The organism is Nonomuraea basaltis (genome assembly GCF_005893125.1).
Classification (GTDB): domain Bacteria; phylum Actinomycetota; class Actinomycetes; order Streptosporangiales; family Streptosporangiaceae; genus Nonomuraea; species Nonomuraea basaltis.
This window is the reverse complement of sequence record NZ_VCJS01000027.1, coordinates 1-55671: the sequence shown is the minus strand read 5'-3', so window position 1 is coordinate 55671 and position 55671 is coordinate 1. Positions and strand designations below refer to the sequence as shown.

At 69.8% G+C, this 55671-nt stretch carries 54 protein-coding genes and 3 pseudogenes (1 of these 57 only partly in view); 22 read left to right on the top strand and 35 right to left on the bottom strand.

Translation table 11 applies throughout. The features are described from left to right. Window positions 1–339 carry the beginning of a hypothetical protein gene (locus tag EJK15_RS72770; protein WP_206060866.1) on the bottom strand. The gene continues 912 nt to the left of window position 1, outside the view, so only the first 339 of its 1251 coding nucleotides appear in the window; it begins with the start codon at window positions 337–339; the stop codon falls past the left edge of the window. Window positions 340–704: 365 nt separating this feature from the next. On the opposite strand from EJK15_RS72770, the gene EJK15_RS15585 reads away from it, so the two are divergent. Beyond that, window positions 705–3761, top strand: a complete 3057-nt coding sequence (locus EJK15_RS15585; RefSeq protein ID WP_138711144.1) for an ATP-binding protein — start codon at window positions 705–707, stop codon at window positions 3759–3761. Window positions 3762–3845: 84 nt separating this feature from the next. On the opposite strand, the gene EJK15_RS15580 is transcribed toward EJK15_RS15585, so the two are convergent. The 3 genes from EJK15_RS15580 to EJK15_RS15570 form a co-directional block, all read right to left on the bottom strand. Continuing rightward, window positions 3846–5081 (bottom strand): epoxide hydrolase family protein, encoded by a 1236-nt coding sequence (locus tag EJK15_RS15580; RefSeq protein WP_138711143.1) that lies wholly within the window; start codon window positions 5079–5081, stop codon window positions 3846–3848. A gap of 27 nt (window positions 5082–5108) precedes the next feature. After that, a complete protein-coding gene (locus EJK15_RS15575; protein WP_138711142.1) occupies window positions 5109–5936 on the bottom strand; it encodes an NAD(P)H-binding protein in 828 nt (275 codons plus the stop codon). A gap of 355 nt (window positions 5937–6291) precedes the next feature. Then, a complete protein-coding gene (locus EJK15_RS15570; RefSeq protein ID WP_138711141.1) occupies window positions 6292–7122 on the bottom strand; it encodes a hypothetical protein in 831 nt (276 codons plus the stop codon). A gap of 185 nt (window positions 7123–7307) precedes the next feature. On the opposite strand from EJK15_RS15570, the gene EJK15_RS15565 reads away from it, so the two are divergent. Further along, window positions 7308–8504, top strand: a complete 1197-nt coding sequence (locus EJK15_RS15565) for an FAD-dependent monooxygenase (protein ID WP_138711140.1) — start codon at window positions 7308–7310, stop codon at window positions 8502–8504. A 16-nt stretch (window positions 8505–8520) separates the two neighbouring features. On the opposite strand, the gene EJK15_RS15560 is transcribed toward EJK15_RS15565, so the two are convergent. Further along, a complete protein-coding gene (locus EJK15_RS15560) occupies window positions 8521–9078 on the bottom strand; it encodes a TetR/AcrR family transcriptional regulator (RefSeq protein ID WP_138711139.1) in 558 nt (185 codons plus the stop codon). A 185-nt stretch (window positions 9079–9263) separates the two neighbouring features. On the opposite strand from EJK15_RS15560, the gene EJK15_RS15555 reads away from it, so the two are divergent. The 6 genes and pseudogenes from EJK15_RS15555 to EJK15_RS78450 form a co-directional block, all read left to right on the top strand. After that, entirely contained in the window at window positions 9264–11426 is a 2163-nt protein-coding gene (locus EJK15_RS15555; RefSeq protein ID WP_138711138.1) for a carbohydrate-binding protein, read from the top strand. Window positions 11427–11501: 75 nt separating this feature from the next. Further along, window positions 11502–13604: a glycoside hydrolase family 36 protein gene (locus EJK15_RS15550; RefSeq protein WP_138711137.1), complete on the top strand. Its 2103-nt coding sequence runs from the start codon at window positions 11502–11504 to the stop codon at window positions 13602–13604. Between the two features lie 52 nt (window positions 13605–13656). Beyond that, window positions 13657–14982 carry an ABC transporter substrate-binding protein gene (locus EJK15_RS15545; RefSeq protein ID WP_138711136.1) on the top strand — a complete coding sequence of 442 codons (1326 nt, stop codon included), beginning with the start codon at window positions 13657–13659 and terminating at the stop codon, window positions 14980–14982. Window positions 14983–14992: 10 nt separating this feature from the next. Then, complete coding sequence (locus tag EJK15_RS15540) at window positions 14993–15901, top strand: carbohydrate ABC transporter permease (protein WP_171074325.1); 909 nt, start codon at window positions 14993–14995, stop codon at window positions 15899–15901. Beyond that, on the top strand, window positions 15898–16725 hold the full coding sequence (locus tag EJK15_RS15535) for a carbohydrate ABC transporter permease (protein ID WP_138711135.1): 828 nt from the start codon (window positions 15898–15900) through the stop codon (window positions 16723–16725). The genes EJK15_RS15540 and EJK15_RS15535 overlap by 4 nt, the downstream gene beginning before the upstream one ends. Window positions 16726–16734: 9 nt before the next feature. Next, window positions 16735–16821, top strand: a pseudogene (locus EJK15_RS78450) (hypothetical protein); the annotation flags it as partial. Window positions 16822–16901: 80 nt separating this feature from the next. On the opposite strand, the gene EJK15_RS15530 reads toward EJK15_RS78450, so the two are convergent. Beyond that, complete coding sequence (locus EJK15_RS15530; RefSeq protein ID WP_138711134.1) at window positions 16902–18215, bottom strand: FAD-binding oxidoreductase; 1314 nt, start codon at window positions 18213–18215, stop codon at window positions 16902–16904. Between the two features lie 514 nt (window positions 18216–18729). On the opposite strand from EJK15_RS15530, the gene EJK15_RS15525 reads away from it, so the two are divergent. The 4 genes from EJK15_RS15525 to EJK15_RS15510 all read left to right on the top strand — a co-directional run bounded on the left by EJK15_RS15525 (window position 18730) and on the right by EJK15_RS15510 (window position 23768). Further along, window positions 18730–19794: a hypothetical protein gene (locus EJK15_RS15525; protein ID WP_206060865.1), complete on the top strand. Its 1065-nt coding sequence runs from the start codon at window positions 18730–18732 to the stop codon at window positions 19792–19794. Next, complete coding sequence (locus EJK15_RS15520) at window positions 19794–21149, top strand: hypothetical protein (RefSeq protein ID WP_138711133.1); 1356 nt, start codon at window positions 19794–19796, stop codon at window positions 21147–21149. The genes EJK15_RS15525 and EJK15_RS15520 overlap by 1 nt, the downstream gene beginning before the upstream one ends. Next, window positions 21146–21532 carry a hypothetical protein gene (locus EJK15_RS15515; RefSeq protein ID WP_138711132.1) on the top strand — a complete coding sequence of 129 codons (387 nt, stop codon included), beginning with the start codon at window positions 21146–21148 and terminating at the stop codon, window positions 21530–21532. Before EJK15_RS15520 ends, EJK15_RS15515 begins: the two co-directional genes overlap by 4 nt. Before the next feature lie 166 nt (window positions 21533–21698). Continuing rightward, window positions 21699–23768 (top strand): alpha-glucuronidase, encoded by a 2070-nt coding sequence (locus EJK15_RS15510; protein ID WP_138711131.1) that lies wholly within the window; start codon window positions 21699–21701, stop codon window positions 23766–23768. Window positions 23769–23841: 73 nt separating this feature from the next. Here EJK15_RS15510 and EJK15_RS15505 read toward each other — a convergent pair whose 3' ends face one another. From EJK15_RS15505 to EJK15_RS15475, 7 genes are all read right to left on the bottom strand, one after another. Further along, a complete protein-coding gene (locus tag EJK15_RS15505) occupies window positions 23842–24528 on the bottom strand; it encodes a DUF624 domain-containing protein (RefSeq protein ID WP_138711130.1) in 687 nt (228 codons plus the stop codon). A gap of 40 nt (window positions 24529–24568) precedes the next feature. Continuing rightward, entirely contained in the window at window positions 24569–26206 is a 1638-nt protein-coding gene (locus EJK15_RS15500; protein WP_138711129.1) for an ABC transporter substrate-binding protein, read from the bottom strand. A gap of 52 nt (window positions 26207–26258) precedes the next feature. Then, on the bottom strand, window positions 26259–27134 hold the full coding sequence (locus EJK15_RS15495; protein ID WP_240777000.1) for a carbohydrate ABC transporter permease: 876 nt from the start codon (window positions 27132–27134) through the stop codon (window positions 26259–26261). Then, window positions 27131–28117, bottom strand: coding sequence for an ABC transporter permease (locus EJK15_RS15490; RefSeq protein ID WP_138711127.1), 987 nt, complete (start codon window positions 28115–28117; stop codon window positions 27131–27133). The genes EJK15_RS15495 and EJK15_RS15490 overlap by 4 nt, the downstream gene beginning before the upstream one ends. After that, window positions 28114–30456 (bottom strand): beta-xylosidase/alpha-l-arabinosidase, encoded by a 2343-nt coding sequence (locus tag EJK15_RS15485; RefSeq protein ID WP_138711126.1) that lies wholly within the window; start codon window positions 30454–30456, stop codon window positions 28114–28116. Before EJK15_RS15485 ends, EJK15_RS15490 begins: the two co-directional genes overlap by 4 nt. 582 nt (window positions 30457–31038) lie before the next feature. Then, window positions 31039–32484, bottom strand: coding sequence for an N-acetylmuramoyl-L-alanine amidase (locus tag EJK15_RS15480; RefSeq protein WP_171074324.1), 1446 nt, complete (start codon window positions 32482–32484; stop codon window positions 31039–31041). An 88-nt stretch (window positions 32485–32572) separates the two neighbouring features. Continuing rightward, window positions 32573–33598 (bottom strand): M23 family metallopeptidase, encoded by a 1026-nt coding sequence (locus EJK15_RS15475; protein ID WP_138711125.1) that lies wholly within the window; start codon window positions 33596–33598, stop codon window positions 32573–32575. 208 nt (window positions 33599–33806) lie between these two features. Here EJK15_RS15475 and EJK15_RS15470 point away from each other — a divergent pair, with 208 nt between their 5' ends. Next, window positions 33807–36773, top strand: a complete 2967-nt coding sequence (locus EJK15_RS15470; RefSeq protein WP_138711124.1) for an AfsR/SARP family transcriptional regulator — start codon at window positions 33807–33809, stop codon at window positions 36771–36773. A 149-nt stretch (window positions 36774–36922) separates the two neighbouring features. Further along, window positions 36923–37414, top strand: a complete 492-nt coding sequence (locus tag EJK15_RS15465; protein WP_138711123.1) for a MarR family winged helix-turn-helix transcriptional regulator — start codon at window positions 36923–36925, stop codon at window positions 37412–37414. Between the two features lie 76 nt (window positions 37415–37490). Here the strand turns inward: EJK15_RS15465 and EJK15_RS15460 are convergent, their stop codons facing one another. The 7 genes from EJK15_RS15460 to EJK15_RS15425 form a co-directional block, all read right to left on the bottom strand. Next, window positions 37491–38084 carry a gamma carbonic anhydrase family protein gene (locus EJK15_RS15460; protein ID WP_138711122.1) on the bottom strand — a complete coding sequence of 198 codons (594 nt, stop codon included), beginning with the start codon at window positions 38082–38084 and terminating at the stop codon, window positions 37491–37493. 14 nt (window positions 38085–38098) lie between these two features. Further along, a complete protein-coding gene (locus tag EJK15_RS15455; protein ID WP_138711121.1) occupies window positions 38099–38506 on the bottom strand; it encodes a cupin domain-containing protein in 408 nt (135 codons plus the stop codon). Window positions 38507–38516: 10 nt separating this feature from the next. After that, entirely contained in the window at window positions 38517–39338 is an 822-nt protein-coding gene (locus EJK15_RS15450; RefSeq protein WP_138711120.1) for a phosphoenolpyruvate hydrolase family protein, read from the bottom strand. Then, complete coding sequence (locus EJK15_RS15445) at window positions 39335–40570, bottom strand: Tm-1-like ATP-binding domain-containing protein (RefSeq protein ID WP_138711119.1); 1236 nt, start codon at window positions 40568–40570, stop codon at window positions 39335–39337. Before EJK15_RS15445 ends, EJK15_RS15450 begins: the two co-directional genes overlap by 4 nt. Before the next feature lies 1 nt (window position 40571). Beyond that, the gene (locus tag EJK15_RS15440; RefSeq protein ID WP_206060864.1) at window positions 40572–40940 is read right to left on the bottom strand and encodes a carboxymuconolactone decarboxylase family protein; all 369 of its coding nucleotides are present in this window, start codon (window positions 40938–40940) and stop codon (window positions 40572–40574) included. Between the two features lie 8 nt (window positions 40941–40948). Next, window positions 40949–41692 (bottom strand): SDR family NAD(P)-dependent oxidoreductase, encoded by a 744-nt coding sequence (locus EJK15_RS15435; RefSeq protein ID WP_138711117.1) that lies wholly within the window; start codon window positions 41690–41692, stop codon window positions 40949–40951. A 312-nt stretch (window positions 41693–42004) separates the two neighbouring features. Further along, a complete protein-coding gene (locus EJK15_RS15425) occupies window positions 42005–42313 on the bottom strand; it encodes a glycoside hydrolase family 78 protein (RefSeq protein ID WP_138711115.1) in 309 nt (102 codons plus the stop codon). 86 nt (window positions 42314–42399) lie between these two features. On the opposite strand from EJK15_RS15425, the gene EJK15_RS15420 reads away from it, so the two are divergent. Then, window positions 42400–42789, top strand: a complete 390-nt coding sequence (locus tag EJK15_RS15420) for an aldo/keto reductase (protein WP_138711114.1) — start codon at window positions 42400–42402, stop codon at window positions 42787–42789. Further along, window positions 42746–43048 (top strand): annotated as a pseudogene (locus EJK15_RS74520) (FadR/GntR family transcriptional regulator); the annotation flags it as partial. The gene EJK15_RS15420 and the pseudogene EJK15_RS74520, both read left to right, overlap by 44 nt. A gap of 24 nt (window positions 43049–43072) precedes the next feature. Here EJK15_RS74520 and EJK15_RS74515 read toward each other — a convergent pair. The 3 genes and pseudogenes from EJK15_RS74515 to EJK15_RS15405 all read right to left on the bottom strand — a co-directional run. Further along, window positions 43073–43237: pseudogene (locus EJK15_RS74515) on the bottom strand (response regulator); the annotation flags it as partial. Between the two features lie 39 nt (window positions 43238–43276). After that, complete coding sequence (locus tag EJK15_RS72765) at window positions 43277–43903, bottom strand: hypothetical protein (protein WP_138711112.1); 627 nt, start codon at window positions 43901–43903, stop codon at window positions 43277–43279. An 18-nt stretch (window positions 43904–43921) separates the two neighbouring features. Continuing rightward, window positions 43922–44404 (bottom strand): hypothetical protein, encoded by a 483-nt coding sequence (locus tag EJK15_RS15405; protein ID WP_138711111.1) that lies wholly within the window; start codon window positions 44402–44404, stop codon window positions 43922–43924. Window positions 44405–44744: 340 nt separating this feature from the next. Here EJK15_RS15405 and EJK15_RS15400 point away from each other — a divergent pair, with 340 nt between their 5' ends. Next, window positions 44745–45101: a hypothetical protein gene (locus tag EJK15_RS15400; RefSeq protein ID WP_138711110.1), complete on the top strand. Its 357-nt coding sequence runs from the start codon at window positions 44745–44747 to the stop codon at window positions 45099–45101. Window positions 45102–45337: 236 nt separating this feature from the next. Here EJK15_RS15400 and EJK15_RS15395 read toward each other — a convergent pair whose 3' ends face one another. After that, entirely contained in the window at window positions 45338–45838 is a 501-nt protein-coding gene (locus EJK15_RS15395; protein ID WP_138711109.1) for a phage terminase large subunit family protein, read from the bottom strand. A gap of 64 nt (window positions 45839–45902) precedes the next feature. Next, window positions 45903–46490: a ParB N-terminal domain-containing protein gene (locus tag EJK15_RS15390; RefSeq protein ID WP_138711108.1), complete on the bottom strand. Its 588-nt coding sequence runs from the start codon at window positions 46488–46490 to the stop codon at window positions 45903–45905. A 364-nt stretch (window positions 46491–46854) separates the two neighbouring features. Between EJK15_RS15390 and EJK15_RS15385 the strand changes: the two genes are divergently transcribed. Next, entirely contained in the window at window positions 46855–47160 is a 306-nt protein-coding gene (locus EJK15_RS15385; RefSeq protein WP_138711107.1) for a DUF6355 family natural product biosynthesis protein, read from the top strand. A gap of 552 nt (window positions 47161–47712) precedes the next feature. On the opposite strand, the gene EJK15_RS15380 is transcribed toward EJK15_RS15385, so the two are convergent. After that, window positions 47713–48051: a hypothetical protein gene (locus EJK15_RS15380; protein ID WP_138711106.1), complete on the bottom strand. Its 339-nt coding sequence runs from the start codon at window positions 48049–48051 to the stop codon at window positions 47713–47715. A gap of 49 nt (window positions 48052–48100) precedes the next feature. On the opposite strand from EJK15_RS15380, the gene EJK15_RS70570 reads away from it, so the two are divergent. Both EJK15_RS70570 and EJK15_RS15375 read left to right on the top strand, forming a co-directional pair. After that, window positions 48101–48244 carry a hypothetical protein gene (locus tag EJK15_RS70570; protein WP_171074323.1) on the top strand — a complete coding sequence of 48 codons (144 nt, stop codon included), beginning with the start codon at window positions 48101–48103 and terminating at the stop codon, window positions 48242–48244. A 235-nt stretch (window positions 48245–48479) separates the two neighbouring features. Beyond that, window positions 48480–48854: a hypothetical protein gene (locus EJK15_RS15375; RefSeq protein WP_138711105.1), complete on the top strand. Its 375-nt coding sequence runs from the start codon at window positions 48480–48482 to the stop codon at window positions 48852–48854. Window positions 48855–49183: 329 nt separating this feature from the next. Here EJK15_RS15375 and EJK15_RS15370 read toward each other — a convergent pair whose 3' ends face one another. The 4 genes from EJK15_RS15370 to EJK15_RS15360 all read right to left on the bottom strand — a co-directional run bounded on the left by EJK15_RS15370 (window position 49184) and on the right by EJK15_RS15360 (window position 51598). Beyond that, a complete protein-coding gene (locus tag EJK15_RS15370) occupies window positions 49184–49381 on the bottom strand; it encodes a hypothetical protein (RefSeq protein WP_138711104.1) in 198 nt (65 codons plus the stop codon). Between the two features lie 303 nt (window positions 49382–49684). After that, complete coding sequence (locus tag EJK15_RS70565) at window positions 49685–49861, bottom strand: hypothetical protein (protein WP_171074322.1); 177 nt, start codon at window positions 49859–49861, stop codon at window positions 49685–49687. Window positions 49862–50112: 251 nt separating this feature from the next. Next, a complete protein-coding gene (locus tag EJK15_RS15365) occupies window positions 50113–50919 on the bottom strand; it encodes a hypothetical protein (RefSeq protein WP_138711103.1) in 807 nt (268 codons plus the stop codon). 115 nt (window positions 50920–51034) lie between these two features. Then, window positions 51035–51598 (bottom strand): DJ-1/PfpI family protein, encoded by a 564-nt coding sequence (locus tag EJK15_RS15360; protein ID WP_138711102.1) that lies wholly within the window; start codon window positions 51596–51598, stop codon window positions 51035–51037. A gap of 273 nt (window positions 51599–51871) precedes the next feature. Here EJK15_RS15360 and EJK15_RS15355 point away from each other — a divergent pair, with 273 nt between their 5' ends. Continuing rightward, entirely contained in the window at window positions 51872–52381 is a 510-nt protein-coding gene (locus EJK15_RS15355) for a hypothetical protein (protein ID WP_138711101.1), read from the top strand. A gap of 142 nt (window positions 52382–52523) precedes the next feature. Here the strand turns inward: EJK15_RS15355 and EJK15_RS70560 are convergent, their stop codons facing one another. Beyond that, window positions 52524–52661, bottom strand: a complete 138-nt coding sequence (locus tag EJK15_RS70560) for a hypothetical protein (protein ID WP_171074321.1) — start codon at window positions 52659–52661, stop codon at window positions 52524–52526. Window positions 52662–52715: 54 nt separating this feature from the next. On the opposite strand from EJK15_RS70560, the gene EJK15_RS76295 reads away from it, so the two are divergent. Further along, on the top strand, window positions 52716–52844 hold the full coding sequence (locus EJK15_RS76295; RefSeq protein ID WP_276615396.1) for a hypothetical protein: 129 nt from the start codon (window positions 52716–52718) through the stop codon (window positions 52842–52844). 131 nt (window positions 52845–52975) lie between these two features. Here the strand turns inward: EJK15_RS76295 and EJK15_RS15350 are convergent, their stop codons facing one another. The 4 genes from EJK15_RS15350 to EJK15_RS15335 form a co-directional block, all read right to left on the bottom strand. Further along, the gene (locus tag EJK15_RS15350) at window positions 52976–53263 is read right to left on the bottom strand and encodes a hypothetical protein (RefSeq protein WP_138711100.1); all 288 of its coding nucleotides are present in this window, start codon (window positions 53261–53263) and stop codon (window positions 52976–52978) included. Between the two features lie 502 nt (window positions 53264–53765). Beyond that, window positions 53766–53966 carry a hypothetical protein gene (locus tag EJK15_RS15345; RefSeq protein WP_138711099.1) on the bottom strand — a complete coding sequence of 67 codons (201 nt, stop codon included), beginning with the start codon at window positions 53964–53966 and terminating at the stop codon, window positions 53766–53768. A gap of 755 nt (window positions 53967–54721) precedes the next feature. Next, on the bottom strand, window positions 54722–55147 hold the full coding sequence (locus tag EJK15_RS15340; protein WP_138711098.1) for a hypothetical protein: 426 nt from the start codon (window positions 55145–55147) through the stop codon (window positions 54722–54724). A gap of 143 nt (window positions 55148–55290) precedes the next feature. After that, window positions 55291–55488 (bottom strand): hypothetical protein, encoded by a 198-nt coding sequence (locus EJK15_RS15335; RefSeq protein ID WP_138711097.1) that lies wholly within the window; start codon window positions 55486–55488, stop codon window positions 55291–55293. Window positions 55489–55671: the final 183 nt, after the last annotated feature.

Below are 55671 nucleotides of genomic sequence, written 5' to 3'. Positions count from 1 at the left end.
GCCGGTCCAACGCTGGAGCTTCCAGGAGGCGGGCAGACGGACGCCGCCGCCGTCGTCGAAGAAGTAGATGTCGGCGGATCGGAGGTTCTGGGCGGAGGGCCAGGTCAGCTCGGCCCATTGGGTGCCGGTGTTGGGCCAGGTGCCCCAGCGGCGGTTGACGGTGTCGTTGGAGCTGGGCGGGTCGATGCCGTCGTTGATCGCCGCGACGCTCTCCCACGGCGAGGTGTACGAGGCCGACGCGGTCGCCGACCTGGCCACGTTCGTGTCGGCCAAGGCGCTCTCGACGGGCAGCAGGAAGCAGGTGATCAAGAGGAGGGGCAGGATCGCCAGACGTTTCATGCGGTGTCTCCGGGTGGTAGCGCTAACAGCCGTGGGCCTCGAGGAAGGGCGCGCTGCCTCAAGGTCCGGCTCGTGCTAGCGGATGTCAAGATCGCTCCCGATGATTCGGTCAACGCCTTCCCGGCGGGCGGACGACGTTCCCCGCCGTCGAGTTAGTTGAGAGGGCAGCCGAATTCAAGCCACGACCGTACCCACTTGAGCTTTGATCGCACGAGCTGCGTCATGCGTCAAATGGCACATGCAGCTCCTTTCACCCACCTGCGAGTTTCCGGTGAAACTTTCACTTTCCGCACGAGGTGCGGGCTCGGCCTCTCTGGCTTCGCCGATCATCCCTTCTTGTCGGTCGCCCCGCGTAGGGTTCCCGCATGGCGATGCTCATCGGACGGGGCCGGCCCGTGGCCGTCCTGCGCGGCGAGGTCGAGCGGGCGCTGGTCAGCCACGGGTCGCTGGTGCTCGTCACGGGCGAGGCGGGCATCGGCAAGAGCACGCTGGTGGCGAGCGCGGCGCAGGAGGCCGTCCGGGGCGGCGCCCGGCTGCTCAGCGGCGCCTGCTGGGAGGGCGAGGGAGCGCCGGGCTACTGGCCGTGGGTGCAGGTGGTCCGCCAGCTCGCGCCCGGGACCACGCCGCAGAGCCTGGCGGGGGCGGACGCGGAGGCGTTCGAGCTGTACGACGCGGTGACCGCGCTGCTGGTGGACGCCTCGCGGGAGCGGCCGGTCGTGGTGGTGCTCGAGGATCTCCACTGGGCCGACTCCGCCTCGCTCAGGCTGCTGGAGTTCGTGGTGCGGCACGCCTGGTTCGAACGGCTGCTGGTGATCGGCACCTACCGCGACGCCGAGGTCGACGGCCCGCTCAGCCTGCCGCTGGAGGCCAAGGCCATCACGCTGGCGCTGACCGGGCTCGATCGGGAGGCGGTCGGCCGGCTGGTCGCGCACATCACCGGGCTCGAGCCGGGCGAGGAGCTGGTGACCGAGATCCACCGGCGGACCGGGGGCAACCCGTTCTTCGTCGAGCAGACCGCCCGCCTGTGGCAGGGCGGCAGCCCGCTCGCCACTATCCCGCCGGGGGTGGGTGCGGCTGTGCGGCGGCGGCTGTCCCGGCTGCCGGACGAAGTGCTCGGCGTGCTGCGGATGGCGGCGGTGCTGGGGCGGGAGTTCACGGAGGAAGAGCTGTCCGCGGCCCTCGGCTCGATCATGGCGAGCGAGCGGGTGGGTGGCGCGCTTGACCAGGCCGTGTCGGCCAAGCTGGTCACCGTGCTCGGCACGGGCCGCCACGCCTTCGTCCATGATCTGGTCCGTGAGACCCTCTACGGCGAGCTCGACTCGGCCGGGGCCCGGGCTCGGCACGCGGCCGCGCTCCATGCCCTCGATCCGGCCGCCCTGCCGGCGACGCGCGCGCGTCACGCCTATCTCGCCGCCGTCCCGGGCGCTCCCGACCTGCTCCTCGCCGCCGCCAGGGACGCCGAGGCGCGGCTGGCCGACGAGGAGGCCGTCGCGCACTACCGCCGCGCTCTGGAGATGACACCCGCGTCCGAGCCGCGCCGGCGTGCCACGATCGGTCTGGACCTCGGCGTGGCGCAGCACCGCGCGGGCGAGGAGGCCGCCGGCGTGCGCACGCTCGACGCGGCCATCGCGATCACACACCGGCTCGACGACCCCGAGCTGCTCGCGCTCACCGCGCTGAAGCTGCACGAGCTCTGCTATGACGGCCGTGGCCGCTGGACCGACTTCGTCCACGACGCACACCGACGCCTGGTGCGGCAGAACGCGACCGGGCTGAATCCCGCGGAGGACACGCACGGGAACGAGCACCGCCCGGAGGACGCGCGTGCCGTGGGGGAAGACGGAGCATGGCTTGATGTGGCGGCGCGGGAGTTGAGTGCGGTCGCGGCGGAGCTGGCCAGGCGGGGCGAGGACGACGAGACGCTCGGGTTCAGCCTGCTGGCAAGGCTGGGCGCCATCTGGGGGCCGGACACCACGACAGAGCGGCTGGCCATCACCGACGAGCTGGCGGCGGTGGCGCGGCGCACGCGGGACCGGCAGCTCGAGCTGACCGCGCGGTCCTGGCGCGTGGGGGCGCTGCTCGAGCTGGGCGACCCCCGCTGCCTGAGCGAGCAGCGGGCCTTCGCCGGAGCCGCGCAGGAGTCGGAGCTGCCGTTGTTCCAGCACGAGGCCACCGTGCTCAAGGCCATGTTCGCGACGCTCGCCGGCCGCTTCGACGAGGCGGGCACGCACATCGACGCCGCCTACGAGCTCGGCGAGCAGCCCGCCATCGACCGGCGGGATCTGCGCTGGATGCAGCGCTGGTCGGCCGCGCTGCTCCGGGGTCGCTTCGACGACGCCGACGCCGTGCTCGCCGAGATGGAACGCGCGGACAGCCGGCACTTCCCGCTCTACGACGCGGTGACGGCGGTGCAACGCGGTGACGGCGGCGAGGCCGCCCTGCGGCACCTGGCGAAGATCATGGCCGCGGGCGAGCAGTACCTGCGCTGGATGGCGCCGCTGTGGCTGAGGTTCCAGGCGCAGGCCGCCGCCCTGTCGAAGGATCCGGTGCTCTGCGAGCACGCGCGGGCCGCGATCACACCGTACGTCGGCCAGTGGGGTGTGACGGCCACCGTGGCCGTCGAGGGCCCGTACGCGCACTGGGCGGCCGTGCTCGACGCGGCGCAGGAGCGCTGGGACGACGCGGTCGCCGGCTTCACCGCCGCCTGCCGCGCCGCCGACCTGCTGGGCGCGCGCCCGTGGTCGATCGAGCCACGGGCCCGCCTGGCGGAGGCACTGCAGGCCCGCGGCGACGACGCGTCGGCGCTGATCGAGCAGGTGGAGCGGGAGGCGGCGGACCTGGGCATGCTCGTACGCCTGCCGCGCCCCGGAGCCAGCGCCTTCCGCTTCGACGGCGAGGTCTGGACCCTGACCTTCGCCGGCCGGACCGTGCACCTGCCCGACTCCAAGGGCCTGGCCGACCTGCGGGTGCTGCTCGGCCGTCCGGGAGTGGACGTGTCCGCGGTCGAGCTGCTCAACCCGTCGGGCGGCGAGGTCGTCGTCGCCGCGCGCGGCCTGGGCGGCGACGACGTGCTCGACGAGGAGGCCAGGACTCGCTACCGGAGACGGCTGGAGCTGCTCGACGACGAGATCGACCGGGCCGCCGAGCTGGGCCACGACCGGCGCGCGGCCGAGCTCGACGCGGAGCGGCAGGCGCTGCTCGACGAGCTGCGCACCGCCGCCGGGCTGGGCGGCCGGCCGCGCAGGCTGGGCGACGAGGCCGAACGCGCCCGCAAGGCGGTCACCAACCGCATCCGCAACACGCTGCGCCAGCTCGACCAGCGCCACCCCGAGCTGGCCGCCCACCTGCGGGCCTCGGTCACGACCGGTTCCACGTGCCGCTACCAGCCCCCCGCCGCCGCCTCGGGCCTCCGCTGGCCCTGACCGGCACCTCGCCCGCTCCTCACGAGGCAGCGCAGGAGATCAAGGACGGGGACGGCCGCCCCCGATCGCCCGAGGGCGGGCCGGTCAGCGCAGCTTCGCGAAGAAGGCGGTGACGTCTTCGGCGAAGAGCGCGGGCTGCTCCGCGCCGAAGAAGTGGCCGCCCTTGTCGTACTCGGCCCAGTGCACGATGTTGTGGTCGCGCTCGGCCCAGGAGCGGATCGTGACGTCGCACGCCTTGGACACGAGCACCCCGGTGGGTACGGTCCCCCGCTCCGCCGCGGCCCAGTCCCCGGCGCCGCCGGAGTCCGCCGAGTTCCAGCCGCCCGCGTCGCCTCCTCCCCAGGAGGCGGAGTCGTCGGAGGAGGCCGAACCCCACTCCCCCGCGTCGCCCTCGCTCCAGTCGGCGGCGTTCATGTTCTCGTAGTAGAACTGCGCCGACGAACCCGCCGTGCCGGTCAGCCAGTAGATGGTGACGTCGGTCAGCATGAGGTCGCGGTCCAGGGAGTCCTCCGGGAGCCCGGCCACCGGCTCGGTCAGCTCCTTGAACTTCTCCATGATCCACGCGAGCTGCGCCACCGGCGAGTCGTGGAGCCCGTACGAGACGGTCTGGGGCCGCTTGGACTGGGTCTGGAGGTAACCGTCGTTGAAGTTCTCCATCGTGTTCCAGCGGCGCCGTTCCTCCTCGGTGAGCTTGTCCATCTCGCCCTCCTGGCCGATGGGGAAGGTGAGGGCGGCGTTCAGGTGGATGCCGACGATGTGGCCTGCGTCCAGCTTGCCCATCTCCGGCGCGACGAATGACCCGGCGTCGCCGCCCTGTACGCCGTACCTGTCGTAACCCAGCATCGCCATCAGCCGCGTGAACGCCTTGGCGACGCGGGCGGCGTCCCAGCCCGTACCGGACAGCGGGACCGAGAAGCCGAAGCCGGGCAGCGACGGGATGACCAGGTGGAAGTCGCGGGAGAGCGGCTCGATCACGTCCAGGAACTCCACGAACGTGGTCGGCCAGCCGTGCAGGAGCATGAGCGGCAGCGCCGAGTCGTTGTCCGAGCGGATGTGGATGAAATGGATGTTCTGTCCGTCGATCGTGGTGGTGAACTGCGGGAGTTCGTTGAGCCTGGCCTCGTGGGCGCGCCAGTCGTACCCGGTGCGCCAGTATTCGGCCAGCTCCTTGAGGTAGCCGACGGGAACCCCGCGCTCCCAGCCGGTCCCGGGGAGCTGGTCCTGCCAGCGGGTCATCGCCAGCCGGGTACGCAGGTCGTCCAGGTCCTGCTGGGGGATGTCGATCCGGAAGGGACGAATGGTCACGATATTTCTCCTCATTCAGTGTTAAGGCGGAAAGGCCCGGGATTATCGGCGGAAGGCGTCGGCGTGTTCAACGGCCCACTGGGCGAACGTCCGCGCGGGACGGCCGATGACCTGTTCGACGGTGGGCTGGACGATGGAGCTGGCGGCCGGTGGATTCGCGCCGAGCTGAACGGCGAACTCGATCAGCTCGTCGCTCTCACCGGCCGCCCGCATCGACGCCCGGTACTCGTCCGCGCTGAGCTCCTCGAACCGGATCTGGCGCCCCACGGCCTCGCCGATCAGGCGGACCCGCTCGGCGGGGGTCAGCGCCTGCGGCCCGGTGAGCTCGTACGACCTGCCGGCGTGCCCCTCCTCGACCAGCGCGGCCACGGCCACGGCGGCGATGTCGGCCTCGTGGACCACGACCCCAGGGTGGTCGCCGAAGACCCGCACCACACCCTCGTCCCGAATGGACTCGGCCCATTCGAACGCGTTCGCCATGAACTCCACGCACAGCAACTGCGTCCAGCCGAGATCCGAGGCCCGCAGGGCCTCCTCGACCGAGGTCTCGTCCCAGCCGCCCAGCACGCTGACGCGCCGCACGCCGGCCTTGGCGGCCAGCGCGACGATCTCGGGGCCGGTCTGGAGCGGCGCGTAGTCCGCGTAGCTGTTGCCGCCGACGGTGATCAGGTGCAGTGCGGTCACGCCCTCCAGCGCCGGGGTGAGTGACCGCGGCTCGGTCAGATCGCCATAGGCCACCTCGACGGAGCCGGGCAGCCTGGCGGCGGCCGGGTTCCTGGTCAGGGCGCGCACGGGCGCGCCGCGCTCGACGAGCTGCGCCACGATCTGACGACCGACCGTCCCCGTGGCGCCGGTCACGAGAATCGTCATGAAAGAAAACCTCCTGGTCGAATGCTTCCGACGTCTCAACCAGGAGGCGCTACACGCGAAATAGCGACCGCTACCCGCAGCACCGGACCGGCGTTGCGCATGCATTGTGGTCCGCGTCCTGCCGCTGTCCCTTACGTCGCACGCGAGGGCGGAGCGCACCATGCCGGCCACGATCGGGCACGTGACCTGGGGCGCAGCACCGCCGGGCCGGCGTGTGCGACAGCGTTCACCGCACCTGGTGAACGTGCAGGAGAAAGTCGAGCGAACAGCCGCGACCTGATCGGGGGCTAGGCGGCGTTCGTCGTCTCCAACGGCCGGATCGTCCCGGGACGGCGAAGGGGTGTCCGGTCTCGCCTCACGAGTTGCCCTGCTCGGCGATCCAGCGGTCGAGCTCCTCCCGGTCGGCCTGTATGACCGGGAACCAGATCTCGGCCTGGCGCGGATCGAGCTCCCGTATCCCGGGAATCTGCTCGTTCCACTGTTTCGCGACGTCGGCGACCACCTTGCGAAACTCGTTCCGCAACCGCCGCCGGACGAAGGGCAGGAAGATCGCCACGACCGGGCGAGCCCAGCTCCGCCCCCGCACGGTCAAGGTGACGCCTACCCGCCAGTTGCGATCCCCCGCAGTCTTGGGCCTGATCCTCAGCACCGCCTCGGCGAGGGGATGGCGGAGCATCGCCATCGCCGGTTCATCGCGGCGGCCCCAGGCGCGTCCCTCCGCCGCCTTCCACCACTGGCCGGCGTCGAACCGGATCGCCCAGGTCAGCCGCCGCCACCGCTTGTGCCCCTGATACGTGCCCCCGGCCGATGCCTTCTCCGCCTTCTCGGGACTGCGCAACCTCACCGTCCAGGTGATCTTCTCGTCGTCGTCGAGCCAGGTCGTGATCTCGGCACTCACCTCGCCGCGGCGATTCCACGACGTGATGACCAGCTCGGTCGTCGTGCCGCCCTCATCCTGGACCTCGCCATCGGCATCCAGCCGCGCGTTGTGCCGCTGGTAACGCGCACCGGCGGTCAGATGCTCTCCCTCGACGAGGGTGACGTCCGCGAGCTCTTCAACGTCCTCGACCCATCCATCGCCGTCCAGAGCCAGGCTTTCCGCACGGTCGAACAGGCTGTGAACGAAATCCTCGAGCCACGGCCGCGGGAGCGCTTCGATCGCGACGTCGCACTGGAATCGGGCCATACGGCGATCATCCCGGATCACACCACCAAATCGAGAGCGCTCAGCGAGATCGCCGTGAGTTGGCGGTATTCCGATGATTGGCCATCTCATAACCGGCGGCTTAGCGGGATGAGATCGTCCCGCCGCATACAGCACTGCTACTCTATGTCATAAATTGATTGCGTAACGTCACAACGGGGCCTGTTATGAAGATCGCCTGCGTCGGCGGAGGGCCGGCCAGCCTGTACTTCTCGATCCTGACGAAACTGGTGGACCCGTCCCATGACATCACCATCTACGAGCGGAACCCAGCCGGGTCGACGTATGGCTGGGGCGTGACCTATTGGGACGAGTTGCTCCACAATCTCCAGGCTGCCGACCCCGAGTCCGCGCGTGAGATCAGCGAGAGCTCGGTCCGCTGGGACAGCTGGGTCGTGCACGTCCGCGACCGCGCGACGGTGAGGGCGGAGGAAGGGGAGGAGGGCTTCGGCATCGGCCGGCACAAGCTGCTCGGCATCCTCACCGAACGGGCAGCCTCACTCGGCGTGCGCGTCGAGTTCTCTCGTGAGATCGCCGACGAAGACGAGCTGGCCGGTGCCGACCTGGTCGTGGCCGGCGACGGTGTCAACAGCGTGCTGCGCGAGCGCCACGCCGACCACTTCGGCACCGACGTGGCGGTCGGGCGGAACACCTACATCTGGCTCGGCACCACCAAGGTCTTCGACGCCTTCACCTTCGCCTTCGTGGAGACCGAGCACGGCTGGATCTGGTGTTACGGCTACGGATTCGGCAAGGATCACAGCACCTGCGTCATCGAGTGCTCCCCCGCGACGTGGCAGGGACTCGGGCTCCACGAGGCGAGCGAGGCCGACAGTCTGGCCCTCCTGGAGAAGCTCTTCGCCGACATATTGGACGGGCACCCGCTGATCGGCCGGGCGGACGCCGACGGCAGCGCCCACTGGCTGCACTTCCGCACCCTGACCAACCGGAAGTGGTACCGCGGCAGCCTCGTCCTGATGGGGGACGCCGCGCACACCACGCACTACTCCGTCGGCGCGGGCACCGCCCTCGCGCTGGGGGACGCCTTCTCCCTGGTCAACGCGCTGCACGGGGAGACGCGGCTCGAGTCCGCCCTCGCCCGCTACGAGCGGGAACGCAAATCCGCGATCCGGTCCGCCCAGAAGGCGGCCCGCTACAGCGCCCAGTGGTACGAGAACCTCCCGCGCTACGTGAACCTTCCACCGATGCAGCTGTTCGCGCTGCTCTTCCAGCGGCGCTCCCGGCTTCTTCCGCACGTCCCGCCGCGGCTGTACTACCGGGCAGGTCAAGCGGCCGGTCATGTGGCCGGGCAGCTCTGGTCGCTGCGCGGGCTCAAGCGCCGGCTGGGCTCGAAGGCCGAATGAACCACACGCGGTCGCGTCAGCCAGTCAGGAAGCGCTGCACCACGGGCCCCAGGTCGCGCACCAGGGTCTCAGCGTCGGCGCGGGCCATCGGCGGCAGCTCCAGCACGTAGCGGGTCAGGGCCAGGCCCAGCATTTGCGTGCTGACCAGCCCGGCCCGGTGGGCGGCGTCGGCCGCCCCCGTCGCCCGGGCCACGAACGCGACGATCTGCGTCTCGAACACCTCCCGCATGCGCTCGGCGGCCATGGGGTTGGTGGAGGCCGAGCGCAGCAGCAGGATGAGCACGTCGTCCGACAGGCCGCCTTCCCAGCGGGCCAGGAAGTGGCGCACGAGCAGCTCGCCGAGCCGGTCCGCGGGTGGCGGTGGCACCTCGCCCAGCCGCAGGTCCACGTCCACGGCGGCGCTGAACAGCCCGGCCTTGCTCCCGTAGTAGCGCATGACCATCGACGGGTCGACGCCGACCTGCGCGGCGACGGCCCGGATCGTCATGGCCTCGTAGCCCCGCTCGATGAGCAGCTTCCTGGCGGCCGAGAGGATCGAGGTCCGTGTCGCCGCCGATCTCTCGGTGAACACCATGACAACGAGTGTAGGCCAACACTCGTACGCGAGGTCGCCCGACATTTCCTAGTAACAACCTGGTAACACCCCCTTTTTCTTCTCGATGTGACCGTTCACACTCATGCAGCAAGTACATGTGACCGGTCACATCAGCGTCTCCACGTACCCCCCGAGGGCGAGAGCCCCAGCACGTAAGGAGCGCCATGAGGAGGAACCATGCTTGGTCCGCGGCCCTGGCAGCGGCCATCGTGATCAGCGTGCTACCCGCGACCCAAGGCGCCGCCGCGGCCGCGCCGTCCCAGCTCGTCGTCGACCTCGCCACCCAGACCGGCCCGCTGCGCTACGGCGCCACCGGCTTCCTGTACGGGCTCGGCGACGAGGGCATCCCGAACGAGACCATGCTCGCCGCGCTCAAGCCCCAGGTCACCGCCCAGAAGGCGCCCGACGGCCTGCAGCATCCGAACGGCGACGCGCTCAAGGTGGCCCCGATGTTCAAGCGGGCGGGCGGCCGTGACATCCAGATCTACATGCAGGACATCTACAAGCAGTGGCCGTACGACAACCTCGGCATCAACGACTACCTGGCCAAGGTGGACACGATGACCAGGAAGGTCGTCGCCGACCCGTACCGCACCTCGTACGTGTACGTCCCGTTCAACGAGCCCGACCAGATCTGGTACGGCGGCAACCTGACCGGTTTCCTCAACGACTACCGGACCGTCTACCGGCGGATCCGCTCCATCGACCCCGGCGCCCGCATCGCCGGCCCGAACTTCGCCGCCTACCGCTCGGCCGACCTGCGCGAGTTCATGCGGTTCGCCCGCGACAACAACGTGCTGCCCGACGTGACGACGTGGCACGAACTGGGCGACGACTTCTTCACCGGCTGGCACCAGCACTACGCCGACTACCGGGCGATCGAGAGCAGCCTGGGCATCAGTCAGCGCCCCATCACGATCAACGAATACGGCCGATTCTCCGGCGATCTCGGCGTGCCGGGCAACCTGGTGCAGTTCGTGGCCAAGTTCGAGAACAGCAAGGTCGACGGCTGCCTGGCGTACTGGACGACGGCCGGCGGGCTCAACGACCTGGTCACCAGGAACAACCAGGCGACCGGCGGCTGGTGGCTGTACAAGTGGTACGGCGAGCTGACCGGCACGACCGTCGCCGTCACCCCGCCCGCGCCGGGCGGCTCTCTGCAGGGCGTGGCGGCGCTCGACCCGGCCAAGAGGCAGGCCCGCGTGATCTTCGGGGGCAACAACCCGGCGAGCGGCACCTATGACACGAACCTGCTGGTCAAGGGCATCCCGTCCTCCCTGGGTGGCACGGTCCACGCCACCGTCTGGGGCGTCGACAACACCGGCCTGAACCCCTCCCCCGGCCCGTACCGGGTCAGCGAGAGCGACTTCACCGCCTCCGGCGGTCAGATCACGATCCCGTTGACCGGTCTGAAGGGCGCGTCGGCGTACCACGTGATCGTGACCCCGGACAAGGACCTGTCCCAGGCGGGGTCGCCGCAGCGGTACGAGGCCGAGTACGCCGCCCTGGCCGGCTCCGCCCGCGTCACCTACGGCTCGAACACCGGCTACTCGGGCACGTCGTTCTCCGAGGGGTACGGCGGCAGCACCACCGCGAGCACCAGGTTCGTGGTGACCGCGGCGGCCGACGGCTACGTCAACGTGGCCCTGCGCTACTCGGCGGGCCCGTACACCGGCGCGCCGGCCACCCGCTCGGTGCGGATGCGGCTCAACGGCTCCGATCTCACCGACGTCGCGCTGCCCGGCACCGCCGACTGGAACACCTGGAACACGGTCACCACGAAGGTGTTCCTGACGGCCGGCATCAACCGGATCGACGTCAACGCCTTCGCCGCCGACGACCGGGACGCGGTCAACATCGACTACGTCGACCTCACGCCCACGACCGGTACCATCGCTTCCTACCAGGCCGAATCCCCCGCCAACACGCTGGGCGGCGCCGCCAGGGTGGCGTCCAACCCGGCGGCGTCGGGCGGCGCGTACGTCGGCTACATCGGCGCCGGCGCGGCCAACACGCTGCGCTTCAACAACGTGTCCGTCCCGGCGGCCGGTCGCTACCGCATGGTCGTCACCTACGCCAACGGCGAGCTGGGCGAGGGCGCAACCAACTACAACTCCAACATCGTCGACCGCTACGCCGACGTCGCCGTCAACGGCGGTCCGGCCGTGAGGCACTCCTTCCGCAACACGCTGGGCTGGTCGAACTACCGCACCACGGTCATGGACGTGGTCCTGGCCGCGGGCGCGAACACGATCACGTTCGGCAACGCCTCGGCCGGCTACGCGCCCGACATCGACCTCATCCAGATCGCCGCACCGCTCGGCTGAAACGCGCCAAGAGATCAACGGCAAAGAGATCAACGGCAAAGAGATCAACGACAAAGGACAAAGAGGAGCAGCAGCTTGAAGCCAACGAACACCAGCGTGGTCTGGGGCCATCCGAGCCTCCGGGTCGTGCTGGACGTCTCCCCCGACGGCCCGGTCGGCGTGCGGTCGCTGTCGGCCGGCGGCGCCGCGCCGCGCCCGAGGACGACGCAGCCGCTGGTGGAGCTGCTGCTCCCCGGCGCGGGGCGGGCACGCTCCGCGCACCGCTTCTCCCAGACGGCCGCCGGTGTCCGCCTGGCCTACCGGGGCTGCGAGCAGAGCAGGGACGGTCAGTGGCACGTCCTGCGGATGGACCTGCACGACGCGGCGAGCGGGCTGGACGCCGAGGTGTTCTTCCGCTCGGCCGACGGGGTGCCGGCGTTCCAGGTCTGGACGCGGGTGACCAACCGCGGCCAGGAGCCGGCGCTGCTGCTCGCCGTCACCTCGTTCGCCGCCTCCTTCGCGGGCGGCTCGGTGGAGTCCACGGACGTGCTGCGCGCCGACAGCGAATGGCTCGGCGAGAGCCGCTGGACCCGGGAGCCGCTGCGCGCGGGCGCCGTACCCGATCTGCATCTGGCCGCGCACGGGCAGGACGGCCGCGGCGTGCTCGCGGTGGTCAGCACCGGCACCTGGTCCACCGGCACCCACCTGCCCACGGGCGGGCTCGTCGACCGTGACGGCGGGCAGGCGTGGCTGTGGCAGATCGAGCACAACGGCCCGTGGCGATGGGAGGTGGGTGAACGGCTCGACGGCGCCTACGTCGCGCTGCTCGGCCCGAACGACCTCGACCACCAGTGGCAGCAGTGGCTGGCGCCGGGAGAGTCGTTCACCACGGTGCCGGTGTCGGTCGCGGTGTCCGGCGAGGGCCTCGACGGCGCCGCGGCCGCGCTCACCGCGCACCGGCGGGCGATCGTCCGGCCGCATCCCGACCGGGAGGCGCTGCCCGTGGTGTTCAACGACTACATGAACACGCTGATGGGCGACCCGACCACGGCCAAGCTGCTGCCCCTGATCGAGGCCGCCGCCTCCGCCGGCGCCGAGGTGTTCTGCGTGGACGCCGGCTGGTACGACGACGGCGGCGCCTGGTGGGACAGCGTCGGCGAGTGGCAGCCGTCGCAGAGCCGGTTCCCGCGCGGCATCGAGGAGGTCCTCGGCCACATCCGCGAGCTCGGCCTGGTGCCGGGCCTGTGGCTGGAGCCGGAGGTGATCGGGGTACGCAGCCCCATGGCGGACAAGCTGCCGCCCGAGGCGTTCCTGCAGCGCGGCGGCGTACGGCTGGCCGAGCACGGCCGCTACCACCTCGACCTGCGCCATCCGCGCGCGGTCGCGCACCTGGACCAGGTCGTGGACCGGCTGGTGGAGGAGCTGGGCGTCGGCTACTTCAAGCTCGACTACAACATCGATCCGGGCGCCGGCACCGACCTGGACGCCGGCAGCGCGGGTGCCGGGCTGCTGGGGCACAACCGCGCGCACCTGGCGTGGCTGGACGGGGTGCTGGCCCGCCATCCCGGCCTGATCCTGGAGAACTGCGCGTCCGGCGCCATGCGCATGGACTACGCGCTGCTGTCCAGGATGCAGTTGCAGTCCACCAGCGACCAGCAGGACCCGCGCCTGTATCCGCCGGTCGCGGTGGCGGCGCCCCTGTCGATCCTGCCGGAGCAGTCGGCGAGCTGGGCCTACCCGCAGCCCGGCATGTCCGACGAGGAGATCGCGTTCACCCTGTGCACGGGCATGCTGGGGCGGCTGTACCTGTCCGGGCGCCTGGACGGGATGTCGGCCGCGCAGCTCGACTCCGTGCGCGACGCCGTGCGCGTCCACCAGGAGATGCGCGCGGACCTGGCGCGGGCCACGCCGCTGTGGCCGCTCGGGCTGCCGCGCTGGGACGACCCGTGGCTGGCCCTCGCCCTGCGCGCCGGGGAGGACACCTACCTCGGGGTGTGGCGGCGGGACGGCGGCGCGCCGCCGGTCCGGCTGGAGCTGCCGCACCTGGCCGGCCGCCCGGTCGAGATCGACGTCAGCTACCCGCGGCACCTGCCGTCCTGGGAACGCGCCTGGGACCCCGGCACCGGCACACTGACCCTCACGCCCAGCGGCGACGAGCCGCTGTCCGCCCGGATCCTCCACCTCCGACCTACTCGATGAAGCCTCCTGGTCCGCCGATCGCGGGCCACCGATCACCCCTTGAGAGATCAGCATGAACAAGAGATGGACAGCCGTCGCCGGTGTGGCGGCGCTCGCGCTCGGGCTCACCGCCTGCAGCGACCCCTCCGTCGAGACCCCGGACGCGAGCGCCGGCACGGCCGCCGCCGCGACCTGGGCCGACCCACAGGCCAAGCTCGACGGCGTCAAGCTGACGATCTGGGCCGCGCAGAACAGCAACACCATGCCCAAGAAGGTCATCGAGGGCTTCCGGCAGGCGACCGGCGCCACGGTCGAGGTCGTCACGATCCCGGACCCCTACGAGCAGGGCATCCAGACCAAGGTCGCCACCGGTGACAAGCCCGACCTGGCCTTCTGGCAGCCCACCGCGTCCATGCTGACCGCGATCAACGCGAAGACGAACCTCCAGCCGCTCGACGACGCGCCGTGGCTGCCGCAGCTGGCGCCGGACCTGCGCGACATCACCGGCATCCTGGACGGCGCCCGGTACGCCGCGCTGATCACCAGCCCGGCCGTCGAGGGCGTCTATTACAACAAGGAGGTCTTCGCCGCCAACAAGATCACCGAGACGCCCAAGAGCTTCGGCGAGATGGTGGAGCTGGCGCGCACGCTCAAGGGCAAGGGCGTCACCCCGTTCTTCGAGATGGCCGCCGACAAGTGGGCCACCCAGTGGTGGGTGCAGGTCCAGCTCGCCGACGCCGCCAAGGACGGCCTCTGGGAGCAGATCAACACCGGCAAGGAGACGTTCGGCGGACCTGCCGTGCTCGGGGCGATCAAGACGTACAAGTCGCTGATCGACGAGGGGCTGTTCAACGCCGACATCAAGACGGCCAAGTTCGAGGACCAGGGCGCGGCGCTGCTGTCCGGCAAGGCCGCGATGGTGGTGCAGGTCAACTCGTTCTTCGGGCAGTTGCAGGCCACGGCGGACACCGCGACGCTGGACAAGAAGATCGGGTTCTTCCCGATCTCGCCGTCGGGCAACGTGGGCACGTTCATTCCCGACCAGTCCAACGCGCTGGTGGCGTTCAAGACCGGGGACGCCAAGCGGGAGGCCGCGGCGCGGCAGCTGCTGGCGTACTGGATGGGGCCCGGCTACAAGGACTTCGTCGCCGACCGCAACACGGTGTCGCTGCAGCCTTCGGTGCCCAGCCCGGAGGGCGTGCCGCAGGCGCTGCTCGACGTGCACGCCTCGCTGCCGGCGTCCGTGGGGTCGATGCAGGCGCTGGCGGTCGCCAACCCCGACCTGTACCTCAACCTCTCCGACATGATCACCGGGACCCTGACGCCGGAGAAGGTCGCCTCGGCCACGCAGGAGCAGTTCGCGCAGCTCGCCAAGGCGGCCGGGGCGCCCGGATTCTAGGGAACGACACATGCTGACGACCGCGCGGGCGGGCACCGCCCGCCCGCCCGCGACCCGCAGCAGGCCGGCCATCCGGCGGCGAACGCACCCCATGTGGTTCATGGGGCCCGCGTTCGCCATCCTGCTGCTGTTCTTCTTCCTGCCGACCCTGTTCAACTTCATCTACGCCTTCACCGACTGGTCGGGTTTCAAGAGCGAGATCCGGCCGGTCGGCGTGGACAACTTCACCGACCTGGCCTCCAACGGCACGCTGTTCCGCTCGCTGCGGGTCACGGTGGTGTACGCGGTGCTGGTGGCGATCTTCCAGAACGCGTTCGGCTTCGGCCTGGCCGTGCTGCTCGAACGCGACACCTGGCTCAACCGGGTCGCCCGGGTGTTCTTCCTCATCCCGGTGCTGATGTCCGCGCTGGCCGTCGGCTACATCTTCCAGGCCCTGCTCAAGCCGACCGGCGCCGTGAACCAGCTCCTGGGGATCGACTACGCCTGGCTGGGCGACACGACGTGGACGATCGTGATCGTGGCGCTGATCCACTCGTGGAAGTGGATGGGGCTGACGATGCTCATCTACCTGGCCGGGCTGAAGACGATCCCCGAGGACGTCATCGAGGCCGCCAGGATCGACGGGGCGTCGCGGTGGCGTACGTTCTGGACCGTCCGCTTCCCGCTGCTGGCGCCCGCGATCACGTTCAATGTCGCGACGGCGCTGCTGGGGTCGATGAACGGCTTCGACGTCGCCCAGGCCACCACGGGCGGAGGGCCGGCCCGCACGACGGAGATCCTGAACATCTTCATCTACCGCACCTTCGGGCAGGGCCTGTTCGCGCAGGCCACGACGATGAGCCTGGTGCTGTTCCTGCTGGTGGCCCTCATGGCCTTCCCGGTCATCTACGTCCTTCGCAAGCGGGAGGAGATCCTATGAGCGACTCTCAGGTGTGGCGGCGCTTGCAGCCGGTGATCACGCCCGTCCTGGTGATGGTCGCCATCGGCATCCCGCTGTGGCTGGTGCTGGTGACGGCGGCCAAGTCGCGCGGCGAGGCGCTGAACCCGGACCTGTCGCTGCCCACCGAGTGGCACCTGCTGGAGAACCTGCGGCAGGTGTGGGTGGAGGGCGAGGTGCTGCCGGCGTCGCTGGGCAGCCTGCTCGTGGTCGTGCCCTCCGTGCTCGGGGTGCTGCTGTTCGGGTCGATGGCCGCCTGGATCCTGGCGCGCCGCGCCACCCGGCTGAACGCGGTCCTGTACGCGCTGGCGATCAGTGGCATCGTGCTGCCGCCCGCCGTGGTGACCGTGGTGCTGCTGCTACGCCAGCTCGGCCTGGCCGGCACCGCGGTCGGGATGATCGGCGTCTACATGGGCATCTACATGTCCACGGTGATCTTCTTCGTCACCGGCTTCGTCCGGACGATCCCCGCGTCGCTGGAGGAGGCGGCGCAGATGGACGGGGCGGGTCCGATGAAGGTGTTCTGGCTGGTGGTGCTGCCGCTGCTCCGGCCGGTGCTGGCCACGGCGACCATCCTGGTCTGCCTGTACGTGTGGAACGACGTCTTCTACGCCTTCTTCGTCATCGGCGGCCGGGTGGACACGCTGCCGCTGAACCTGTTCCGGGTGGCCAGCGCAGGCCTCTACCTGAACAACTGGCACCTCATCTTCGCCTACGTGGTGGTGATGAGCCTGCCGCTGATCGCGGTGTTCGCCGTCGCCCAGCGGAAGATCATCTCGGGTATCACCAGCGGCGCTGTCAAATAGCTCGCCCACCTGCACGGACGCCTCGACGGCAGCCTGCACGCGCTGCTGCGCGAGCAGGACGCCGCCGAGGTCGTGAAGACGTGCTGGGGCGAGCCGCACCCGGTGGTCCTCCTGGCCGGCACGGGGAGGGCCGGGCACGCTTGGTCACGCCGGCACGGGAAGTCGGCCCCGCTTGGTCACGCCACCACGGGGAAGTTGGCGCGCAGCACGTTGTGCGGGTCGCGGGCGCGCTTGATCTCCCGCAGCCTGGCGATCGTCTCCTCGGAGAAGGCCGCCGCCGCCCGCTCTCCCCGCGTCAGCATCGTGTACGGCTTGCGCCCGCTGACGCTCGCGCCGAGCCCCTCGGCGACACCGGCCTGCTTGGCGCCCACGGCAGCGGACAGCTCCGGGTTGAGCGCCAGCCCGAGCATGTAGAGCAGGTACGGCTCCGCCACCGGACCGCTCGGCCCCGCGCCGGGACGGGAGGCGGCCAGCGCACCGCCCAGGTGCCTGATCTGGAGGCCGATCAGCGGCTCGATCGGCTGACCCACCAGGATCTCGATCGCGGCGTCGTCCAGCCCGGTCAGCAGCTCCGCCCGCGAGCGGCCGGGCGCCGGGTCGGTGGGCTCGGCGGTGATGTCGCCCAGGTTCGCCACGGCGACCGGGCCCCTCTTGTCGGCGATCACGTCGTCGATCTTGTCCAGGCGGGCCAGCAGCGTCCGCCCCTCGGCCTCGTCGCCGAGGAAGGCGACGTCGAGCGCGACCATGGGCGGCGCCTGCGGGAACTGCAGCCGGTTGAACCAGACGGCCAGCTCGTCCGGGGCCTCGTCGGTGATCTCCAGGAAGGCGTCGAACACCTCGCGGGTGCGGTGGCCGGGCCACATCACGCGGCCGCCGTACAGGCTGGGGGCCGGGTACAGGCCGAACTCGACGGCGGTCACCAGCGCGAAGTCGCCGCCTCCGCCGCGCAGCGCCCAGAACAGGTCGGGGTCGGAGTCCGCCGTGATCTTCGCATGCTCGCCGCCGGCGGTGACGACGTCGAAGGCCCGCACGCTGTCGGCGGCGAAGCCGTGCTTGCGGCTGAACCAGCTCACGCCGCCGCCCAGGGTGTAGCCCGTCACGCTCACGACGGGGCTGCTCCCCGCCAGTCCGGTCAGCCCGTGCGACCCGGCCGCCGCCAGCACCTGCCCCCACTTGGCGCCCGCCCCTACGCGGGCGGTCCGCTCTTCGGGGTTCACCTCGACACCGTCCAGCCTGCCGGTACGCAGCAGGATCACACCGTCGGTGTCGCCGGAGGCACCGTGGCCGCTCGGCTGGGCGCTCACCGCCAGGCCGGACCGGCGGGCGTACCTGGCGACGGCCGCCACGTCGTCGACGCCCGCGACCTCGACGACGGCGGCCACCGGTTGCTCCACCGACAGGTTCCATGCCTTGGACGCCTGCTCGAACCCGTCGTCGCCGGGCAGCAGCACCCGGCCGTCGACGGCGCTGCGCAGGTCGGTGTTCGTCATCTCACAAGCTCCTCTTAGGGATGCGGACGCGGTCGCGCCCTTCGCGTGGTTCCGGTTCAGCGGACCCAGTCTGCCGGGATCCACCGCTATGACGGGGCACGAGGGGAAAACGTGACAGGCCCGGCCAAAAAGATTCCGGCGCTTCGCCCGCCCTCCGCCCGGTGCCGTCGCCTCCCCGCACCTCGCGGCCGCCGCACCGCGCGCTCCGTCGAAGAGGGCCGGCTTCTTCTGATGAGCGGTGCTCTCGGCCCGTGGCGGTGACGTGGAGTGCATCGACTCTTCGAAATCTGTCACCGAAGTTATCAACATTGTGTTATTCGGCGTCACCCTCGGCATATGGAAAACGCAGTGCGATATCGCCATTACCCAAAGCCACACTCGGGCTTGAAATTGGATTCCCCGATTCTCCATCGCGTCTGGAAAGATCGATGTCGTAGAAGGGAGGCCTGAGGTGGCTTTGGCAAATGCCGGCTTACGGCGATTACTGGCGGACACGGGGGAGCCACGTGAGTGGGTGTCACCCCGTACAGACCTCATCACGGCATTGCTCGGAGTATGGTTCGGCATCGGGCTGATGATCGACGCCTGGGCGCACACCAATCTCACCGAGCTGGAGACGTTCTTCACGCCCTGGCACGCGGCGTTCTACTCGGGCTTCGCGGCCGTCTCCGGCTGGATCATCTGGCAGGTGTGGCGGAATGTCAGGACCGGCCGGCAGGGGCTGGCGGCGGTGCCCCAGGGCTATCTGGCCGGGCTCGTCGCGGTGCCCGTGTTCGCCGCCTTCGGCTTCGCCGACCTGATGTGGCACACCCTGCTCGGCATCGAGACGAGCACCGACATCCTGTTCAGCCCGTCGCATCTCGGGCTGATCTCGACGATGATCCTGATCCTCACCACGCCGCTCCGCTCCGCCTGGAACGCCCCCGACGTGGGCGCGCGGCCGTCGCTCGGCCGGCTGCTCCCGGCGCTGATCGGGCTCGCGTTCGCGACCACGCTGGTGTCGCTGTTCCTGTCGTACGGCGACGCCATGCAGTGGCGCGCCGTACGCATCGTCGAGGCGTTCTCCAACCTGGACGACCCGGGCGCCGACCGGCTCGCGACCACGCTGGCCCTCACCAACGTCGTGCTGCTCGCCCCCGTGCTGCTGGTGGTACGCCGGTGGCGGCTGCCGTTCGGCAGCGTGACCCTCATGTACGCGGTGGCCGTCCTGATGCCGGGCGCGCAGACGGAGTTCGAGAACGTGTCGATCCTGCTGGCGGTCGTGGCCGCGGGTGTCGTGAGCGACCTGCTGATCCGGTGGCTGCGCCCGTCGGCCGCGAGGCGGAACGCCTACTGGGCCTTCGCCGGGTTGTCGGCCCTGGCCACGTGGGCGCTGTACATCGGGTTCGCGTCGGCGACGGGCGGCGGGCTGCCCGCGGTGCCCGAGCTGTGGACCGGCGCGCCGATCGTGGCCGGGCTGCTCGGTCTGGTGCTCGGGGCGCTGTTCCTGCCGAACGCCGTGCCGGACTCGGAGGACGCCCTGCCGGACTCGGTCGACGCCGGCGAACCTTCTGAGCGGGCTCCGCTCGGCGGGGGGTGATGGACGTCCTGGCTTCGCAGCGGGCCCGGCTCAGCATGATCCGGCTCCTCTGCCTGGTCGCCGTCCTCGTGCTGGCATGCGCCACCCCGGCCGCGGCGCACAACGTCTCGGCCGGGGCGGATCTGCGGATCGCCCAGACGATCGCGGGCACGGAGCTCACGGTGGTGATCAAGGGGACGGCGCGGGTCCCAGGACCGCTGCGGATCGGCGTCATCGCCTTCCAGCCGGTCGCCGATCTCCCGGTCGCCCTGGAGGTCCGGTCGGTCGAGGACGGCCGCACGGTGACGGGCGTGACCGGGGCGGCGGCGCGCGAGCCGCAGTACGCCCAGCTCAGGGTGGAGCGGACCGGCCCGCACGAGCTCAAGCTGCGGGCGGGGAACGAGGTCGCCGTGGTGCCGTTCCGCGTCCTCGTGGAGCGCGGGTCCGGGGCGGAGTTCCTGATCTACGGCGGCCTCTTCGTGACCGGGCTGCTGCTGGTGGGCGGCCTGCTCACCGGGGCGCTGGCCCGGCGGAACACGGCCATGCTGCTGTCCGGCGGCGCGGCCGTCGGGGTGACGGTGGCCGTCATGGTCATCGTCTTCGAGCCGATGCTGCCCGCCGGGCCGCCCGACGGCGCCGCGCCCGTGGCCGAGACACAGGCGGGCGGGCGCCCGTTCGCGCAGGGGCGGGTGGAGACGGCGCCGGCGCGCCCGGCCGCGGGAGAGGAGTTCACCTTGCGCGTCCATCTCACCGACGGGTCCACCGGGCGGCCCGTGGACGACCTCGCCGTTCACCACGAGGCGCTCGCCCACGTGATCGTCACCAGCGAGGACGGGCGGTACTTCCGCCATGTGCACCCGCTGCGCACGGCACCCGGCCGGCTGGAGGTCCGGATGCGGGCCGACCGTCCCGGCCGGTATCTTGCACACGCCGAGCTGGAGCGCGAGGACTCCGGCGGGCAGCTCATCACCACGCGATTCAGCGTGGGCGGCGATGGCGCGGGTGATGGCTCGGAGGCGTCCGGAGCCGGTGACCGCGATCCCGCGGCGTCCCAAGCCACCGGCGGCGAGTCGGCTGCGCCGCCGCGGTTGCAGCCCGCCGCTCCCGTCGCGGGCCGCCCGGCGACGATCGAGCTCGACGCCACGGGCACCGTGCGGCCCTGGCTGGGCATGGCCGGCCACCTGATCGTACGCAGCCAGGACGGGGCCCTCCTCGGCCACGTGCACGAGATGGGCTCGTCCGGCACCCGGCTGCGCTTCACCTTCAGCTTTCCCGAGGCGGGGCGGTATCTCGCCTGGGCGCAGTACGCCCTGGCCGACCGGATCGTGACCGTGCCGTTCACCGTCGACGTCAAGGCATCGGAGACACTTCGATGAGGCGGGCCGTGATCGCCGTCGCCCTGGTGGTGGCGGCGCTGGCGGTCTTCGTCGTCGGCCGGAGCCTGGCGGGCGAGCCCTTCCAGGCGAGCTCTGTGGGAACGCGCTACGCCGCCACCGTCCTGATCGACAGGCCCACGACGGGCCGCGCCTCGGTCGAGGTGCGGCTGGACTCCGGCGATCCGGACACGGTGGCCGTCTCGGCGGTGATGTCCAGCATGGGGCACACCACGCCCGAGGTCGCCGCCCGTGAGCTGGAGCCCGGTCGCTTCCTGGCCGAGGGCGAGCTGTTCCCCATGACCGGAGCCTGGGAGCTGTCGATCCGGCTGGACGGGCCCGCGGGCGAAGAGGTGCTCGTCGTCAACACACTGATCACCGGCTAGACGACCATCCCGGCCGGCGCTGGTCGAGAACGGCTACCGGCTGCCGCTCGGCTCCAACCCGAAGTACATCCCGGTCATCGAGCAGGCGATGCGGCAGCTCCGCCCGGCGGCGTACCTGGGCGTCAAGGACGAGGGGTTCATGGTCGGCCTGGTATGACCGCTGATCATGGATTTCGGTAGATTCTCCGTGACGGCCTGGCCTGCCCAATCGGAGGAGTTCGTGATCATTCCTGAGCCGACCGGCGTGCACGCGGCGTGGCTTCCGCCGGAGGCGTTCCGGGCGATCGGTTCCCGGAGCGTCATCGTGTGCGACGACGGGACCGTGCACGACGAGGTGGCCCAGGCCTGCGCCCGGTTCGGCGGCAGCGTGCGCCGGACCGGCGGCGAACCCGCCGGCCTCGTGCTCGCTGTCTCCACCGCCGAGCCCCTGCCGGCCGCCGCGCAGGCGGTCAAGGCCGAGGCCGGGCCGGCCGGCGAGGAGGGTTTCGTGCTCGCCCGCCGCGACGGCGTCACGGTGGTGCTCGCCGACGACCCGGCCGGCCTGCTCTACGGCCTGTTCCACGTGGTCAGGCTCGGCGAGTCCGCGTTCGGCCCGGCGCTGCCGGCGGAGCGGCACCGGCCGGCGATGCGGCGGCGCATGCTCGACCACTGGGACAACATCGACGTGCATCCGGTGATGGGCCAGGTCGAGCGCGGCTACTCGGGCGGGTCGATCTTCTGGCGGGACGGCGTGCTGCGCGACGACCTGACACGGGTGCGGGCCTACGGGCGGCTGCTGGCCGCGTGCGGGATCAACGCGGTCGCGGTCAACAACGTGAACGTGCACGCCACGGAGGCCCATCTGCTGACGGACCGGCTCGGAGAGGTCGCCGCGATCGCCGCGGAGCTGCGCCCGTACGGGATCAGGGTGCACCTGTCGGTCAACTTCGCCTCCCCCATCGCGCTCGGCGGGCTGCCGGCCGCCGACCCGCTCGACGCGGCCGTGCGGGAGTGGTGGGCGCGGACCACCGAGCGGGTGTACGCGACGATCCCCGACTTCGGCGGCTACGTGGTGAAGGCCGATTCGGAGGGGCAGCCGGGCCCGTTCGCGTACGAGCGCACCCATGCCGACGGCGCCAACATGCTCGCCGACGCGCTGGCGCCGCACGGCGGGGTCGTGCACTGGCGGGCCTTCGTCTACAACCACCGGCAGGATTGGCGCGACCGGTCGACCGACAGGGCCCGCGCGGCTTATGACCACTTCGCCCCACTCGACGGTGCGTTCCGCGACAACGCGATCCTGCAGGTCAAGTACGGCCCGATGGACTTCCAGGCGCGCGAGCCGGTGTCACCGGTGATCGCGGCGATGCCGGCGACCCGGCTGGCGGTGGAGCTGCAGGTGACGCAGGAGTACACCGGCCAGCAGAAGCACATGTGCTACCTGGCTCCGATGTGGAGCGACGTGCTCGGGTTCGGTCTGTGGGGCCCGGACGGTCCCAGCGTGGCCGATGTGGCGGTCAAGGGCGGCGTGGTCGCGGTCTCCAACGTGGGCGACGACCCGTACTGGACGGGCCACCCCCTCGCCCAGGCCAATCTGTACGCCTTCGGCCGGCTGGCCTGGGACCCGCGCCTGGCTCCCGCGGCCATCCTGGACGAGTGGATCGACCTCACGTTCGCCCCGGCCCCCGAGCCGCTGCGGCGCACGCTGCACGCGATGATGGACGGCTCCTGGCGGACCTATGAGCGTTACACGGCGCCGTTGGGCGTCGGCTTCATGGTCCGGCCAGGACATCACTACGGGCCGGATGTGGACGGCTACGAGTACACGCCGTGGGGGACCTACCACTTCGCCGACCGGGACGGCATCGGCGTGGACCGCACCCGCGCGACCGGGACCGGCTGCGCCGGCCAGTATCCGGAGCCGTGGTCGGATGTCTACGAGTCCCTCGAGCAGTGCCCGGACGAGCTGCTGCTGTTCTTCCACCACGTGCCTTACGGGCATGTGCTGCACAGCGGCTCGACCGTCATCCAGCACATCTACGACACCCACTTCGCCGGGGCGGAGGAGGTGGCCGCGATCCGGCTGCACTGGGACAAGCTGGAGGGCGCCGGGCTGGTGGACCCGGCGCTCTACGCCCGCGTGCGGGAGCGGCTCGACGAGCAGCTCCGCTGCGCCGAGGAATGGCGCGACCAGATCAACGCCTACTTCTTCCGCAAGTCAGGGGTGCCCGACGCGCACGGCCGGCGCATCCCCTGACCCAGGTCAGCGTCTGATTGCCGAGCTTCGCTCGGAGGGCTGTGACGGATGTCCTCGCTCCGCTGCGGATCCGTCACAGCGTGAACCTCTCCTGGACCTCGGCGATCACCGGACGGCTGTTCCACAGCAGCCCCGCGGCGAACACCGAGGCCAGGAGCGCCGGCAGCAGCTCGGTCGCGAGCATCGTGATGCCCGCCGCCACGATCAGCAGGAACGCGTTGCCCAGGGTCGCCTTCGGGTGGCGCATGAGGAAGTACACGGCCAGCCGGGCGACGTCAACGGCCCGGAACTCGAACAGCGACGTGATCACCAGCGCGTGGCCGGCCCACAGGGTCGCCGCCACCGCGACGAGAACCAGCAGCACCGCCCACCAGCCGGGTACGCCGGCGGCGGCGAAGTTCGCCAGGTTCGTCCCGATGACGGCAAGCCCTGCCAGCCACGGGACCCAGATCTTCAGCACCCCGCGCAGGTTGATCTTGTATCCGCGCCAGAACGCCGCCGCCGGGTGGAGGTCGGTCAGGTCACGGCTGCGGCGGCGCAGCGCGTACAGGGCGGCGGAAAGGGCCGGGCCGAGCGGCAGCGCGCAGGCCGCGGCCAGCGGGACGTTGGCCGCGTCGCGGTCGAGCAGGGTGAGCCCGGCCAGGCCCGGCGCGGTCGCGACCAGGAAGAGGAACTCGGCCACCAGCAGGTTGTAGATCAGCGCGGCGGCGCGCGAGAGTGGTCCCTCGCCGAACCGCCGTGCGGCCGTCATCTCGCTCATCGGGTCTCCTCTCCCAGGCCGTGCCCACGGTCCGCATCGGTCAGCCGTGGTCCTTCTTGAACCGCTCGTAGGCGGTGTTGACCATGCTGACGTAGGTGGTCGAGTTCTTGGCCTCCAACTCCTTGACGTAGGCGTCCCACTCGCTCAGGTCGCGCTCGCCGAGGATGAACTTGAGCGTGTTCTGGGTGACGTGGTCCTTCAGCGGCGTCTCCCACAGCGAGACCTGCTCGCGCTCCTCGTCGGTGAACGGGCGCGGCGGATCCACCGGCCACGGCTTCCTGGCGTTCATCACGTTCTGGAACTCCAGCTCCTCCTCGGAGAAGGTGGACTGCAGGAGCTTGGTGGTGCCGCCGTAGGCGAACACTCCGTTGGAGAAGCCGAAGTCCTTCTGCAGGTGCTTGGGCGCCCCGGGGGTGAGGCCGACGAAGTCGACGTCCTTGGCGATCTTGTAGTTGCCGGAGGCGTCCTTGGTGAACGTCGTGCCCTCGACGCCCCACTTGGCGAACTCCTGCCCCTGGTCGGAGTAGTAGAGCCAGTCGATGAACTGCATCATGGCGACGAAGTTCTTGTTCTCCAGGGCCTTCTTGGAGATCATGACGCCGTTCTCGGTGCGGACGCCGATCTTGTAGTCCCCGACCGGGCCCATGGGCACCGGGATCTTGACGAGCTTGGCGCCCTCCACGGTCTTGGTCAGCGTCTCCCGGTGGTCGTTGATGATGGTCTGCGCGTTGGCGCTGATGACGAAGGACTTGCCGGAGTTGAACTTCTGCTTGGCCTGCTCGTCCTGCTGCGTGAAGCTCTCCGGGTCGAGCAGCTTCTCGTCCACCAGCTTGCGCAGATACTCGATCATCTGCTTGTACTGCGGCATGGCGCCGGTGTAGGCGAACTTCCCGGCGGCGGAGTCCCAGACCGCGTGCTGGTACTCCCAGCCGCCCTTGGTCCCGTACGCCTGCGCGACCAGCTTGAGCAGGTTGCCGCCCGGCGTGGGGACGCCCCACCGGTCGGTCATGGGGTAGAGGTCGGGGTATTCCTTCTTCATCGCCTTGAGCACGGTGTACAGCTCGTCCCAGGTCTTCGGGACCTCGAGGCCGAGCTTCTCCAGGATGTCGGTCCTGATCGCCAGGGAGTAGTCGGCCCAGATCTCCTCGTGGAGGCCGGGCAGCAGGTAGAAGCGGCCGTCGGTCTGCCGGAAGGTGTTCAGCTCGGGCTCGAGCCGCCACTTGGCGACCTTGTCCTTGAAGTTCGGCATCAGGTCGAGGTAGTCGCTGACCGGCAGGATGGCGCCGGAGGACACGAACGCCTCTTCGGCCGGGTGGTAGGTCTTCGGGATGATGAGCGGGGCCTGGCCGGAGCCCACCAGCAGGCCGCGCTTCTTCTCGTAGTCGCTGAGCGGGACGGCCAGCGGCTTGATCGTCACGTTGGTCCGCTTGGTGAGCTCCTGCCAGAACAGCCAGTCGTCCTTGTGGGGATAGAACGGGTGGTTGTTGTAGAGCACGTCGAACGAGACCGGCTCGGTGGCCTTGAACTGCTGGTTGACGCCGTAGCTCGCCATCGCGCCCGCCTTGTTCGCGGACACGTCGGCGGCCTTCTTCGGGGCCTCGTCCTCGCCGCAGCCGGCCAGTACGAGGGTGAACGCACCCAGTCCGATGATCGCCTGACGCCGTGAGAGTTCGCGCATTGGGGGATTCCTTTGCCGTGGGTCCGGGGGGGTGGTGAGGCGTTGGGGAGGGCTAGCCCTTGACCGCGCCGAGCATGACTCCGGAGACGAAGTACCTCTGGACGAAGGGGTAGACCGCGAGGATGGGAAGGACGGTGAGCATGATCGTTACCGACTGGATGTTGGAGGCGGCCTGCCCCACGTCGGAGAGTCCTGCGCCGGCGGACTCGGCGCCGGTGGCCCCGGCGATGAGGTTGCGCAGGTAGATCGTCACCGGGAACAGCTCCTGCTCGTTCAGATAGAGGAAAGCCGTGAACCACGAGTTCCAGAACGAGACCGTGTAGAACAGCACCATCGTGGCGATGACCGCCTTCGACAGCGGCAGCACGATTCGCCACAGGATGCCGTAGGTATTGAGGCCGTCGATGGCGGCGGCCTCTTCCAAGTCGCTCGGCAGGTTCTCGAAGAACGCCTTCATGACCAGGAGGTTGAAGACGCTGATGGCGTTGGGCAGGACGACGGCCCAGATGGAGTTCGTCAGCCCGAGGCCGTTGACCAGCACGTACTGCGGGATGAGGCCGCCGGAGAAGATCATGGTGAAGACTGCCACCCAGATCAGGAACGTGCGGCCCTTGAGGTGCTTCTTCGACAGCACGTACGCGTAGCAGGTCGTCAGCACCATCGCGATGACCGTGGCGACGACGGTGTACACCACGGTGTTGCGGTAGTTCGTCCAGAACATCGGGTCGGAGACCACGATCCGGTACGTCGTGAGATTGAACCCGCGCGGGAGCAGGTTGACCTGCCCGGTGATGATGTAGCGCTCTTCGCTGAACGAGCGGGCGATGATGTTGATGAAGGGATACAGCGTCACGATCACGACGCCGGTCAGGATGACGGCGTTGACCCCTTGGAAGACGCGGTAGCCACGGCTCTTGGCGATCGTCACCACAGGCCCGTCCCAACTGTGCGGCGGGAGATCAGGTTCGCCCCCAGGATCAGGACCACGCCGACCACTGCCTCGAACAGGCCGATCGCGGCGGCGTAACTCAGGTTGCTGGACTCCACGCCCATGCGGTACAGGTACGTGGAGATCACGTCGGCGGTCGGATACGTCAGCGGGTTGTACAACAGCAGGACCTTCTCGAAGCCCGTGCCCATGAACGTGCCGATGTTGAGGATCAGCAGCGTGATCGCCGTGGGACGCAGGCCCGGCAGGGTGACGTGCCAGATCTGCCGCCACCGGGTGGCGCCGTCCATCCGGGCCGCCTCGTAGAGCTGGTCGTCGATGGTGGTCAGCGCGGCCAGGTAGAGGATGGTTCCCCAGCCGACGGTCTGCCAGACCTCCGACGAGACGAAGATCGTGCGGAACCACTCCGGTTTCTGCATGAACGCGGTGGCTTCCCCGCCGAACGCCTTCACCATCTGGTTGACCGGCCCGTCGATGGCCAGCATCTGCATGACGATGCCGGCCACGATGACGATCGACAGGAAGTGCGGCAGGTAGGACACCGACTGCAGGAACCGCTTGATCTTCCGGTTGCGCACCTCGTTGAGCAGCAGCGCCAGCACGATCGGCAGCGGCCAGCAGAACAGCAGGGTCAGCCCGCCGAGGACCAGCGTGTTCTTGAACACGTTCCAGAACGTCGGGTCGCCGAGGAACATCTTCACGTACCGCAGGCCCACCCAGGACTCGCCGAACATGCTGCCGCCGGGCTCGAACTTGCGGAAGGCGATCACGTTGCCGATCATCGGGGCGTACCGGAAGATCGCGAAGAACAGCAGGGGCAGGAGCACCAGCGAGTACAGCCGCCAGTCCCGGCGGATCGCGTGCCGCCACGTTCCCGGCTTCGCGCGCCTGCGGCGGCCGATCTCCGGCTTGACCGGGCGCGTGCCCGGTGGCGGGTTGTCCAGCGTCCTGGTCGTGCTCATCCCGCTCCCTCCGGTGTGACACGAGCCCGCGCCAGCAGCTGCCTGTGGTAGCCGGCCTCGCGCTCGGCGCCGGTCAGGCGCAGCGGCAGAGCCGCTGCCGTCTCGGCGCTGGAGCGGCCGAAGCGCAGCTCGACGTCGCCGGGCTCGACGATGCGCCGGCCGCGCACCCCGGTGAACGAGGTGACGTCGGCCGGGACCGTGAAGCTCGCGCGGGCGGCCTCCCCGGGCTCCAGCGGGACCCGGACGTAGCCGACCAGGCGGACCACCGGCCGCGTCGTCTGCGCGACCGGGTCGTGCAGGTACAGCTGCACGACCTCGGTGCCGGGCCGCGATCCGGTGTTGCGCACCGTGACCTCGACGCTGATCTCGCCGTCGACCGGCCAGACGGCCGGTCCGCGCGCGTCGCTCCACTCGAAGGTCGTGTAGCTCAGCCCGTGCCCGAACGGGAACGCGGGCGTCGGGTCCACGGACGACACGTCAGAGCGGCGTCCGAGCGGCGGCGACAGGTACGTCGACGGCAGCCCACCGGCGTCACGGGGCACGCTGACCGGCAGCCGCCCGGACGGGTTCACCGCGCCGGTGAGCACCTCCGCCAGCGCCTGGGCGCCCCGCTGGCCGGGGAAGAAGCCGTAGACGACGCCCGCGGCCGCGTCGGCCTCCTCCCCCAGCGCGTACGGCCGCCCGGCGAGCAGCACCAGGACCACGGGGGTGCCGGTGGCGAGCACGGCCCGGACGAGCTCGGCCTGCACGCCCGGCAGTCGCAGGTCGGCGGCGTCGCAGCCCTCGCCGGACGTGCCGCGCCCGAACAGCCCCGCCCGGTCCCCGACGGCGACCACGCACACGTCGGACTCGGCGGCTGCGGCGGCCGCCGCGGCGATGCCGGAGGTGTCGTCGCCGGTGATCTCGCAGCCGGGCGCGTACGTGAGGTCCGGGACCAGCCGGGCGAGCTCCTCGCGCAGCGACGGGATTTCGACCCCGAGCCCGTGCTCGGGGTGCGGGCCCACGTGCGCGGGAAAGGTGTAGCAGCCGAGCATCGCCATCGGGTCGTCGGCGACCGGGCCGACGATGGCGACGCGCCGGCCTGCGGGCAGCGGCAGGATCCCGCCGGTGTTCCGCAGCAGGACGACGGACTCCCGTGCCAGGCGCAGGGCGATGTCCTGGCCGGTCTCGTCGTCGAGGCGGAGCTCCTCGACGTCCTCGGGCAACGGCTGCCAGTCCGCGTCGAGCAGGCCGAGCTCGGCCTTCTGCGCCAGCACCCGGTGCAGCGCGCGGTCGATCAGCGACTCGGGGACCTCTCCGGCCTTGACCGCCTCGATCAGCGGGGCGCCGAACGCGTCAACGGTGGGCAGCTCGACGTCGATCCCGGCCCGCAAGGCCAGCCCGGCCGCGTCCCCCGCCTCCGCGGCGACGCGGTGCAGGCGCTGCAGGAACCGGACCGCGAAGTAGTCGGAGACGACCGTGCCGGAGAAGCCCCACTCGTCCCGCAGCAGCCCGGTCAGCAGGCCCTCGTCGGCGGCCACCGGGACGCCGTCGATCTCGGCGTACGAGTTCATCACCGACCGGGCGCCGCCCAGGCGCAGGGCCATCTCGAACGGCGGCAGGACGGTGTCGGCCAGCTCCCGGCGCCCCATCGGCACGGGGGCCAGGTTGCGGCCGCCGCGGGAGGCGGCGTACCCGGCGAAGTGCTTCAGCGTGGCGACGACCCCGGCGCCCTCGATCCCGCGCACGTACGCGGCGCCGACCGTCCCGACCAGGTACGGATCCTCGCCGATCGTCTCCTCGGTACGGCCCCAGCGGTAGTCCCTGGTCACGTCGAGCACCGGGGCGAGGCCCTGGTGGACGCCCGCGGCCCGGAGGGACCTGCCGACCTGCCCGGCCATCTCCTCGACCAGGTCGGGGTCGAAGGACGCCCCCCAGCTCAGCGGCGCCGGGTACACGGTCGCCCGCCAGGCGGCGAACCCGGTCAGGCACTCCTCGTGCACCTGGGCCGGGATCCCGAACCTGCCGGCGGCCATGATCTCGGTCTGGGAGGCGGCCAGCGAGCGGGCGCCGGCGACGGGATCGACCGGCGCGGTCCCGAACGGGCGGGTCAGCTGGCCCAGCCCGTTGCCGATGACCGTGCTCCAGTCCGCGCCCGTCATCTCGGACTGGTGCGGCGCGACGCCTCCCCCTGAGGCATCGGCGCCGACCCACACGCCGACGAGCTGGGCGACCTTCTCTTCCAGCGTCATGTGCGGGATGAGCGCCGCGGCCCGCTCGGCGGGCTGCAGCCGCGGGTCCTGCCACGGCGGGCTCTCGCCGGACGCGGGGCTCGTGTCACTTGGTATCTGACCCCTCATGCCATCCTTTCGGCCAATGACGGCGTCATCCCACGTTGCCAGCGGGAACCGTCACGCTGGGGGACACCGAAACTTTCGAGAAGATCCGTTAATATTGCGGCAACTTAGGGGTCGCAATCGGACGTGTCAAGAGGCGCACCCACCGTTACGTTGCTGACCTCGTCAAGGACGTTCTCCCGGGTCACAGCCCCAAGAGCGTTCTGGGTGGCGCTAAGTTTCCAGAAAGTTTCGGTTACCTGAGCGGGGCACACCGATGACAAGTTGCCGCCCGGGCCGCTGCGGGGCGCGGAAAGTCACGTCGTCCCGCTGAGCGATTCCGCGGCGGGCCCCTCTTGAGCCGCACGCGAATGTTCGCGTTAACATCTACCTGTCGATCGTCTGTCCGGAGATGAAACTTTCACGGGTGCATCGCCAAGCCGGGCTCACCGGAATTCCCTTTGCGAGACGCGAGGTGCGCTATTCCGGCTTGGGCATGACTGTGAACGTCTACAGCGGGTGTCGATGGCCGTCCTCGCTGTGCCTCGCGCGGCACGCGCGTGCGCCGGCCGGTCCTGCTGGACCGGCCGGCGCTTGGACGGGGAACTATCCGCAGTGCTCGAAGGGGCTGTCGTAGGTGGCCGAACCGGCCTTGCCGCCCCACTTGACGCACTTGCCGGCCGCGGAGGCGCGTACCGGGCCCGCGTAGTAGGCGAAGTTGCCGCTGTCGGTCACCCGCGTCTTGCCCTCCACCTCCAGGTAGGCGCTGGCGGCGGTGGCCGTGCCGAGCGACGTCTTCTTGATCGTGGCCACGCAGTTGCCGCCGTTGCCCGTGTTGTACAGCAGGTGGACGGTGCCCGCCGTGCCCAGCGGCGCGGAGTCGATCACCTTGTATCCGGCGCCGCACACCGACTCGGGCGTGTGCGGGTTAGGGGTGCCGCCGCCACTGCCGCCGGTGACGTACTGCATGTATTTGGTCCAGTTCCAGTGCGGGCCCGGGTCGGTGTGGTCGACGCCGGGGACCGCGTTGTGGCCGACGATGTTGGCCCGGGTCTTGGGGATGCCGTACCGGTCGGCGATGTTGCGGGTCAGCGCGGCCGAGGAGCGGTACATCGCGTCGGTGAACCACGTCGCGTTGTCCACGAAGCCCTCGTGCTCGATGCCGACCGAGCGCCTGTTGTAGCTGCCGGCGTGGAAGGCCCGGTTCTTCTCCCTGACCATCTGGGTGACGGCGCCGTCGGAGGAGCGGACGACGTAGTGGGCCGAGACGTTGGCGCTGGGATTCTGGAACCATGAGATCGTCCCGGCGTACGAGCCCTGCGTCACGTGGATGACGATCTTGTCGATCTTGTCACTGGTCGGCCGGTTGGAGACGGCGTAGTTGCCGCTGTTCGCCGGCACCCAGGCGGCGCCGGGGTAGTCGGTGTTCGCCGCTAGCGTGCTGGGCGCGTCCAGGTCCTTGGCCTTGGCGTACGGGCCGCGCTCGGGCTGGACGGCACGCGGCGGCACCGTGACGGTCTCGCCATCGGGGGTGGTGGCGCTCACGCCCTTGGCCATCAGGTCGTAGACCGTGTCGGCGTACAGGCGGGCCACGTCCGCGGAGGAGGCGTTGCCGTACTTGGCGACGGCCTCGTACCACTTGCCCGCGTCCTTGCGGGCGGCGGCGCTCAGCCCGAGGTCGTCGGCGTAGGCGCGGAGCACGGCGGCGCCGCCGGCGATGTTGGCCGCGTCGTCGCTCTTCAGCTTCGAGACGGGCTGGTCGGTCAGCGTGGCCGCGCGCTCCAGGGTGCGCGTGCTGGGGTTGCTGACCAGGTGCATCACGCCGTAGCCGCCGCTCATGCTGGGCTCGCCGTCGTGTCCGTCCAGGTGGGTCTCGGCGTAGGCGAGCGACACCAGCAGGTCGCGGGGCACCTCGTACGTGGTGGCCGCGCCGGCGAACGCGTCGGCCATGGGGTCTGCGGCCGCGTTGGCGGCCGGCTGCCCCATGAGCAGCGAGAGGGGGATCAGCGCGCCGGTCAGCAGCGCTGCTGAGCGGCGGAATCGGGGGTGCACAGTTTTCTCCTCGGGAAAGTTCCTGGGTGGCACGCGCGAATGGGAGCGGCCGCCGCACACAGGAGGGGGAGCGGCGGCCGCCCCGGTCTCAGTCGCAGTGCTCGAACGGGCTGGTGTACGTGGCCGAACCGGCCTTGCCACCCCACTTGACGCACTTGCCGGACGCGGCGGCACGTACCGGCCCCGCGTAGTAGGTGAAGCTGCCGCTGTCGGTCACCCGCGTCTTGCCCTGCGGCTCCAGGAAGGCGCCGGCGGCCGTGGCCTTGCCCAGCGACGTCTTCTTGATCGTGGCCACGCAGTTGTTGCCGTTGCCGGAGTTGTACAGCAGGTACGCGGTGCCCGCCGAGCCCAGCGGGGCCGAGTCGATCACCTTGTAGCCGGTGCCGCACACCTTCTCCGGCGTGTGCGGGTTGGTGCCGCCGCCACCGCCACCGCAGGCGTTGTTGGAGGTCAGCGTCTGGTTCGGGTAGCCGAAGGTGACGCCGTTGAAGACGGCCTTGCGGATGTTGCCGGGGTATCCCTCGCCCTGGCGCACCTCGAAGTGCAGGTGCGGGCTGATGTTGTTGCCGGGCTTGCTGGTGTTGCCCACCGTGCCGATCTTCTGGCCCTGCGAAACACGGGCGCCGGCGGCGACGGAGCGCACGGTCAGGTGCGCGTAGTACGTCGTCCAGCCGCCCCCGTGGTCGATCTTGACCAGGTTGCCGAAGCCGTTCGCGGAGCCCTGGTGGGCGGAGATGACGACGGTGCCGGCCGCGGCGGCGGAGACGGTGTCACCGCGATCGGCGTCGGCCGTGCTGCCCCGGTTGAAGTCGATCTCGTACGCGCGGTGGGCGCTGCTGTTGCTGGAGTTGCCCGTCCAGCGCTGTCCGCACGGGAAGGGCAGCTGGAGGCGCGGCGCGGCCAGGGTCGACACCGGCGGGACCTCGACAGTGTTCGCCGGGTCGTTCGGGTCCCGCGTGGCAGTCGGCGCGGGAGTCGGCGTGGGCGCCGGCGTCGGAGCGGCCTGGGCCGCGGCCGGCTGCGCCGCCGTGATGGGTCCCGCCGAGGCGGCCTGGCCGGACATGACACCGGCGAACAGGACGAACCCCACCGTAAGCACCCCTCTGGGTCTCATACGGATCCTTTCTGCGCGCGCCCAGGAACGAATGTCCCGACCGGCGCGCGAATGGTCTGCTGGATCTCTCGAAGCGCTCTTGCTGGGGACCAAGATTGGGAGTCCGGCATACAAAGAACATCCAAAATCGGTATAAAGGCTCAGCCAGCTAGAACGACGACCCGACGAATTGGTGCAACGCCTCCAGCGAGGAGTAGGTGCGTTCGTAGTGGTTGACCAGCCGAATTTCGGCATTCTCGGGCCTTTACGGGTCCGGACGCCGGATCAGAATGTCCGCATCGCCGGCAAGAAGCCCAGGCTGCTGCTGGCCTCTCTGCTGCTCGAGGCGAACCAGGTGGTCGGCTCGGACGTGCTCATCGAGGTGCTGTGGCCGGCGAACCCGCCGTCGTCCGCCCTGGCCAACCTGCGGACCTATGTGAGCTCGCTGCGCGGCCCCGTGGGCGAGGCGGGGGCCCGGATCGTGGCCCAGCCCTCCGGCTACGCGGTCGAGCTGGGGACCGAGCAGTTCGACGTGCTGCTGTTCGAGGACCTGGTGGTCAGGGCCCGGGCGGCGGGGCGCACCGGCGAGGCGGCCGGGCACCTGCGCGACGCGCTGGCGTTGTGGCGCGGCAACCCGCTGAACGACCTGCCCGCCAGCCCGCTGTGGGACGGGCGGCTGCGCTCGCTCACGCAGGAGCGGCTGAGCGCGGCCGAGGAGCTGGTCGCGACGAAGATGGCCCGCGAGGAGTACACCGCCGCGATCGATGACCTGCGCACGCTGATCGGCGAGCACCCGTACCGGGAGGATCTGTGGCAGCAGCTGATCCTCGCCCTGCACCGCGGCGGCAGGCGGGCCGAGGCGCTGCACGCGTACACGACGATCCGGCAGCAGCTCGTCGACGAGCTCGGCGTCGAGCCGGGGCAGGACCTGCGCGACGCGCATGCCGCCGTCCTGGCCGACGAGCCACCGCCGGACCCTGTGGAGACCGCCCCCGCCCAGCTCGGAGCCGCGCCGGCCCCGAGCCCGCCGGGACTCCCCCAGAGCCTGCCCGTGCCCGCCCCGGGCGAGCCGGTTCGCGGCCGCGCCGTGCCCGTGCCTCATCAGCTGCCGGCCGACGTGCCGGACTTCACCGGCCGGGACGAGGCGGTCGCCACCCTGACCCGGGCCCTGTCGCCGGCGCAGGCGCGGCTGGACGGGCCGCCGTCGATCGCCGTGGTGGTGGGGCCGCCCGGGGTGGGCAAGTCGGCACTTGCCGTGCACTGCGCGCACGCCGTGCGCGCTGGCTACCCCGAGGGGCAGCTGCACCTGTGCCTGGACGGCACCGGCCCGGCCCCCGCCGATCCCGGCGACCTGCTGGCCGAGGCGCTGCGGGCCCTGGGGGTGGGCGAGGCGGCCCTGCCCGTCTCGGTGCACGAGCGGGCCACGCTGTACCGCTCGCTGCTGGCCGAGCGGCCCATGCTCGTCTTCCTCGACGACGCCGCCGACGCCGCCCAGGTACGGCACCTGCTGCCCGGCAACGGCTGCGCGGTGGTCGTGACGAGCCGCCGGCGCATCACCGAGCTGCCCGGTGCGCTGCTGCTCGAACTCGACGTGCTGTCGCCGGCGGAGAGCGAGGAGCTGCTGGGCAGGATCGCCGGCGCCGAGCGGGTGGCCGCCGAGCGGGAGGCCGCTCTGGCGATCCTGGCCTCGTGCGGCTACCTGCCGCTCGCGGTGCGGGTGGCGGGAGCGCGCCTGGCCGGGCGGCCCGGCTGGTCGCTGCGCGTGCTCCAGCAGCGGCTGGCGGACGATGCGAGCAGGCTCGACGAGCTGCGCGCCGGCGACCTGGAGGTACGCGCCTCCTTCGACCTGAGCTACCGGCGCCTGCCCGGCGACGCGGCCCAGGCCTTCCGCACGCTCGGTCTGCTCGGCCCGGGGACCGTGCCCGGCTGGGTGGCCGACGCCGTGCTCGACCGGCACCGCTCGGACGCCGTCGTCGACACGCTGGTGGACGTGAGCCTGCTGCGCCTGGTCGGGACCGACCCCCTCGGCCAGCCCCGCTACCGGCTGCACGACCTGGTCCGCTGCACCGCCAGGGAGAAGGCCGGCGGCGAGGTGGAACGCCAGGCGCTCACCCGGGTGCTCGGCGGCTGGATGACCGCCGCCGAGCACGCCACGACGCGCCTGCCGACCACCCTGTTCAGCATGACGTCCGAGGCGGCGCCCCGGTGGAGCCTGGAACGCGACACCCTCGGCCGGCTGACGGCCGACCCGCTGTCGTGGTTCGACGCCGAGCGGGAGTCGCTCGTGGAGGCGGTGCGGCTGGCGGCCCGCACGGGGCTGGCGCAGTCGGCGTGGGGGCTCGCCGCGACGCTCGTCCCGTACTTCGACCTGCATTGCCGTTTCGACGAGTGGCAGCTCACCCACCGCGTCGCCCTGGACAGCGCCCGCGCGGCCGGCGATCGGCGCGGCGAGGCGGCCATGCTGCGCGGCCTCGGCCAGGTGTGCCTCTACCAGGACCGGTACGCCGAGGCCGGCGAGATGTTGCGGCGCGCCCGGGTGATCTTCCGTGAGCTGGGCGACCCGCGGGGCGAGGCGATCTCGATCTGCGGGCTGGGGGCGGTCAACCAGTTCTCCGGCCGGCATCTCCATGCGCTGGGGTATTTCCGGCACGCCCTGGCCATGTTCCTGGCGGTGGGCGACGCGAGCGGGGAGGCGTACGCGCGGCAGGCGATCGGCCGGGTGTACCTGTCCCTTCAGGACCTCGGCCAGGCCTCCCGGTGGCTCGGGGAGGCGCTGCGGCTGGCCGGGGAGCTCGGCGACGCCCATCGCGAGGGGTGCGTGTCCATGCAGCTCGGCCGCCTGCACGACCTGGTGGCCGAGCCGGACGAGGCGATGCGGTTCCAGGGGCGGGCGCTGGACATCTTCGAGACGCTCGGCGACCGGCACTGCTCGGCGTACGCCCTGCAGGGGCTGGGCGGGCTGCGGGCGGCGCAGGGTGACCGGTCACACGGCTCCGACCAGCTCCAGCAGTCGCTGGCGATCTTCCAGCAGCTCGGCGACCGGAGCGGCGAGGCCGACACGTTCCAGACGCTCGGCGAGCTGTACCGCTCGGCCGGGCGTGCCGCGCTGGCCTCGCACTACCTGCACCGCGCCGTCGAGCTGCGCCGGGAGCTGCGCGACGGCGCGGAGCGGCGGCTCAGCGCGTCATCCTCATGATGATCGACCGGTTGACGATGTCCCAGCCCAGCCGTCGGCCAGATAGTCGGAGTGCGGCCTGCGGCAGGGCTCGCCCCTTGAGCCGGGCTTGAAGCATCAAGTGCTCAAACGGGCGCGATCACTTGACGGCTCAAGTTAGAGTGGACGTCATGGACGCACCGCAAGAGCCGCGCTGGCTGACCAGTGAGGAGATGGACTCCTGGCTGGCGCTGGTCAGCGTGATGATCAGGCTGCCGGCCGCACTGGACGGGCAGCTGCAGCGCGACGCCGGCATCAGCCATTTCGAGTACCAGGTGATGGCGAGGCTGTCGATGACCTCCGAACGCACCACGCGCATGAGCGAGCTGGCGGCGCTCGCCGACGGGTCGCTGTCGCGCCTGTCCCACGTGGTCAAGCGGCTGGAGAAGCGCGGCTGGGTACGCCGCACGCCGGACCCGGACGACGGCCGCTACACCCTGGCCATCCTCACCGAAGAGGGATGGAAGAAGGTCGTCGAGACCGCCCCCGGGCACGTGGACGCGGTACGCCGTTTCGTCTTCGACCCGCTCACCAAGACGCAGATCCGGCAGCTGCGCGACATCGGGCAGCGCGTCACCCGCGCCATCGACCCCGAGGGCCCTTTTCCCAGTGCCGCAGGATGACCACCCCGCCGCCGCGCTCTGGCGTCGTAGTCGTCAGCCGCCGGTGCGTCGGGAGGCGAGGTGGAAGTTCGGCGCCCTAGTCGAGCGGGCGGTCGTCCTGGTGGGCGGCGTAGAACTCCGCCTGGCGCGCCATGATCTCGCGCATCGGCGTGCCGCGCGGCACGCCGTACACCGTGCCGGGAAAGTCCAGGCCGCGCTGCACCTCCCACAGCTCGTCGTGCCGGTCGGGAGAGAACAGCTCGGCCGGGTCGCCGGCGGCGACCCAGCCGATCGGGAGCACCGTTCCCGGGGCGAGCCGGGAGTTGGCGTGCAGGACGCTGTTGATGCGCAGCTCCGCTCCGGTGCCCACGACGGCGCCGGGAAAGGCCGAGGCGCCCGTCGCCAGGAACACCTCGTCCTCCAGCCTCGCCCCGTTGACGTGCGCGTGCGGGCCGACGAGCACGGCGTCGCCGATCAGCGCCGGGTGGAGGGCGCGGCCGCGGACGAGGGCGTTCTCCATGATCACGACGTCGGCGCCGACGCGGACCTCCCCGTCCTCGGCGGTCAGGACAGCGCCGTGCAGGATGCGGGCGCGGTCGCCGAGGACGACCGCGCCGCACAGGACGGCCGAGGGGGCCACGTACGCCGACTCGGGGACGACCGGGCGCCGGCCGCGATGTTCGAGCAACATCTGAAGAGCTTACGTCAGGCCTGGCGCCACTCCGCGACGCTGCCCGCGTCGTGCAGTTTGAGGTCGGGCGCGGCCTCCAGCGCCTTCTCCTCTCCCCCGGGCGTGTACGTGACGATCAGGCGCAGCGGCCGCCAAGTCGTGTTGTACGTCGAGTGGTAGGCGCCTATCGGGATGTGCACGGTGTCGCCCTCCTTGATCGTGAACTCCTCGCCGTCGTCCACCATCTGGCGCCCCTCGCCCGAGATCACGTAGATGATCTCCTCGGCGTTGGGGTGGTTGTGGCGGGCGTGCCCCTTGCCGGGGTTGACGATGACCTCGCCCAGGGTGCTGCTCGCCCCCGGGATGGCCGACGGGGTGACGAACCACTTGATGGACCCCCAGTCGAAGGCCATCGTGGGCACGTTGTCGGGGCTGACGTGCATGGCGGCTCCTTCAGAAGGCGATCGACTTGAACGATCGGACCTGCTCGGTGATGGCGCGCTCGGTCGGCAGCCGCTCGACGGACGAGGCGCCGAAGAAGCCGGCGACGCCCTTGGTGCGCGACAGGACGTACGCGGCGTCGTCAGGCTCGGCGATCGGGCCGCCGTGGCAGAGCACGAGCACGTCGGGCCGTACGGCGACCGCCGCGTCCCGCATGGCCTGCACCCGCTCGGCGGCCTGGTCCAGGGTGAGCGCGGTGCCGGCGCCGATGCTGCCCTTGGTGGTCAGCCCCACGTGCGGCACCAGCACGTCGGCGCCGGCCTCGGCCATGGCCCGCGCCTGGTCCTCGTCGAAGACGTAGGGGGCGGTGACGAGCTCGCGTTCGCGGGCCAGCCGGATCATCTCGATCTCCAGGTCGTAGCCCATGCCGGTCTCCTCCAGGTTCTGGCGGAAGGTCCCGTCGTACAGGCCCACGGTCGGGAAGTTCTGGACGCCCGCGAAGCCCATGGCTTTGAGCTGGTCGAGGAAGAGCGGCATGACGCGGAACGGGTCGGTGCCGCAGACCCCGGCGAGCACGGGCGTGTCGCGGACGACCGGCAGCACCTCGGAGGCCATCTCGACGACGATCTGGTTGGCGTCGCCGTACGGCAGCAGCCCGGCCAGCGAGCCGCGGCCCGCCATCCGGTAGCGGCCCGAGTTGTAGATGATGATCAAGTCGACGCCGCCGGCCTCGGCGCATTTGGCCGACAGGCCGGTGCCGGCGCCCGCGCCGACGATCGGCCGGCCGGCGGTGACCGTGGCGCGGAGCCTGTCGAGGACGTCCTGCCTGTTCACGAGGCACCTCCGGAGATCAGGTGGTGGAGCCTTTCGGCCATGGCACGGCCGAAGGCGGGGTCGTTGATGTGCAGGTCGAGGTCCTCGATGGCGACCGGGGAGCCGCGCAGGCCCTCCTCCATGGCCTCGAAGCAGGCCGTGTCGGCCTTCGGGTCGGCGAAGGCCGCGCCGGGCGCGTCGAGGGCGGAGACCCCCTGGCGGGGCACGAACAGCGCGGCCGGCCCGGTCGCGGCCCGCAGCTTGGCGGCCACGCGGCGGCCGAGCTCACGCATCTCGTCGGGCGTGGTGCGCATCAACGTCACGGTCGGGTTGTGGACGTAGAGGAGGCGGTCGGCGAAGGGCGCGGGCACGGTGTCGCGGGGGCCGAAGTTGACCATGTCGAGCGCGCCCGGCGCGACGACCTGCGGCACGCCGTGCGCGCCGGCCGCGGTGAGCCGCTCGGGCCCGGCCGACAGGACGCCGCCCACGAGGTCGTCGGCCAGCTCGGTGGTGGTCAGGTCGAGCACGCCGGCCAGCATCCCGCTGGCCGCGAGCCCTTCGAGCGCCCGGCCGCCCGAGCCGGTCGCGTGGAAGACGAGCACCTCGTAGCCGAGCTCGTCCAGCCGCTCGCGGGCGGCGTCCACGGCCGGGGTGGTCACCCCGAACATCGACGCGCCGATCAGCGGCCGGTCCGGGGCGCCCGCGGTCAGCGCGGCCTTGGCGAGCTGGTGCGACCTGGCCATCCCGGCGGCAGCGGCGGCGGCGTTGCCGAGGATGGCGCGGGAGACGCGGTTGATGCCCGCGATGTCGACGACGCTGTACATCAGCGTGACGTCCTTCGCCCCGACATAAGGGGAGACGTCGCCGGCGGCCATCGTGGACACGATCAGCTTGGGCAGGCCGATCGGCAGGTCGCGCACGGCCCGCGCGGCGATCGACGAGCCGCCGCTGCCGCCCAGCGCCAGCACGGCGTCGACGCGGCGGTCGGCGTGCAGCCCGGCCAGGATCGCCGCCGCGCCCTCGCCCATGGCGGTCACGGCTGCGCCGCGGTCGCCCCCCTCCTTGAGGGCCCGCAGGTCACTTCCGGCCGCCTCGGCGACCCGCTGATTGGAGACGTCGACGAGGAAGCCGTGGTCGCCGACGCCCGCGTCGACCACGATCACGTCGCTGCCCAGCTCCACGAGCCGGTTGCGCAGCCACGCGTACTCCTCGCCCTTGGTGTCGAGCGTGCCGATCAGTACGACGGACGGCATGTCATGCCACACCTCTCTGCTCGAAGACCTTCTTGGCCACGTTGAGTGCGTTGATCGCCCTGGGGAACCCCGCGTACTGGACGCAGTGGATGATCACCTCGACGATCTCCTCCGGGGTGAGCCCCACGTTGAGCCCGGCGTTGATGTGCCCGGTGAGCTGCGGTTCGACGCCGCCGATGTTGACCAGGGACGCGATCGAGGCGATCTGCCGCTGCGTGAGGTCCAGGCCGGGACGCGAGTAGATCTCGCCGAAGTTGAACTCCACGCCGTAGCGGCCCAGGTCGGAGCCGGGCCCCGACAGGGCGGCGAGCAGCCGGTCGGCCGCGCCTTCGCCGTAGACCTCGTCGTACTTGGCCCTGCCCCGCTCCATGTCACCCATTAGATCCCGTGCCCTCCGTCCTGGGGCAGGATGACGCCGGTCAGGTACGCGGCCGAGGGCAGGCAGAAGTGCACGATGCTCTCCGCCAGGTCCTCGGGGCGACCGAGGGTCTTGGTGGGGATCTGGGCGAGCAAGGCCTCGCGCCCCTCGGGCGTGTCGCGGTCGCGGCCGGGCGTCTGCTGGGCGCCGGGGGCGATGCAGTTGACCGTGATGCCGTCGGTGGCGTACTCGATGGCCAGGGCCTTGGTCAGGCCGACCACGCCGGCCTTGGCGGCGGCGTAGCCGGTGGCGTGCCTGACGAGGCGGCCGCCGCGCAGGGCGGCGATGGAGGCGATGTTCACGATGCGGCCGCCGCCGCGTTCCAGCATCGACGGTACGACGGCGCGGGTGACGTTGAAGACGCTGGTCAGGTTGACGTCCACCATGCGGCGCCACTCGTCGGCTGTCATTTCATGAAATTTCCGGACCATGCCGCCGCCGGCGTTGTTGACCAGGATGTCCACACCGCCCCACGCCTCGACCGCCTGGCCGATCGCGGCCTGCGTGGCCTCCAGGTCCGTGATGTCGGCCTTCAGCTCCAGGGCCGCGCGCCCGGTCGCCCGGACGGCGTCGCCGAACAGGTCCAGGCCCTGCACGTCCAGCCCCGCGACGTCGCACCCCTCCCTGGCCAGCACCTCGGAGAACACCTTTCCCATGGCACCGCCCGCGCCGGTGACGACGGCCTTCTTGCCTGCCAACCTCATGACTCCACCTTTCACTTGAGCGCGCGGCGGTCATCTCCTGGATCAACTGTCACCGGATGAAGCCGGTGACTTGCTCTCACGGTCCCGTCTGGCTGAAGGGAGGCCGGTAGCGTGTGGCTGGTTGACAACAGCCCAGCCCGCAGCGCCGCGTGCGGCGATGTTGCGGGCCGCGATGTGATCGGTGTGCCCAGCGAGGCCACACCCGGTGCAGGCGAACCGGCCCCGCGCCGGCCGATTCGCCTTGGCGACACACCCGCATCGTCGTCGCGCGGGGCTCGAAGACCGGCCGGGCGCCATCGTCCCAGCCGCCCATCAGCCCGGTCTGTAACCACGACGCCGCGCGGCCCGCCGGCGCGCCCCACGCGTCGCGGACCTCGACCGTCCAGTCGTAGCGGGTCGAGGGCCGTAGCGGCGGCCCTCGTAGGCGGCCTGCCGATCGCCGTCGCCCGTCGTCTCCCACACGGGCTCGCGGGCCGCCCGCACGGTCAGGCGGTAGCCGGTCTGGCCGTCGCCCATCGTGCCGGAGCGGAATTTCCAGGTCAGGCGGGGGGCGGGTTTGTCGACACCCAGCGGACGATCGAGGAATTCGCAGGTGAGGCCGTACGGAGACAGGCCCGGCATGCTCGTGACCGCTCCCTTCAATCGTTTTAAAGGGTGGTTTTGGCGACGTTACGCTGACGTTGCGCGATTGGTCAACCGGTTGATCAATGGCGGGCAACCCCCACTTCGACCGGCCGGGCGCGCCGCCGTGGACCGAGCGGGAGCCGGCCGAGGAGCTGCTCGGGCGGGCGCTGGCCGGGCGGCGGGACGAGGTCGTGCGTGCCACCAAGGCGCCCGAGCCCGTCGGCACCGGGGCCAACGACAGGAGGCTGTCCCAGCAGCACCTGTTCCAGCAGCGCAAGCAGAGCCTACGGCGGCTGCGTACCGATCACGTGGACCTCTACTACGCCCACCACCCCGATCCGGACACGCCTCTCGAGCAGACGCTCGGGGCGCTCGACGACCTGGTCAGGCAGGGCAAGGTGCCGTCAGCGTCGGCGAGATTGGGGCCTCATGCTGGGCCAGCAGCAGGTGCTCGACCTGATCGAGGCGCGTAAGCACATCGAGGTGATCATCGCGGAGCTGGCGGCCGAGCGGGCCGGCCCGGGCGCGGTGGAGGAGCTGCGTGCGCACCTGGCGGACATGCGGGCGGCGACGGACCGCACCGCGTTCGTGGAGGCGGATGTCGCGTTCCACCTCACGCTGGCGCACGCGGCGGGCAACTCCGTGCTCAACGACATCCTCGGCAGCATCCGGTCGCTGCTGCGGGTGTGGATCCGGCGGGCCGAACGTCGTCAGCATCACGATCCTCGGCGGGGCGGGATCGCCGAGCAACATCCTGGCGGCGTCCAGGCCGTCCAGGCGCGGCATGGCGATGTCGAGCAGCAGCACGTCCGGCCGCTGCCGCCTGGTCACGGCGACGGCCTCCACCCCGTCCGCAGCCTCGCCGACCACTTCCACCCCTAGGGCGTTCTCCGCGACCAGCCGCAGGCCCGCCCTGATCATGGCGTGGTCGTCCGCGATGACCAGCCTGATCGTCACGTCTCACCTGGCATGGCCAGAGCGTACAGAAGCTCTGGCCCCCCGCACCATCGCCGGTACGCGGAGCCACGCGGGCACCATCTCCGCCGATCGGCGGGCATGTCCTCCGCCGATCGGCGGAGGGAGATCCGCGCGTTCCGGGCGGCCGCGGCGGTGGGCCCGGTGGGCGGTCACCGGATCGGCACGCATGAGTCCACCAGCGGTCGAGAGTGCGGTACGCGGCTGGTTGTGGCAGCCAGAGGTTTCATCGGGGTAGGGGGCACCGCCGCCCGCTCGACCGCGGCGAACGGGCTGACGTCGAGCCAATGTGGCAGCGCTCGGCACGGCGGTGGGTGAGCCGCTGGTCGGCTGGAAGTTCAGCTCAAGAAACAAGTCCTCGCTTGCCGGGAGTGACGCGAGCTGGACGTAGCCGCGTACCCACATCTCGCGCCCGGCCGTGACGATGTTCTGCCACGTCACCGTGTCGGGGTCGTTGAGCAGAGCGGCAAGCGGCGCCCGGGTTCCCGTGGCGGCGACGTAGGTGGGGGATCCGTTGACCGATTGGAACGCGTCTCCGGAGCTTCCCCCCGAGTTCGCGGTGGTGACCGACGTTCCGGCTGTGCCCCCGTTGAAGGAGTTCTTCCGCAGCATGCCGCCCCCTGGGCCTGGTTAGACGGGGGTGGCGCGGAAGAAGCCCGCGACGGCGATCTGCGCCACGATGTCGGTCCCGTCCGGTGTGATCGCGAAGTCGTGGCAGGTGAGCGGCATGATCTGCGCATCGGTGGAGCCCGCGGCGGGCTTGTAACAGACGACGAGCTTGGACCAGCCGCCCGAGGCGGCGAGCACGCTCGTCCACGTCTGGTCGGGGATGTCCAGGTCCGTCCGGTCATTGGCGTCGTCCGGGGCAACCACGTTCAGGTCGGCGGCCACCAGCGTCTTGCGCGCGTAGCCGTTGCCGACCGGCACCTCGTTGGTGGAGCCCGACACCAGGTCAGCCAGGGTGTCCTTGTCGCGCAGCACCGCATCGCTCTCCAGGCCCGCGGCCGCGAGCGCGGCAATGACCGGGGTGGACCCGGCCGGGTCGCCGGTCTTGACGCGGTGGAGCAGCTCGACGCTCCTGCCGAGCGCAATGTTGAACGTGAAGTCGGCCACGATCGTTCTCCCTCAAAGGTCAGGGGTGGGGTCCAGCGGCGCGGGCCGGCCTTCGTGCTGCCCCTCAACAGCCGAAGGGCGCGGCCCGCGCCGGGTGCTCGACGCGCGTACGGGGAAGCCACGCGGAGCAGACGCGCCCCGGGGCCGGGCCGCCACAACCGGGCTCCGGGGACGCGCGTTCTATTTAGCTCCTTTACTTTCCAGTGCGACAAATCAGACATTCCCAACTTATGGTCTTCTTGGAATATAGAAGCGGCCACATATGGGCGAGTCCGAGCATTAGGTAAAACATGCTGGGTATCGCTGACGAGGAAGCCAGCCAGGTCAAGAAGGGTTAGTGATGCAAAACTTCATGCGCATGTGCTGCGTTGCCGTCTCGGCGGCGTTCCTATCAATTGCGGCGCAGTCTGCCGCGTCCGCCCGGGATACCCCCAGCAACAACACGCACGGGGGAGCTGCTCAACCCGCAACCACAGGGGGCATCGCAATCCCGCCTAATGTCCGAGAAATCGCCCTGAGTAACCTTTTGCAGCAAGTTCGAGCGATCATCGCCGCGAAAGAGAAGGAGGAGAGGGAGGAGGAGAGGCCGGATGGGGTATCGAAGGAATTGAAGGAGAAGCGGTGGGGAAGAGAATTCGTACCCTGGTATATCAAGGAAATCTGGCGCGATCTGGGCGGCATCCCCGGCCACGAGTGATTTCCAGATATCCGGTGCATAGAGGTGGACGGCCACCGCGATGATTGAGTATTGCGTCGACAAACAAAGATCATGCGGTGGCCGAAGGCCGCAGCCGGGCGCATACCGACCACGACCTTGCCGGGCAGATGGACGATGTAGGAAACTTCGATCCAACGCCCGGCGAGGCCCTTGTCAACGCCCGTCCGCTCCGGCGATCTCACACACAGTTACAAGCAGAACTTCCGGATAGGTGCTTAGTAGGCAGGGACGGGTTCGAGCAGCCGCATCCACACCGCCTGCGTCGTGTGAAGTCCGTACCGGAGAGCATCGACGCTGTGGTCGTGTTCCTTGACGGGCGCGTCCTCGCCGCGCTCCGCCTTGCGGTCGTCCCAGGCGTAGCCGACGATCTCATCGAGGAGGTCGCGGCAGGACGCGTGGACCCGCAGATGGTCGGCCGCCATCAGGTTGGAGACGGTACGGATGCCGTCCAACACACTGTTGTCGCCCTGCTGGGGCCGGAACCCATCGTGGTGCAGCTGCGTGACGAACGACGCGGCGGACGGGTCCACGATCAACCACGCTGGCCGGACGCCTCTCGTGCCCGGCCCGTACGTGTCGGGGATGCCGTCCAGCCACTCCCCCAGCCGCATCGAGTACTCGGCGTCAGTGAGCTGCCGCCTCTGCGCGCGGGAGTCCCACCGCCATTCGTTGGTCACGTAGATGCGGCGCTGCCCGTGCTCGTCAGGAACGGACACGCCGATGAGGACGGCGTCGAACGATCGGCCTACATGAGCGCCCGGACGGAGTGACCTTCCGCGCTCAGCCGCTCCAGGAGTTCGACCTGCTCGGCCTCCGACTCGCAGGTGACGACGACGCCCCACACGGTCGGCGCTCCACCCGCTCGGCCGGCCCCGGCCCCGTCACGGGGTTCGGCGGGGCTTGCTCGGGATCGCGGGGCGCCAGCTCGTCCAGGTCGGCCAGGTCGTCGCTCGTGTACCCGGCCGCGGCCAACAGCGCCTCGTCGGCCGCCCCGATGTCCGTGAGCATGTCGGCGAGCATGCCGTGATCCCACCCTCCGCGTTCCGTCAGCAGGTTCGCCGCCACCAGGTACGCTTCCGCGTCCGCGTCGGAGCGGGAGGTCCAGCCGCGGAGGATGGGCACCAGCCACACGCCGTCGTCGCCGACGCGCACGCCTTCGGGCGGGGATTTGCCGTCGTCTGCCATTTCCTCCAGGACGTGCAGGCGCCCGTGCCCGGCGACGAGGCGGCCGGTGCGCTCGTCCAACTCCCCGGCGAGGGTGCAGCCAAACGCCTCGATCGACCGTCTGATGGCCGGGAGGTCATGTTCTTTTGGATTCCTGACAGCGCGGGCGATCTCGGGGAGGGGCATGTGTTCGATACGGCGCATCAGGTCCTCGCTAGGGTCGGTTCGTGAGAAGGCGGCCCGGACACCAGCGTGGGCGCATGGCGGCGCGAGCTCCACAGCACACCTGAACCCAGAACCGGTCGCCGAGCGGGCATTTCCGTCCACTCGGTTTGTGGACGCGGTACGAGGCCTAGAAAACGCCATGGGGGTGCACGGTTACGGCGGTCACGTCGGCTACGAAGAACCTGTTTATCCCGCTGTGCTCCTACGCTGACTTGTGACGCCGACTGGAAGATTTTGGCAGCAAACCTACGGTGCTTGGCAGGAATTTCGGTAGTGCGAGGCTCTATCCGGTAGATAGCTTTGACGAAATTCCGGCACAACACGAAAGAGGCACTAGAGAAATATGCGTACACAGATCCTCAAGGCGATCGGCGGGACGTTGACCGCCCTGGCACTGACCACCGTGCCAGCGTACGCCAGCACCACCGCGACCACTGGCAGCACAGCCGAGGCCGGGGCATTCGCCTGCGGCTGGGACCCCCAGGGCGCCGTCGCCAGATACAACCACTGCAACTCCAACGTCAACGTCCTCATCCGCGTCGAACGGACCTTCGATCGGCCCGGATACGACCAATGCGTCCGGCCTGGGATCACCCTTCTCGGGTATACATACGATATCAAGTACGCCTGGTACAAGGGCCTCTGCTGAATCGGCCCCTACGGCGACACGGGGCCGAGGAACATCGGAACCGGATCGTGCACTAAGCCGTGTCCGAGCAGGTCATTGCTATGCGGTTCCATATCGAGCCTCTTCGGGCGCGATTGACCGCAGATACTTGACGAATATCTCCGATAGCGTCGATGTCGCCCTGAAGGAATGCCCTCGCTGCGCAGGGATCAGACCCCATGGTCAGGCGCTGCGTGACCGGTACGGGGAGGCGCCTCGTTTTAAGCAGTGATTGGGTCGAGGTGCTACGAGACGTTGTCGGGTGCGTCGTACACGTCCGTCCCGCCGATCTCTGGTAATTCACAGATGCCGCAGTAGCCACCGTCACCCGGTTGCGGCCAGAAGGCCCGGCCGCAGGTGCAGGTGCGGGGGATCATGGGAAGTTCATCTCCGGTGCGCAGGTCCATACCTATGTCTTCCGGAGACAAGCACGAAGTGCGACACATGATCACCAGAATTTCGCGATCTTGTCGTGAGACAGGTGAGGCGCTGAGAGCGATTATCAGCGCCTCACCGTTCGCGCGACACTGGCCATCAGGCCAGGTCAGTTAGGCCGCGAGCGGCCACCATGATGAGCATCCCCGCGCGTGCCGGCAGGTTCGCATTCTGCCAGCACGCGAAGATCATTTTATCGGCTCCGACCCTCCGCTGGCCCGCGCGCACAGCAGCGATCCGCTCATGGGAAGCGGTGTCAATCACACGCCACCGCCACGGCGCCCCCGCGACCGAGACCACATCGAACACATGGAAGAGTTCCACGACGCCCTGGGCGACCGCGCGCAACTCAGCACGGATGCGGTTCAGCCGTTCCCCGCCTCCCGCGCTTCCCGGTCGGCCCGCGCGAGCAGGGCCGCGCACGCCGATCGGCGGCACCGCCAGCTCTCCTCGATCTCGGTTGCAGGCTTCTCGCGTCCCGCCCAGCATGATCCGGCGAGGATCGCACGCCGCCGCGACCTCGGTCCTGCCGCCCGCGACCGCGTACCTGTGCGAGACCACAGTTGAGGGAGGGGGCCCGGCGGAGGCCCTGCGCAACCGGTACAAGAAGGTGCCGCGCTTCAAGCAGTGATCGCGTCGAGCTGCCTACGAGATGGTGTCGGGCTTGCTATACACGGGTGCCGAGAACTATGCGAGAGCCGCCAAACTTAGTCTGAGCTGGGTTTCTGCGCTCCTTCTGGCACTGGGCGAAGCAGCACACCGGCAAGAGTCCGCCCAATGCCCTGTCGCCGCCCTGTCTAGCCCGGTTCCCCGCGCTGAGAATGAATGCTGGAAACAGGAGGAACTGGAAACAGGAGGAAGCGGACATGGCATCCACAGGATCGCGTTTAAAGAAGCCAGGCGTCGCGCTGGGCACGGCCGCCATGCTTGGCACGGCCGTCGTGCTGATAATGGGCGGCACCGCGAACGCGAGCGCCGGCCAGGCGCGATCGGACGCGGCACTTGCGGTCCCCTGCGGGGACGGCCCGTATAGCGGCGGCTACTACTACGACTCCTCGCATTCCAACCCCAACGCGTGCGGCAAGTGCCAGGACGCGGGCGCCGATCTCGAGGCCACCGGCCGCTGGCGCGCCTACTGCAAAAAGCGGTACAACCCGGCTGGCACGCTCACCCGGGTGGACCTCTATCGCTACTGCCTCGCCTGTCGGAGCGTCGAGGCGGCCCGCGTCGAGCGACCCTAGGTGCCGCGGCGGAACCGGCCGCGGTGCAAGTGTGGGGGATCATGGGCAGTTCGTCACCCGGTACGCAGGTCCATGCCTATGTCTTCCGGAGACGAGCGCGAAGTGCGGACACGCGCGCCGGGAGGATTTCGTGATCTTGTCGTGAGACAGGTGAGGCACTGAGAGCGATTATCAGCGCCTCACCTCACGAGCGACGCAGGCCATCAGGCCAGGTCAGTTAGGCCGCGAGCGGCCACCATGATGAGCATCCCCGCGCGTGCTGGCAAGTCCGCATTCTGCCAGCACGCGAAGATCATTCTTGCTCAGTCACACCCGAGCGGGAACAACGGTCACGGCTCCAGAGGCTTCCTCATGCCCTGTACGCCTTCTGCCAGGACGGTCGGTTTGGCGTTGGAGCCCTGCGCGAACTCGGACTGGACGGCCTGCGACACTTTCGAGCCGCCCGCCAGCATCAGCGCGGCGGCCAGCAGCACGCCCAACGCGAGCGCCAAGGCGGAGAAGCGAGGGTGGACCAGAGATCTTCGCATGAGGTATCCCCCAGGATCGAATCGACTTACCGAACAACCGGTATTCGTCGCCCAGCCCCGAGTGGATGAATGTTCAACCTCAGGCGGAAGATGCCCCCATCGTTCGGGCACAGGTCGAAGCCGTCCCAGACGTTCAGCGGCGGGCACGGCGAGATCAGCGACGCGATCCGCTCCAGCCGCTCGGCCTCGGTGAGAGCCATCAGGCACCACCGCCCTCGATGCCGTCGTCCATCAGGTTCGGGTTGGCGACGGGCACTCCAGCGTGCTCGTGCTCGCTGAAAAACACCTCGCGCTCGCACTGGATCACCCACAGGGGCGGTTGTGGCGCTTGAGCGGCTCGACCACCTTGTGCGTGTCGCAGTCGATGGCCAGCGTCCCCGGCCCACGCCCCGGCGCGGTCGTGTAGACGATCCGGTGGCCGGGCTTCACCTCGGGCGCAGCCACGTAGGTGTATTCGTGGCGAGTGCAGATGACCGTCATCGAGCCTCAGCGCCCGCCTCGTCCTCGCCCGCCAGGTAGACCCCGGCCGGCGGACTCCACCTGCACCCGGCCCGCCAACATGGCCAGAACCTCGTGCCTCTGCATCCCGAGGTCGTGCGCGGCGCGAGTGAGGTTGTCCATCTGGTCAGCGGTCAGCTCAACCGTGATGAGGGTGACAACCTCTAGGGAGACCATCCGCCCGTTCCGGCGGAGTCTGACATCGGTCGACCACTCAGGTTCGCGGGCTCCGCTCATCGGACGTCACCTGCCCTTGTGGCGGCGAACTCCTTGGCTTCTTTGACGACGGCGGCGTACATGTCCACGTGGCCACACGGATTGTCCCAAACATGCGGCCAGTAGTGGACGCCGTCCTCGCACTGGTGGATCTGCCGGGGCATGCCGCGCGGCGTGCCGCACACCACGCAGTACGCGGAGATGACGATGCTGCGGACAACCGGGTTGGTCAGGCCGACACCCCAGAGGGGCCTCGGCGGAGTAGTCGCGCACTTTGACCGTGATCTGGCCGGTCTCGCGCGCCGTCGTGGTGAACTCCACCCGGGCGTCCAGCTCAGCGCGGGCCTCCCGCCGTTCCTCCTCGGTGGCCGCGGCTTCGATGCGGGCGCAGAGCTCGTCCCAGGTTCGGAGCTCGGCCGCCCAGCCAGGGTCTTCCTCCCACTCCCCGCCGGCAGCCGGCGCATGAGGGTGGCATCCTTCGGGATATCGCGGTCCTCCTGCGCCGTGCGCATACCCCGGGTGCGCATGTCAGCGAAGGCGCGGTCATGCGGGTCGAACTTGTCCGGGTCGTAGGCGATGCCCGACTGACCGGTGTCGTCGGTGTACCGGACGCCGAACTCGTAGATGCCCTTGACCGTCCAGCCGCCAGCCGTCAGATCCTCGTGCCAGGAGGCCAGTTCATCGGAACGCGCGAACCCGCGACCGACGATCTCGCCGTTCTCGGCGTAGGTGATGCCGTACACCTGTCCGGGGGAATCGGGACGCAACGCGCCCTGAGGGGTGAACGTCGCGACGCGGGATGCGCTGCTGTGAGATTCGCTCATGATCATCTCTTTCGCGAGGAGAGTGATCCACTCGCGATCGCACGCTCTTGTTGGCGGAACCGCCAACGTTCTTGGCTACATCAGAGCATGATTGTACGAGCGTCGAAAAACGATCTCACAACGACACGTTCGCGCCCTCCAGCACGCGCATGAAGGCACGCGACCATTCAGGTAGGTCCGGCCAGCCACGACAGGAGACCATCGCGCCGTCCACCACGTCGGGGGCGTCCATGAAGGTCGCACCGGCCATCTCCATGTCGCTCCTCAACGGCGGGAACGCCGCCGTGGTACGGCCGCGCAGCAGGCCAAGCGCGGCCGGCACCTGCGGGCCGTGGCAAATCGTGCCCACCGGCAGGCCGCGCTCGAAGAAGTAGTACACGATACGGGCGACGTCGGGATCGGTGCGGATGTACTCCGGCGCACGGCCGCCCGGGATCACCAGCGCCTGATAGTCCTCGGGGTGCACGTCGGCGAACGCAAGATCCACCGGCAGCTGATGGCCGGGCTTCTCGGTGTAGGCGTCCCAGCCGGGCTCGAAGTCGTGGACCACCAGCTTTACCGCACGCGTGGTGGGGGCGGCCACGATCGCCTCATGGCCCCCTTCCCGGAGCCGGAAGACGGGGTACATGGAGTCCAGCTCTTCCGCCGCATCGCCAGTCAGAACAAGCACTCGGGCCATGACTCACTCCTATTCTCCCACGGTGGATCTTAATCCGCATGGGACAGGAATGGCAGACCCCCGCCGGAGGCCTCATTCGCGGACCGCTGTGTACGCCAGCATGAGAACCGGCTACACCGCGTGTGCAGGCAGCTCCCCCGTCAGCGGACCCGGCATCGCCGTGACGCCGTGCAGCGCTGGCTCCAGCACGTCCCGGCGATTTCGTGCGGATGCCCGACATGATGTAGGTGCCGGTCGTACGGTGGCGTCCAATTCCTCGCGAAAGACACCACCATGAACCTCGGTACCGCCGCGTTCCTCGACACCGCCGTCTACGTCTGCCCGGACGGCACCTACTTCGACGTGATCGACGCTCTCCCGGACGCCCCGCCCGGCGGAGTGATCGTCAACGTGTCCGGCATCCTCTTCGGGCTGGACACCGACGACCTCAACCTGCTGCTCGGCATGCTCGGCCCCGATGTCACGTACGACAGCATCACGCTCACGATCAACGACCCGGACGGCCACCTGTCGCTCGTCGCCACCTCGGGGCCGGACGGCCTGGCGCTGGCGGTGGCCTTCCCGGCGTGCCAGGCCAACGCCTCGGTCACCATCCCGCACGACCGGTCCGACGCGGTGCGGGCGGCGATCGAGCCCTTCATGTGGTCCTTCCACGTCGTGATCGGCGAGGAGGGCGCGGAATTCACGCTCGACCGGCGGCAGGGCCGGACTTGTCAGGTGACCGTCCCGGCTGATCAGTGCGCCGTGGTGTGCGCGGCGATCGAGGAGGCCCGCGGTGAGTGAGACCATCCTGGCTCTCTGCCACTGCGGCCAGCTGTACGCCCAGCACACCTGGGAGCAGCTGGCCGCCTGCGTCGAAGGCAACCCAGAGGCGGCCCACGACGAGTGACACGACGAACCCCACCTACACCGGCACGGACGGCACCTACCTGGACGTGAAGCCGGCGCCGGCCGACGCCCCGCGCGGGACGATCGTGCTGAACGTCTCGGGCAAGCCGATCCGGCTCGCGTCGATGGCCGTCGTGAGCGTCATCGACCTGCTCGCGGCCTCCGAGCCCGGCACGACGCTCCTCATCTCGCTCGGGAGGACGACGACAGCCCGCTTCTCGCGTTCTACGTGGAGGAGTACGGCATCGACGTGCACCGCACCCTGGACGGGCGGACCACGCACGAGGTGACGCTCCCCCTCGATCGGGCGTACGTGACCGCGTGCGAGATCAGTGCCGTGGGAACGGGGTGCGCGTGATGGCCAGCTTCGCGTGCGGTGGACGCCGATTCGCCTGGCGGCGAATCGGCTATTCCTGCCCCGCTACGCGGGCTGGTCGGCTTCACCCCCGGCGTGAACGCCGGAGCACTGCCGACGAATCTGGTAGCGCGTCATTTGACAGTCATGCTGCGGCGGCTCGGCGGGCGGCGCGTAGCTCGTCGCGGTCCTCCGGCGTGGCGGGTAAAAGGGTGGCCGGCCCAGATGCACCACTCGATGGTGGCGAGGTCGGCGTAGTCGTACACGGTCTCCCGCCCGGCGCGGCCGAGGACGCGGGCGTAGTAGCGGGACGCCCATTTGCGGATGGTGCATGGCTCCCGCTCCAGTCGGCGGGCAGCCCCACGGGCGGTCACGGGAGTGTACGGGGTCACGTTCATGTTGGTGCTCGGTGAAGATGTCACAGGGCGAGGCTGTGGCCTGTGCGTTGACAACTTGGTTGAGCAGAGCCAGCCGAGATGTGCTCACCCAAGTTGGCAGAACCCCGGTCTGGACCAGCCACCGGACCACGATGTCCTGTCCACTGAGCTTGGCGCGTGATCACGGCGCTGACCTGCTGAGCGCCAACATCAGTGAGACAGTCGCCGAGCAGGCTGTCTCATGGAGAGATGGTGCGCGGTTGCGAACGTCTCCGGTGACCTGGCGTGCGATCATGAAACCCGTGTCGCTCACGACGGCACACCGTATGGGCGATCGACTGGGCCGCGCACAGTAGGCGCCCTTAAAGTCGGAAGGTCAATGGAGTCCGATGTACGGCTCCCACAGGACAGCAAGCAGCGCTACGCCCGTGAGCGACACGCACTGCATGGCCACGACAGCCTTGTGCCCATGCCGCCACGCGATCACGGCGCTCATGACCAGGACGAGGGCCACGACCGCGTACGACGTGTAGGCAACCGTGGAGCGCTAGCTCATCTCCGCCAGCCACTGTGCAGGTGTCGGGTCGCCGCCGGAGCACAGCACGCTGAATCCATCGCACAGCACGCCACGATCGACCGCTCGGCCGATGATGAACCATGCGGCTGCGAGCAGGAGCAAATCCATGAACAGCGCTACTGCTACCTCTGCGGCAGGCTGCTCGTATCTCGCTAATGCACCCTTCTTCACCGCTTGATCGTACAAAGCCTCTAGGTAAGACGCGCCTGGTTCAGCGGATGCGCCAACTTTCATGAGACGGACACGACCTGCGCGTTGACAGAATGGATGGGAATCATGCCATCCAGGTGACAAACAGGTCGAGCAGGTGACAGGTTGGGCGATCACCAACAGTTCACCCCGCTTTTGGTGCTTCGTCCCGGAATGATCGACGCGCTGAGATGGCCGTAGACGCGCGAACGGCGTCGGCCGAATAGGAGAGGGGCGGCACACGCACCGGCAGAAACGCGGCCAGTCCCGCGCTCCGCTTTATGCCCAGCTCAAAGGGGGTCCACATGGGCATAGGGGTGCCGCCCGCACGAAGTGCGACACACATGATCGCGTGGGTGCAACCGTTGGCGGCACCGCCAACGTGCCAGTTCGGCGGAATGTATGCGGAACCGCCAACGGGCACGGCATCCTGTGAGGGCCATAGAACCTCCTCGCGAAAGGCAGGCCCCATGCCGGAGTACAACGATCACGAGCTGAACGACCACGAGCCGGTGGCCACCACCGACCCTGAGACCGAGGCCGACGACACGGCCGAGGACGAGGCCGTCGAGGTCGAGTAGCCAGCTAGACCCGAACCGCCTGGGGGAGAAAGGCCCGCCGCACAGCCGCGCGGTGGGCCTCTCTTCATGTCCGGGTCAGGCGTGGATGCGCTTTGCGACCTTCGCCTGCAAGGGGCCTCATCCCGAGCGAGCAGCCACTTGGCGTTCAGAAGTGGTTCAGCCGCAGTGCACGTTGTTGAGCTTGACGCTCGTCCACGACGGGGAGATTCCTTCCACGTCGATACACTGGCCGCGCGCGGAGACGTACACGGGGCCAGCGTAGTACTTGTAATTGTCGGCGTCGGGGTCTTTCCCGCTGCCGTCGCCTCTCGATATCACGACGCCCTTCCAGCTCGTGGTGTTGGCGTAAGGGCCGTCGCCGTAGGTCAGGGCGCAGTTCTTGCCGGTGCTGGAGCTGTAGTACACCTCCAGAATGCCCGTACGGTACCCGTACTTTTCGATGCCGATGCTGTAGACGCCGATCCGGGAGTAGCTGCTGCCGCAGGGTCCAGCCGCGCCGGCCGGAGCAGCGCCCGCCAGCAGCGTGGTAGAGGCAGCCAGGGCCGCACCAGCCAGGAGGGTCGTCAGCTTACGTGTGCGCACGAATATCCTTTCGTTTGCCATTGGTGTGATCATGATTACCAGTGGCTCACGGCCGCCACCCACGAGTCGTGCTCAATGTGACAGTTCGCACATTTGCCACCGCTGCCCGTTTCGTGCGTGCCGAGGTGCTGCCATATCCGGGGTCAGGCGTGGATGTGCTCGGCGACCTTCGCCTGAAACGCCTCGACGGCCTCCTCGTCGCGGGCGAGCGGCCACCCGCCGGACAGCGTGTACTCCCAGCCGCCCTCGTGGTCGGCGATGTGGAGCAGGTGGAACATCTGCGTCCCGGCCCGGTAGATGAGCCCCACGTACTCGACCTCGCCGCCGTGGGCGCCGCGCACTTGATTCGACGCGCTCGCAAGCGAGATCCAGATCCACCCGGTACTTGGGCCCTCACCTGCCGAAATCCGCTGAAAGTGACACGTCACGCCATCGGCGCCCGGCGGGAACGTGCCAGCCGCCAGCCGACGACACCGAGCATGAGGGCGGTACCGATCACCGTGATCCCTAGGCACACCAGGAGC

Excerpts from the sequence above, each read along its gene's own strand:
- EJK15_RS15585 (WP_138711144.1), top strand. The coding sequence starts at position 705 with ATGGCGATGCTCATCGGACGGGGCCGGCCCGTGGCCGTCCTGCGCGGC.
- EJK15_RS15580 (WP_138711143.1), bottom strand. The coding sequence starts at position 5,081 with ATGAGGAGAAATATCGTGACCATTCGTCCCTTCCGGATCGACATCCCC.
- EJK15_RS15575 (WP_138711142.1), bottom strand. The coding sequence starts at position 5,936 with ATGACGATTCTCGTGACCGGCGCCACGGGGACGGTCGGTCGTCAGATC.
- EJK15_RS15570 (WP_138711141.1), bottom strand. The coding sequence starts at position 7,122 with ATGGCCCGATTCCAGTGCGACGTCGCGATCGAAGCGCTCCCGCGGCCG.
- EJK15_RS15565 (WP_138711140.1), top strand. The coding sequence starts at position 7,308 with ATGAAGATCGCCTGCGTCGGCGGAGGGCCGGCCAGCCTGTACTTCTCG.
- EJK15_RS15560 (WP_138711139.1), bottom strand. The coding sequence starts at position 9,078 with ATGGTGTTCACCGAGAGATCGGCGGCGACACGGACCTCGATCCTCTCG.
- EJK15_RS15555 (WP_138711138.1), top strand. The coding sequence starts at position 9,264 with ATGAGGAGGAACCATGCTTGGTCCGCGGCCCTGGCAGCGGCCATCGTG.
- EJK15_RS15545 (WP_138711136.1), top strand. The coding sequence starts at position 13,657 with ATGAACAAGAGATGGACAGCCGTCGCCGGTGTGGCGGCGCTCGCGCTC.
- EJK15_RS15540 (WP_171074325.1), top strand. The coding sequence starts at position 14,993 with ATGCTGACGACCGCGCGGGCGGGCACCGCCCGCCCGCCCGCGACCCGC.
- EJK15_RS15535 (WP_138711135.1), top strand. The coding sequence starts at position 15,898 with ATGAGCGACTCTCAGGTGTGGCGGCGCTTGCAGCCGGTGATCACGCCC.
- EJK15_RS15530 (WP_138711134.1), bottom strand. The coding sequence starts at position 18,215 with ATGACGAACACCGACCTGCGCAGCGCCGTCGACGGCCGGGTGCTGCTG.
- EJK15_RS15520 (WP_138711133.1), top strand. The coding sequence starts at position 19,794 with ATGGACGTCCTGGCTTCGCAGCGGGCCCGGCTCAGCATGATCCGGCTC.
- EJK15_RS15515 (WP_138711132.1), top strand. The coding sequence starts at position 21,146 with ATGAGGCGGGCCGTGATCGCCGTCGCCCTGGTGGTGGCGGCGCTGGCG.
- EJK15_RS15510 (WP_138711131.1), top strand. The coding sequence starts at position 21,699 with ATGGATTTCGGTAGATTCTCCGTGACGGCCTGGCCTGCCCAATCGGAG.
- EJK15_RS15505 (WP_138711130.1), bottom strand. The coding sequence starts at position 24,528 with ATGAGCGAGATGACGGCCGCACGGCGGTTCGGCGAGGGACCACTCTCG.
- EJK15_RS15500 (WP_138711129.1), bottom strand. The coding sequence starts at position 26,206 with ATGCGCGAACTCTCACGGCGTCAGGCGATCATCGGACTGGGTGCGTTC.
- EJK15_RS15490 (WP_138711127.1), bottom strand. The coding sequence starts at position 28,117 with ATGAGCACGACCAGGACGCTGGACAACCCGCCACCGGGCACGCGCCCG.
- EJK15_RS15485 (WP_138711126.1), bottom strand. The coding sequence starts at position 30,456 with ATGAGGGGTCAGATACCAAGTGACACGAGCCCCGCGTCCGGCGAGAGC.
- EJK15_RS15475 (WP_138711125.1), bottom strand. The coding sequence starts at position 33,598 with ATGAGACCCAGAGGGGTGCTTACGGTGGGGTTCGTCCTGTTCGCCGGT.
- EJK15_RS15465 (WP_138711123.1), top strand. The coding sequence starts at position 36,923 with ATGGACGCACCGCAAGAGCCGCGCTGGCTGACCAGTGAGGAGATGGAC.
- EJK15_RS15460 (WP_138711122.1), bottom strand. The coding sequence starts at position 38,084 with ATGTTGCTCGAACATCGCGGCCGGCGCCCGGTCGTCCCCGAGTCGGCG.
- EJK15_RS15455 (WP_138711121.1), bottom strand. The coding sequence starts at position 38,506 with ATGCACGTCAGCCCCGACAACGTGCCCACGATGGCCTTCGACTGGGGG.
- EJK15_RS15445 (WP_138711119.1), bottom strand. The coding sequence starts at position 40,570 with ATGCCGTCCGTCGTACTGATCGGCACGCTCGACACCAAGGGCGAGGAG.
- EJK15_RS15440 (WP_206060864.1), bottom strand. The coding sequence starts at position 40,940 with ATGGAGCGGGGCAGGGCCAAGTACGACGAGGTCTACGGCGAAGGCGCG.
- EJK15_RS15435 (WP_138711117.1), bottom strand. The coding sequence starts at position 41,692 with ATGAGGTTGGCAGGCAAGAAGGCCGTCGTCACCGGCGCGGGCGGTGCC.
- EJK15_RS15425 (WP_138711115.1), bottom strand. The coding sequence starts at position 42,313 with ATGCCGGGCCTGTCTCCGTACGGCCTCACCTGCGAATTCCTCGATCGT.
- EJK15_RS15420 (WP_138711114.1), top strand. The coding sequence starts at position 42,400 with ATGGCGGGCAACCCCCACTTCGACCGGCCGGGCGCGCCGCCGTGGACC.
- EJK15_RS72765 (WP_138711112.1), bottom strand. The coding sequence starts at position 43,903 with ATGCTGCGGAAGAACTCCTTCAACGGGGGCACAGCCGGAACGTCGGTC.
- EJK15_RS15400 (WP_138711110.1), top strand. The coding sequence starts at position 44,745 with ATGCAAAACTTCATGCGCATGTGCTGCGTTGCCGTCTCGGCGGCGTTC.
- EJK15_RS15390 (WP_138711108.1), bottom strand. The coding sequence starts at position 46,490 with ATGCGCCGTATCGAACACATGCCCCTCCCCGAGATCGCCCGCGCTGTC.
- EJK15_RS15385 (WP_138711107.1), top strand. The coding sequence starts at position 46,855 with ATGCGTACACAGATCCTCAAGGCGATCGGCGGGACGTTGACCGCCCTG.
- EJK15_RS70570 (WP_171074323.1), top strand. The coding sequence starts at position 48,101 with ATGATCCGGCGAGGATCGCACGCCGCCGCGACCTCGGTCCTGCCGCCC.
- EJK15_RS15375 (WP_138711105.1), top strand. The coding sequence starts at position 48,480 with ATGGCATCCACAGGATCGCGTTTAAAGAAGCCAGGCGTCGCGCTGGGC.
- EJK15_RS15370 (WP_138711104.1), bottom strand. The coding sequence starts at position 49,381 with ATGCGAAGATCTCTGGTCCACCCTCGCTTCTCCGCCTTGGCGCTCGCG.
- EJK15_RS70565 (WP_171074322.1), bottom strand. The coding sequence starts at position 49,861 with ATGACGGTCATCTGCACTCGCCACGAATACACCTACGTGGCTGCGCCC.
- EJK15_RS15365 (WP_138711103.1), bottom strand. The coding sequence starts at position 50,919 with ATGAGCGAATCTCACAGCAGCGCATCCCGCGTCGCGACGTTCACCCCT.
- EJK15_RS15360 (WP_138711102.1), bottom strand. The coding sequence starts at position 51,598 with ATGGCCCGAGTGCTTGTTCTGACTGGCGATGCGGCGGAAGAGCTGGAC.
- EJK15_RS15355 (WP_138711101.1), top strand. The coding sequence starts at position 51,872 with ATGAACCTCGGTACCGCCGCGTTCCTCGACACCGCCGTCTACGTCTGC.